The sequence below is a fragment of the Actinomycetes bacterium genome, assembly GCA_024222295.1.
Taxonomy (GTDB): Bacteria; Actinomycetota; Acidimicrobiia; order Acidimicrobiales; family Microtrichaceae; genus JAAEPF01.
In genome coordinates this window covers 288,358-341,677 of the sequence record JAAEPF010000034.1, presented here as the reverse complement: position 1 = coordinate 341,677, position 53,320 = coordinate 288,358, and the positions used below count along the sequence as shown (strand labels likewise).

The window sequence follows — 53,320 nt, the reverse complement described above, 5'->3', positions numbered from 1 at the left end:
GCTCCCACACCGCTCGCCCCACGGCGAGGCGAATGCTCAGACAACCCGCTCGATCACCGTGGCATTCGCTCCCACACCGCTCGCCCCACGGCGAGGCGAATGCTCAGACAACCCGCTCGATCACCGTGGCATTCGCTCCCACACCGCTCGCCCCACGGCGAGGCGAATGCTCAGACAACCCGCTCGATCACCGTGGCATTCGCCATGCCCCCGCCTTCGCACATGGTCTGCAAGCCCAGTCGGCCACCGGTCGCCTCCAACTCGTTGAGCAACGTGGTCATGATCCGTACACCCGAGGCTCCCAGCGGGTGGCCAAGCGCGATCGCACCACCGCGGGGGTTGTAGCGGGAGTAGTCGCCGTCGGGCAGGAACTCCTTGGCCCACATCAGTGCGATGGCGGCGAAGGCCTCGTTGCACTCGATTACGTCGAAGTCGTCGATGGACAGCCCTGAGCGATCGAGGAGCTTCCGGGTGACCGGATTGGGGGCCGACAGCACCAGGATCGCGTCGTCGCCGCCGACCGCGAAGTGACGGACAACCGCCCGGTAGGGCAAGCCCAACCGCTCGGCGACAGAACGTTCGGCGATCAACATGGCTGCCGCGCCGTCAGAGGTCTGCGACGAGTTGCCCGGCGTGATGTCGGGCGCGATCGACGGGTCCCATTTGGCAGCCGAGGCAAGTCCGGCAAGTACCTCCACCGTGGTCTCAGGACGTATCCCCTCGTCGACGGTCATCATCTCGCCCGTCTCGTTGCCGTCGTCGTCCCTCACCGGGGTCGGAACGATCTCGGAGTCGAACGCTCCCGACGTGGTGGCGGCCTGCGCTCGGCGGTGTGACTCCGCGGCCAGGGAGTCCATCTCGTCGCGGGTCACGCCCCACCTGTCGGCAAGGATCTGGGCGATCTCGAACTGCACCATGAGCCGGCTGTCGATCGCCTCGAGGTAGGCCGGGCTGAACGGCCCTGTGCCGCCGGATGCGTTGGAGGCCATCGGGGCGCGCGTCATCGACTCGACACCGCAGGCGATCGCGACGTCGTATCCACCGGCGATCACCCCTTGTGCCGCGAAGTGCACGGCCTGCTGGGAGCTGCCGCACTGGCGATCCACCGTGGTACCGGCCACCGACTGCGGCAGGCCTGCTGCCACCCAGGAGTTGCGGATAGCGTTCGTGGACTGTTCTCCCACCTGGGTCACACAGCCGCCGACCACGTCATCGACCCGCTCCGGATCGACACCCGTGCGCTCTACCAGGGCCAGCAATGCGTGTGCGAGCAGATCGGTGGGGTGCCAACCAGCCAACTGGCCCTTGCGCCGCCCGATGGGCGTGCGCAGTGTGTCGACGATCACGGCCTCTCGCATCTCTGCCATGGCCGAACGCTACAACGGTTCCTGACACGTGTGTCAGGTAGGGACGCGAGTCACAGGTCGCGCGATGGCTGGGAGTGAACGAGGTCCACTAGCGTCGATATGAGCAGCCCGGGGTGGGTGATTCAGTGGCACCCGGGAAGTCTGAGGGGCATCGTGAAGAAGGTCGCCGGTTCGGTCCGGGCACATCCATGGCTGAGTCTCGTTGCCGTGTGCCTCGTCGCGCTCGCCGGAGTGGCGTTCTTCGCCCGCGACATCATCGGCGTTGCCCTCGCCGAGGAAGAACCGATCGACTACACGCTGCCCCTGGTCAAGCCCCTCGACCCGGGAGCCGGCGAGGTGGTCTACCGCGTCGATGCCAACCGCTCGCTCGCAACGGTCAGGGTCAACGAGGTGCTCGCAGGTGTCGACAACGAAGTCGAGCTGACCACCAGCGGACTTGCCGGCGACATCGGGGTGACCGACAACGATGCGTCGACAGCGAGGCTGAGCGAGTTCGCCGTCAGCGTCCACCAACTGGAGAGCGACAACTCACTGCGCGACAAGGTGCTGCAGCACGAGTACCTGGATTCACACGACCACCGCACAGTGAGCCTGCTGGATGCGGAAGTCGTCGAGGTCGACCAGGCCGGTGATTCGCGCCAGGCGACCTTCGCCATCGAAGGCGACCTAGAGGTCAAGGGGCAGCGCACGCCGGTCCGCTTCGAGGGCGAGGGCACCGTCGACGGTGAGACCTTCAGCGCAACGGTCGCAGCGCAGATGAAGATGTCGGACCTGGGGGTTGGCCCGATCACGAAGGTGGGTCTCGTGTCCACCGGCGACGATGTCGAGGTGGAGCTTCAGCTGGTGGCCGTCGACAGCCGCAAGTTCGCTCCACCGACCGGCCTGTCGCTAGAGAGCGTCGCGACGGACGTGGACGCCTCCGGCGCGCCCTCGTTCGCCTCCGACATCCAGCCGATCCTCGAGGCCAACTGCGCCACCTGCCACAACACCGGAGCCGTGGGCGCCCAGATGCTCACACTCGACACCGCCGGCGAAGCCGCCGAGGTGGCCGATGGCCTCGCCATCGTCACCCGCACCGAGTACATGCCGCCATGGCCACCCTCGGATGAGGGAGTGGAACTCCGCCACGGCCGCGGCCTGTCCGATGACGAGATCGACCTGATCCAGCGGTGGGCCCGGGCGGGTGGACCACTCGATGTCGCTGCAGAGACCGAGCTCGTCGCCCCGGACGAACCAGAGGTGACGGTTCCCGACGCCGACATCGTCATGACGATGGCCGAGCCCTACGTGGGCGACGGGTCGAAGCCCGACGACTACCGCTGCTTCCTGATGGACCCCGGATTCACCGAGGACACGATGATCACGGGGTCGATGTTCACCCCTGGATCGCCCGAGGTGGTGCACCACGTGCTCTCCTACCGGGTCTCGGCCGAGCGGGTCGGCAACCTCGTGGAGCGCGACGCCGAGGACGAAGGACCGGGCTGGTCGTGCCCGACCGGAATGGGCACCGGCGGCCGCGAGCTCATCGCCGGCTGGGTTCCGGGAGCACGGCCTCGTGATTTCGGCGAGGGAGTCGGCATGCCGATGGGCGCCGGCGACATGGTCGTAACCCAGATCCACTACCACTACGAGGGCATCCTGCGCCCCGACCAGTCGAAGCTCGAGTTCGAGGTGGCGGACAACCCCGATGAGCTGATCCCGTTCCGCACCACCCAGCTGGTCGCGCCGGTGGAGATCCCGTGCCCCCCGCCGGCAGACGGGCCCTATTGCGACCGCGACGCAGCCTTCGCGGAGGTCGACGAGCGCCTCGGCGGTGCCGGTATCGCCAACGCGCTACACGGGGCCTGCGGCACCAAGCCCGCTGAACTGGCGGCCAGGTCCGACGGCTACACGGCGAACACAACGTGTGAGTTCCGGGTGCGCACCGACGGCCATCTCGTGGACTTCCTCGGCCACATGCACGAGATCGGTTCGAGATACCGGATGACGCTCAACAAGGGCACGCCCGAGGAGTTGGTGCTGCTCGACATTCCGGTCTGGAACTTTGCCTGGCAGCTCAACTACCAGCCGGTCGATCCGATCCCGGTCACGCGCGCTGACAAGATCACCGTCGAGTGCAACTGGGACCGCAGCCTCCGCTTCGACCCCGAGCCTCGCTACATCTTCTTCGCCGATGGCACCCAGGACGAGATGTGTTACTCGACCGCGGTGATCATCCCCGACGACGCCGACGAGGGCGACAGCGACAGGACCGACGCCGAACGAGCCCGCGACGAGGACTGACCGGTCCACCGTTGTTCCGTTGGCGCTGGATCACGCCAGGCGTGATCCAGCTCGAGCAAAACGGGCTCAGCCCGCGAAGACCGACCCGTCGAAGCGGTCAACCGTCGTGAACGAGCCAACCGGGTCACGTTTCAGCTTCATCGGGCGCCTGACCGGGTGACCCAGGGCCAGTACGCACGCCAGACCGTGGTGCTCCGGCAGGCCGAGCACGTCCGCCAGCTCCGGTTCGCGGCGGATCGGCATCGTGGTGATCACGCCCCCGAGGCCCTCGGCGTGGGCGGCCAGCAGGATGCTCCACACGAACGGGTAGACCGACGCGCCGCCCACGATCGGGTGACGGTCGAGGTCGCGGTCGACCGCAGCCAACAGGCGCAGGTCGGCCGCCACCGCCAACATGGCTGGCACCTCATCGAAATGATCGGCGAACTCACTCACCGATTCCCCCGCAGCCGCAGCGGCCTGTCCATGTGCGATCGCCGCGGCCTCGGCGGTTCGGTCGGTGACGGGCGACCACGGCCGCAGGCCCGCCGCACCCATGGCGACGTACTCGTGGAAGCCCTTCACCCACGTGTCACGGATAGCGGCACGGACCCGGGGATCCTTGACGACCGCCACCTTCCAGGACTGGGCGTTGCCGCCGTTGGGGGCGAACCGAGCCTGTTCGAGGATCCGCCCGAGCGCTGCGTCGTCGACCGGCTCATCGGTGAAGTCGCGGATCGCACCCGTGCTACGCAGCGCTGTTGAGAGCTCCACCGGTCAGCCCGCGGCCGGTGTCGGCTCTTCGACCAGATGCGTCGCCGGCATGGCCAGTAGGCGTCCATCGGCGATCTCGTGGAATGCCGCCACCGGCTCGGGGTCCGCGTACAACTGCGAGTCGGAGAACTCGCTGTCGCCAGCAGTGGCGTCGACAAGCCACCACGACGCCTCGAGGGCAATGCCGTTGTTGTCCGTGAAGTAGATCGAGTGCATCACGCCGTGGTCGACCACCTCGGTGACTTCGCAATCGTGCGAGGAAAGGCGATCGCGCAACGATTCGAGCGCTGCCTCGTCGGCCAACCCGAAAGACAGGTGGTCGAACTGGGTGGCGCGCGGATCAGGAATGCCCGCGGGCTTCGAGAACCCGTCGAGCGCGACTCCGCGGTATTCGAAGAACGCAACGGTCTGCCCCGGCGCGAACTCGAAGAAGTAGTGGCGGAACGCCTCGTTGCCCAGGGTCGCCACCAGCCGTGCGCCGAGTACGCCGTGGTAGAAGCGCACGGTGGCGTCCATGTCGTCGGTAATGAGCGCCAGGTGGTGGATGCCCCGCCACTTCGGCATGTCCGTATCGGTGTCCATTCCCAACGGTACGCCGGTTCGCCTCGCCGGTCTCGCCGGCCGGGCACTCGGACACCGCGTTCCATCTTGTTGGTGCCACGGGCCTCAGGCCAGAGGCAACTGACACGCGTGTCAGGTATTGTCGCCGCCGTGGCACCTCGACTCGACCTGACCGGACGTCCCTGCGAACTACGCGATGTGGACCTCGACACGTTCTTTCGACCTTCGCGTGTGGTCGTGATCGGTGCCTCCGACAACCGCCGCCCCAACGACGCCATGTGGCGCAAGATCCGCGACTGGGCCACCAAGTTCGATGCCGAGGTCATCCCGGTCAACCCGAAGCGGGAGTCCATCGACGGGATCAAGTGCTACCCGAGCATCCTCGATGTGGAGGGCGACATCGACCTCGCGGTGATCCTCGTAGGGGCCGCGGTCGAAATGTTCGAAACGGTGCTCGAGAAGCAGCCGAAGTTCGCGGTGATCTTCGCAGCCGGTTTCGCCGAGATGGACGGCGAGGGTGAGGCGCTCCAGCAGCGGCTGGAAGACCTGATCGCATCCGGTGGGACTCACCTGCTCGGCCCCAACACCAACCTCAATGCCTTCGAGACGTTCCGGGACGACAACGGCGACCGCTCCATCGCACTCATCACCCAGTCCGGCCACCAGGGCCGACCGATCTTCCAGTCACAGGACCTGGGCGTGGCCATGAGCCACTGGGCACCGGCAGGCAACGAGGCCGACCTCGAGTTCGCCGACTTCGCACGCTACTTCGCGGACCTCGAGACCACCGGGGCCATCGCCGCGTACATCGAGGGGTTCAAGGACGGCCGCACGATGATGCTGGCGGCTGATCACGCCGCCAAGGCCCGCGTACCGCTGGTGTGCGTGAAGGTGGGCCGCACCGATGAGGGCACGTCGATGGCGAAGAGCCACACGGGCCACCTCACCGGGTCGGACCGAGTGACATCCGACGTGTTTCGCCAGCTCGGGGTGATCCGGGTGGACGGCCTCGACGAACTCACCGACGTGTCGTCCACATTCTGCCGCACCGTGGCGCCCCCGGAGGGTCGGGCGAAGGAACGACGGGTCTGCGTGTACGCCATCTCCGGCGGCACCGGCGCCCACATGGCCGACCTGGTGGCCGACGCCGGAATGTCACTTCCGGAGCTTGCTCCGAAGACCCAGAAGGCCCTGCGCAGCCGCATCCCTGGCTACCTGCGCGTCAGCAACCCGGTCGACTCGGGCGGCCCGCCGAGCTCGGATGAGCGGGGCATCGAGATCCTTCGCGCCATCGTGGCCGACCCGAACGTCGACATGGTCATCATCCCCATCACCGGCGCGCTGGCGTCGCTGTCGGTGCCGTTCACCCGTGACATCTCGATCGTGGCCAAGGAGACCGACAAACCGCTGTTCGTGGTGTGGGGCTCCCCCAGCTGGGACGACGTGTACGAGAACACGTTGCTGCCAGCACGCATCCCGGTCTTCCGCAACTTCGCCAACTGCGTGACCACGGCACGGGCATGGTTCGATCACCACGAGTTCACCGAGCGCTACAGGAGCGCCTTTTCGAAGCTGCCTTCGAAGCCCTCGAACAACCGCGCCGGGGTCGAACACCTAATGGCCGGTAGCGGTGCGCTGGCAGAGCACGAGGCCAAGGCTGTGCTCGCCGCCTACGGGATCCCGGTCACCGAGGACATCCTTTGCACCTCCGCAGCCGCGGCCGCCAAGGCGGCAGGGCAGCTGGACCGCGGCGACGGCGTGGTGATGAAGGTCGCCTCACCGGACATCCTCCACAAGAGCGACCTCGGGCTGGTCCGCGTCGGGGTGAAGGGGCAGTCGGCGGCGCGCAAGGCGTTCGGCGAGATCGTCGACATCGCGGAGTCCGAAACCCCGAAGCGCACCAGGGTGGACGGTGTGCTCGTGTGTGAGCTGGCGGACCCGGGCGTCGAATGTGTGGTCGGAGTCAGCCAGGACGAGCTCTTCGGACCCGTTGTGATGTTCGGCCTGGGTGGTGTGTTCGTGGAGGTGTTCGAGGATGTGGCATTCCGTGTGCCCCCGTTTGACCGGGCCGAGGCCCGCCGGATGATCGAACAGACAAGGGGCGCCAAACTGCTCGCGGGGGCGCGGGGCCGACCGAAGGCCAAGGTGGCTGCCGTGGTGGATGTGCTGATGAAGGTGCAGCAACTCGCACTCGACTTCGCAGGCGAACTCGAAGAGCTCGACATCAACCCGCTCGTGGTGCGGCCCGACGGCGTGGTGGCCATCGACGCCCTGATCGTGCGCAACGGGTAGACCACCGGTGAAGGACCAGACCGCCGTTGCCGGGATCGGCACAACAGATTTCGCCAAGTCCCTCGACGACTCCGAACGGGTGCTGGCCCTCAAGGCGCTGAAGGCCGCCCTCGACGATGCCGGCATCCGACCCGGCGAGGTCGACGGTCTCTCCTGCTACTCGATGGAGGCCACGGAGGAAATCGACATCGCCCGCAACATGGGCTTCGGCGACCTCACCTACTTCGGCAAGGTTCCCTACGGCGGTGGAGCCGGCTGCGGTGTGGTCGGCCAGGCCGCAATGGCCGTGGCAACAGGCCAGTGCAACGTGGCTGTCGCATGGCGCAGCCGCAAACGCGGATCGCGGTCCAGCCGGCCCTGGGCCGGCGTGTCGAGCCGGGTCCAGGGCGACCAGCAACGTTGGAGCCGACCGTGGGGGCTGCTGCGGCCGGTCGACGAGATCGCAATGCTGACGCGCCGCCACATGCACCGCTACGGCACCACCCGCGACCACCTGGCCAACGTGGCGCTCGCATTCCGACGCCATGCCAACAACAACCCGGCCGCTGTGATGGGCGACCGCGAGATGACACGCGACGACTACATGGCGGCCCGCTGGGTGTCCGAGCCACTGTGCCTGTTCGACAACTGCCTGGAAACCGATGGCTCGTGCGCCGTTGTGGTCACTTCGACCGAGCGGGCCCGCGACCTGCGTCAACCACCCGCCCTCTTGCACAGCTGGGCTCAGTCCCTGCCTGCCCAGCACCAGACGATGACCAACTTCTTCTGCGACGACCCACTTCGCGGCCCGGCATGGGCGTGTGCCGAGAAGCTCTGGTCGTTGTCCGACGTCGGTCCGGCCGACGTCGACGTCGCCCAGCTCTACGACGCGTTCAGCCCGCTCGTGCCGCTGTCACTGGAGGGCTACGGGTTCTGCGAACGTGGCGAGGGCGGGCACTTCACCGACGACGGCGGCATCGAGCTCGGCGGGCGCCTCCCCACCAACACCTCAGGAGGCGGAATGAGCGAGGCCTACCTTCATGGCTTCAACCTGATCGTCGAGGCGGTGCGCCAGGTGCGGGGAACATCCACCAACCAGGTCGAAGGCGCCGAGTTCAGCCTCTGCACGTCCGGCGAGGGTGTGCCCACCGGAGCGCTGCTGTTCAGGAGAGACCGATGATCGACCAACCGCTCCTGCCCGGGCTCGACGAAGAGTCGGCCCCGTTCTTCGAGTATGCCGCCCGGGGCGAACTGCGGGTCCAGGCATGTGCCGACTGCGGTGTGCGCCGGATGCCGCCACGCCCGCGGTGCGAGAGGTGCGGCTCGTTCGAGCACCGCTGGGATGCGATGTCGGGGCTCGGCACGGTATGGAGTTTCGTCGTTCCCCACCCGCCGCTGCTGCCCGCCTACTCCGAGCAGGCTCCCTACAACGTGGTGCTGGTCGAACTCGAGGATGACCCGACGATCCGGCTGGTCGGCAACGTGGTAGCCGGAGCTGACGACCGACTCGACTCGATCGACCCGCACTCGATCGCGATCGGCATGCCTGTGGAGGTCGTGTTTCCCCGGCCGGTCAGCGACGACGAAGGTGCGGTCGTGCTCCCGCGCTGGACTCCGGCCTGACCCGCGAAGCGGCAACCTCACCCGACCGGAACAGCCTGCTGGAACAGCAGTGACCCCGACCGCTCTCCCTCGGTCGGGGCCATTGCGAGTTGTGTGGATCCCCTCGTCCACCCGGTGTTGGCACCAAACGGCTCTCGTGGAGTCCATCCAATCGCGGTGGCCAATGCCTTTCAATGGGGACGAATCCCCGTTCGCGGCCGCAAGCGCCGCTCCGACGCTCGAAGCCACCACCAGTGAGACACGCACCCCCCGCTGTGCCAGTCAGCACACCCTGCGTGGCCGGGCGGCGGCCCACACCACAAGTAGTGGTCAGGATTTCTTGGCGGTGGCGCGCTCGGCGAGGTCGATGATCCGGATCGGGCTGTCGGGCCGCACTATCTCCTTGCCACTCGACCGCAGCGTCGTGTCCACGTCGGTCGCCCTGGAGCGCAACGCCGCCACCGTGCAGTCCGCCCGGTCGAGCACCGAGAACGGGTCGTAGTGGAAAAGCCTCATCGCATTCTCGTAGGTGATCGCGTCTACCTCCGCAGCCGGGATGCCGTCGAGTGACTTCGCGAGACGCTCGGGCGACTCCGGCCATGTCGAGTCCGAATGCGGATAGTCGCACTCCCAGGTCATGTGCTCGATACCGACGTCATGGCGGTTCTTCAGCCCCGCGGGATCATCGATGAAGCAGGTTATGAACCGCTCCCTGAACAGGTCTGAGGGGAGCATCCCCTCGGGCAGGTCCTGGCCCGTCCACGCGCGGTGGTGCTCATCGACGTAGTCCACCCGCTCCAGGAAGTACGGAATCCAGCCGATGCCACCCTCGCTGAGTGCGAAGCGCACCTCCGGCCACTTGATGAGAACGCGTGACCAGAGGATGTCGGCGGCGGCCTGCACGATGTTCATCGGCTGGAGCGTGATCATGACGTTGATGGGTGCCTCGATCGACGTGATCGTGAGCTCCGATGACGACCCGATGTGCAGGCACACCACCGTGCCGGTCTCGGTGACTGCCTCCCAGAAGGGATCCCAGTGCTCGTTGTGGAAGCTCGGCCATCCCAGCTTCTCGGGGTTCTCCGAGAAGGTCACGGCACGGCAACCCTTGGCGGCAACACGCCGGACCTCGTCGGCCATGATCTGCGGGTCCCAGATGGCTGGAAGAGCGAGCGGGATGAAACGACCCGGATGGGAGCCACACCATTCGTCGATGTGCCAGTCGTTGTAGGCCCGCAGGATCGCAAGAGCGACGGTCTTGTCCTCGGTGCGGGCGAAGAGCTGGCCGCAGAACTGCGGAAAGCTCGGGAAGCACATGGAGCCGAGCAGGCCGTTGGCGTTCATGTCGGCCACGCGGTCGTCGATGTCGTAGCAGCCCGAACGCATCTCATCGAACGCGGTCGGGTCGATGCCGTACTCCTCTGGCGGCTTGCCGGCCACGGCGTTGAGCCCGATGTTGGGCAACTGCTGGCCCTCGTAGAACCACACGTCGCTTCCGTCGTCGGCCTGGATCACCTTCGGCGCCAGGTCGCTGTACCTGTCGGGCAGGTGGTTCTCGAACAGGTCGGGCGGCTCCACGACGTGGTCGTCCACCGACACGAGGATCATGTCGTCGATCTGTCTCTCAAGCGCCATCGGTTCCCCCTGGATCCGGAGTGGTTCCGGTCAGGGTGATGGTACCGCCCCCACCTGACACGTGTGTCAGGTATGGCCGCCGGATTTGCGGACGTCGCTGTGCTGGGCCCCTCACCTTCACAAGCGGAGTAGCCCAGCGTCGATGTGACGCTGGGCTACTCGGGAAACCAGGTTGAGTGGGACAGCACAGCTGAGTGGGACAGCACAGCTGAGTGGGACAGCACAGCTGAGTGGGACAGCACAGCTGAGCCGGCTGTGCGCGCCGTGGCTAGGAGCGGTGGATCACATTCATGGTCGCCGTGATGACCGGCTCCCCGCCGTCGCCGGTGAAGGTGTTCTCGATCACCAGGAACGTCATGGTCTTGTCGCCGGTGGGCTTTTCGTAGATGTCCTTCACGACACCCTTGTGCTCGAGCTTCTCGCCCACGACCACGTCGCGGTGGTACTCGAAGGCCTGCTCGCCGTGCAGGATGAGCCCACCGTTGGCCATCAGCCCTCCCATGACCGCTGCCATCGGGTTGTTGCCGTTGGTGGGGTCGGGCGGCTGCTCCTCGGCGTGCTTGCACCATGAATCGGCCGCACTGAACATGAACGTCGGCGGCACCGGGATGTCCGAGAAGCCCTCGGCGCGCGCTGCGTCGGCATCGCTCCAGATGGCCTTGTCGTCGAGCACCGATGCAGCGAACGCGGATACCGGGGCCCGCTCCACGGTCACGATGCCGTGTGCGGTCGGCTTGCCGATGTAGTCGTCGAAGTTGATGTCCGCCATGGTGGCGCCCCCTGAAATCCGGATCGGTGCTTTGCTACGGTGACACCGCCAACCTGACGTGTGCGTCAGGTTGCGGCTCGCACATCTAAACATACGAGCGCTGAGCGGCGCGGGAAGCAGGTTGTCATGGGAATCGTCGAGGGGAAAGTGGCGATCGTCACCGGTGCGGGTCGCGGAGTGGGCCGTGGTGAGGCCATGGAGTTGGCCGCGCAGGGCGCGAAGGTGGTCTGCAATGACCTCGGTGGCTCCTCATCCGGCGAGGGGGCAGACACCTCTCCGGTCGACGAGACCGTGAAGATCATCCTCGAGCGCGGCGGCGAGGCGGTGGCCAACTACGACGACGTGTCCTCGTGGGATGGCTCGAAGGCAATCGTCGAGCAGGCCCGCGAGGCGTTCGGGGCACTCGACATCGTGGTGAACAACGCCGGAATCCTGCGCGACACCTCGATCGTGAAGATGAGCGAGCAGGACTGGGACAAGGTCATCGCCGTGCACCTCAAGGGCACATTCAACATGACCCACCATGCATGTGAGTACTGGTCCGACGAGTCGAAGGCGGGCAGGGTACGCAAGGCCGCCATCGTCAACACGGTCTCCTCGGCCGGCCTCCAGGGCAACAGGGGCCAGGCCAACTACGGCGCCGCCAAGGCCGGTATCGCAGCCCTCACCGTGATCACAGCGCTCGAAGGTGAACGCTATGGCGTGCGCGCCAACGCGGTCGCGCCCGGCGGTGCCACGCGGATCGTGCACGAGACCATGCCCGACATCCCGCTTCGTGAGGCCAACGAGGTTCACGACGACGAGTTCGAGAGGCTCAACCCTGGCAACTCGGCCCCCATGGTCGTGTGGCTGGCATCCGACGAGGCCTCGCTCGTCACCGGACAGGTGTTCCGGGCAGTCGGAGCGGACATCTCCGCCTACGAGGGCTGGCGGATCGGTGCGACAGCCTCCAACGCCGTGAAGGGCGAGCCCCAGAAGTGGGATCCGGCCCGACTCACCAGCGCTTTGGGCAAGGATGTCTTCGGCACACGTCCCGGCGGGCTCAAGATGAGCTCCAAGGGCTGAACCTCCGGAGGCCCTCATGAGCGATCCCGGCGAGCGGGAGTGGGAGACCCTCACCTACGAAGAGGGAGAGGACGGCGTCGCGGTCGTCACCCTCAACCGGCCGGAGGTGCACAACGCCTTCAACCGGGCGATGCAGCGCGAACTGCACGAGATGTGGCGCGCGCTGCGCCTGCATGACCCCGTGCGGGCCATCGTGCTCACCGGTGCCGGAGACAAGGCGTTCTGCACCGGGATCGACCGCGGCGAACAGATGAGCGGCGACGGCGGCGACCTCGACGACGACCACCATCGCATTGGCTCGGCCGGCACAGCGTTCATGTTCGACGACCCGGGCGACTGGATAGGTCCCAAGACGTCCGACCTCTGGAAGCCCGTGATCGGTGCGGTCAACGGCATGGCGTGCGGCGGAGCCTTCTACCTGCTCGGCGAGGTCGAATTCATCATCGCGGCCGACCACGCCACCTTCTTCGACCCGCACGTCACCTACGGCATGTGCGCCACCTTCGAGCCGCTGCACATGCTCACCAAGATGCCCTTCGGAGAGGTCATGCGCATGACGCTCATGGGCAACCACGAGCGTCTGTCAGCCGAGCGAGCACACCAGATCGGCATGGCGAGCGAGGTGGTGCCGGGCGAGGAACTGCCCGTGGCAGCACGCCATGCCGCGGCAGCCATTGCCTCCGCTCCTGCTGTGGCGGTGCAGGGAACGGTGCGCTCGATCTGGGCGGGCCTGGAGATGCATCGCAGCCAGGCATTGGCCCAGGGGTACGGCTTCATCGGCCTCGGAACCAACGAAGAGTCACTTGCAGAGGGGCAACGAGCCTTCGCTTCGGGGAAACGAATCGAGTGGCGACTCCGCTGAGGCCTCACGGGCCCCACAACGAACGGCTATCAGCCGGCCTCGGCGAAGAACGAACGATGGATCACCGTCGCGGCAGTGTCGACCACTGCCCCGGGTTCACCGAGGTCGCGGTTGACCGCCAGGTAGGTGAAGCGCTCCATGAGGGCGATCAGGGCGGTCACGCGCGTCTCTGCGTCGCCGGGATGTGTTTCGCGGATCCGGTCGATGAGTACCGACGACACGTTCGCGAGGCTGTCCACACCCAGCTTCGTGAGCTCGGGGTTGGCCGACTGCTCAACCCAGGAGCGGATGACGACCCCGTAGGTGCGGTAGTGCTCGATGAAGTCCTCGAGCCAGTCACGCACCTCATTGCGTCCCGAGGCTGCAGCGGACACCGACCCGAGGCCGGCCACGAGACCGCCCAGTTCTGCAGCACACCGCTCGGCCAGCGCCACGACCATGGCGTCCTTGTTGGCGAAGTAGAGGTAGAACGTGCCATGGGACACGTCGGCGCGCTGCACGATGTCGTCGACCCGCACCGCGTTGTAGCCCCGCTCGGCGAGCACCTCGATCGCCGCATCGAGCAGGCGCGCCCGGGTGGCTTCGCCGGTGGTCAGCGCTGTTGTGGATTCCGTGGCGCTGGAGCTGGCGACCTTGGCCATTCAGAAGTCCTTGGTGATCGGGGACTGTTGTGAGCGATCGGGAGCCTGTGGGCCTCAGCGAGACTGTACGACAGGCTGCCGATCGCTTCGGGGAGCGTACCGCCTACGTGTCGCCCACAGGCTGGGAGATGAGCTACCGGCGGCTCGACCGACTCGCCGACGAGGTCGCGGCGGGCCTCCGCGAGCTGGGCGTCGGGCTGGGTGACAGGGTCGCCGCGGTCATGTCGCCGCGCCCGGAGTACATCGTGCTGCAGGTTGCGGCAGCTCGTGCCGGCGCCGCCCTCGCGGGGGTCAATCACAAGCTCGCCGAGCCGGAACGCGCGGCGCTGGTGGCGCTCGCCATGCCCGCCGTGGTCGTGATCGACCCCGGGCAGCTCCCGGCGTCGGGCGTCGGCACTGGCGACACTGCGACGGTCGTTGCCGAACCGGCGAGCTCCGACAGTGACGCGCTCGCAGAACTGCGCGTCGCAGGAGCCGGGCCCGCAGATCCACCGCCTGACCCTCAACGACCCCTGGCCATAGTCTTCACTTCCGGCACCACCGGCACTCCGCGGGGAGCCGTGTATGCACAACGCCAGGTCGACTTCATCACGCAGGTCGACACCGGGGGTGCGTGGGGCGACCCCGATGCTCCCGGGCCCCACGGAATGTCGGGCATGTCACTGACACACCTCGGGCCGACCACGAAGCTGCAGGGCAAGCTGATGCGCGGCGGCACGACCCACTTGCTGCAGCGCTGGTCACCGACCACGGCTCTGGGTCTTGTGGAGGCTTACCGGATGCCCGTGCTGGCGGGGGTGCCCACACAGATGACCCTGATGCTGCACCACCCCGAGGTCGACTCGTTCGACCTCTCGAGCGTGCGCTCAGTGGTCCTGGGCGGAGGGCCCGCCAAGCCGTCGCTGATCCACGAGATCCGCGAGCGCCTCGGCGTGCCGGTGATGGTGCGGTACTCGTGCACCGAGGCGGGGGTCGGGGTCGGCACCGGCCCGACCGACGACCCCGAGGATGCTGAGTGCAGCGTCGGGCGGGCACACGACGGAGTGGAGCTGAGCATCCGCGACGACGCCGGCCAACCGGTAGCCGCGGGCGAGGTGGGCGAGGTCTGCCTGCGCTCGCCGGCAACCATGTCCGGCTACTGGCTCGATGCCGTGGCGACCAGTGCTACCACCTGGCTCGACGGTGCCATCCGCACTGGGGACCTCGGCTGGGTCGACGAGAAGGGCCGACTGCATCTCGCGGGCCGCAGCGGCGACATGTTCGTGAGAGGTGGCTACAACGTGCATCCGGTGGAAGTGGAAGCGGCTGTCGCCGGATGCCCCGGAGTTCGCGACGTTGCAGTCGTGGGCCGCGACGATGACGTAATGGGCGAGATCTGCGTTGCATTCGTCGTGGCCCACGATCGCGACGACCCACCGACGCTGGATGGGATCCGCGACCACGCACTGAGGTCGCTCGCACGGCACAAGCTCCCCGAGCGGGCCGTGTTGGTGGACGCTCTTCCGCTGACACCCATGGAGAAGCTGGACCGGGCGACGCTGCGCAAGATGGCAGCGGACATGGCTGACTGACCGGCTCGACTCAGGCTGCGCCGACTCGTTCAGCAAGGTCCGCGGCGGCTCGCTGATAGCACTCGACGCTCAGGTGAACGCCGTCGGCCAGCAAGCACAGCGAGGGCTCGTCCTCACCCGAGCCGGTCAGCTCGGCCAGATCCTCCACTTGCACCCAAGCACGCGAACTGGCCAGGTCGGCTGCGATCTCGTGGACGAGGCGGTTGGTGTCCCCGCCGGTGGGGTCGTCCATGCGCACATGACCCACCCAGACCAAGCGCGTGCCAGTGCCTTCGAACGCATCGAAGGCCTGGGCCAGACGGTCCCGGTACTCGTCCTCCCAGCCATCCGACATCGGCGCCACCACATCACCATTGGCGTCTCGGAGATCCTGGGCATCGTTGGATCCCACCGAGAACACGAGCACCTCGGGCGGGAAGTCGCGTGCGAGTTCCTCGAGGCGAGCGGGCCAGTCGAATCGATCGGGGCGGGCGAGCCCGGTTCCCTCCTGCCCGATCACCTTGACGGTGACCGCGGTATTCACCTCATCGCGCAACGCGGCGCCGAGCCCGACCGAGATCGAGTCGCCGGCAACCGTGACCTTCGAGCCGGGCGCCACCTGCTCCGCCGCTCCGTCGGAGCACCCGGCGAGCGCGGCAACGAGCACCGTCGCTAAGGCAGCAAGACCAGGCACCATGGCGGATTTCACAGCGTCTGGAGCCTAGGTGGGCCACGTGTCGCGGCCACATTCGCGCCCACCGAAGTGGATCTGCCTGCAGCGTCCGACACCACCTATCTTTGTCCCTACCCGTTCACCACGGGCACCTGAGGGGAAAGCTGATGCCAGACGATCGACCCATTGCGTTGGTTACCGCGCCGTTCCGCGGACCGGGGCTCGACCGCCTGCGGGAGGTCTGTGACGTGGTGCTGGACCCGTGGATCGACCACGTACCGATGCGGATATGGGACGGCGCCAAGCTGGCGGAGCGCGTTGCCGAAACCGGGGCGACGGTACTCGTGGTCGAGTCCGACTTCGTGATGGGCGACGAGATCATGGACGCGGGCCTGATCGCGATCGGGTCTTGCCGCGGCGACCCCAACAACGTCGACGTCGCGGCGGCGACCGATCGCGGCATCCCGGTCATGAACGCGCCCGGCCGCAACGCCGATGGTGTCGCCGAACTCGCCGTCGCCCTGACCCTTGCGGCCTCGCGGCACGTGATTCCGGCCGACACCGATCTGCGTGACAGCGCGGTCTTCCGTGACGAGACCATCCCGTACCAGCGGTACCGGGCCTGGCAGCTCGCCGGACGCACCGTCGGCATTGTCGGTCTCGGCGCGGTCGGGCGGGCCGCCGCTTGGCGATTCGAGGGCCTCGGCATGCGGGTGATCTCGTTCGATCCATTCAACGACGAGGCCACGCACGATTCGCTGGGAGCCCTGCTGGCCGAATCCGACGTGGTCTCGATGCACGCTCCCCCGATGCCCGACACTCTGGCAATGATGGGCGCGGAGCAGTTCGCGGCGATGCGCGACGGAGCGGTCTACGTCAACACCGCCCGCGCGTCGCTGCACGACATGGATGCGCTCACCGCAGCGCTGGCCAACGGCAAGCTGTCGGCCGCGGCGCTCGACCACTTCGAGGGGGAGCAACTGCCTGACGGCCACCCACTCACCGAGATGGCCAACGTGGTGCTCACACCTCACATCGGTGGAGCGACGTACGACACCGAGGTCAACCACTCTGCGATGCTTGCCGACGACATTGCTCGCCTCCTCGCGGGCGAGCCGCCACTTCACTGTGTGAACCCCGAGGTCCTCAAATGAGCAACGCCGAGCTGGTGGTCAGCTGATGCCCCCGATCGACGAGGTCCGAGCAGCCGTGTTGGCCGCCGCGAAGGAACTGCACGCCTGCGGCCTCGTGTCGGGCACGGCCGGCAACGTGTCAGGCAAGATCGAACCCGGCCGCTACGTGCTCACGCCGTCCTCGGTTCCCTACGTCGGAATGACCCTCGAAGACCTCGTGGTGGTCGACGGCGAGGGAGAGGTGCTCGATGGGCACCGGTCCCCCACCTCCGAGATGCCGCTGCACCTCGAGTGCTACCGCAACTACCCCGAGGTCGGAGCTGTGGTGCACTGCCATGCCAAGCACTCCTCGATGTTCGCGGTCGCCCACAAGCCAATTCCGGCAGGCATCGACGAGTTCGTGATCTACATCGGAGGCGACGTGCCTTGCGCCGACTACCGACAGTCGGGCACAGCTGAACTCGCCACCGAGGTCGCCAAGCACCTGGCTGACCGCTCCGCAGCCCTGATGGCCAACCACGGCCTGCTGTGCGTGGGCAAGGACGTGCAGGACGCGCTCCACTCCGCTCAGGTGGTGGAGCACAACGCGCAGATCATGTGGGGTGCCGAGGCCCTCGGTGGCGTGAAGCCGCTCCCCGACTCCGCCGTGCAGGACTTCACCAACATCTACGACTTCGTGCGGGGCGAGATGTGGGGCAGCTGAGCCCCGACAGGTAGCGGTGCCGGCGCAGCCAACGGATGCCGCCGCGAATGGTGGCGGTGGCTACCGTTTCGGGGTGCGAGAGATCCCCTTCAGCATCATCCGCGGCTTCTGCATGGGCGCCGCCGACATCGTACCGGGTGTGTCCGGCGGCACGATCGCCCTTGTCTTCGGTATCTACCGCCGACTGATCTCATCCATCAGGGAGGGATCCAGCGCCATCGGCCGCCTGATCAAGGGCGACATCGACGGTGTCAGAGTGGCGCTGCGAAGCGTCGAGTGGGGATTCCTGGTGCCGCTGCTGATCGGCATCGGTCTCGCGATCCTGACGCTCGCGAGCGTCATCGAGCATCAGCTGGAGGAGCGCCCGGAGATGATGGCCGGGCTGTTCATGGGCCTCGTGCTCGGGTCCGTGGTAGTCGCATGGGGCCTGCTGGAGAACCGTGACGGCCAGCGCATCGCGGTGGGGGTCCTGGTGGCAATCGGCGTCTTCCTGCTGCTCGGGCTCCGGGGAGGCACTTCCGAGGAGACGGTCAGCCAGGTGAGCGACCCGGCTTGGTGGGCCTACTTCGTGGCCGGCGCCGTGGCTATCTGCGCCATGATCCTGCCCGGAATCTCGGGCTCGTTCATTCTCGTGATGCTCGGCATGTACGGGCCGGTGCTGGCAGCAGTGAGCGACCGTGACCTCGTCACGATCGGCGTGGTCGGCCTCGGGTGCGTGGTTGGCCTCGCACTGTTCTCACAGGCACTTCACTGGGCGCTGGAGAACCACTACAACACTGTGATGGCCGCACTCATCGGCCTGATGCTCGGCTCGTTGCGCGTGCTGTGGCCCTGGCCCCAAGGCGTCGACAGCACGGTGCTTGAAGCCCCGGGCGAAGCGGTGGGACCGACAATCGCCCTTGCCCTGGTCGGCTTCCTCGTCGTGGTAGTGATCGACTTCGTTTCCAAGCGCGTCGGGGGCCCCGACCACGACCAGGAAGTCAGCGAACTGAAGTCCTGAGCAGCGGCGCCGGGTGCGGCCGTGCCATTCCGGGTCAGGGGGGCGCGGGCGGGGGCAGCTCGTCTCCATCGGAGCCACACCACCGCAGGATCAGGACGAACTCCATCGTCGGGTCGTCCGCGAACGGCAAGGTGGCGAAGGGCATCCTTGCAGCCTCACCGGTCGGACACCTGGGCTCTGCGTACCTTCGTGTGCTCCCGAAGACGCCGGCGCATGCTGGCAAGCCGGTTCGCTGTGGCGCCGACCGTAGTAGAGGTCAGCGAAGGGCGCCGGGCTCTTCGAGCCAGCGGTTGAGCGCGATCGCCCGGGCGTTGCGGACCGTGAACACATGGGTGACCGCACGGCGAACCCGGTGCTGCACCAGTCCGTCGGCCACGATCTTGCGCAACAGGTAGTCGGCAGCATCGCCATGGTCGACTTCGGCGTAGGCGTGGACCTTGAAGTTGGGCACCTCGATGCCGTAGTGATCCCGCATGCCCTCGTACATCATCTTGGCGTAGCCGGTGGATGCGGCAAAGCGTTCGCCGGCCCAGCCGAAGACCGCCAGGCCTTCCTCGTAGCTGCGGCGCATGTAGTAGAGGCTCGTGTAGATCATCCCGAGCGTCTCGGGGATCGGGACGTAGTCGACCAACTCCTCGTCACCGATGCCGAGCATGCGTGCCCAGTCGACCTTCATGTCGACGTGGTTGGCGTCGCCCGCGTAGCCGGTCTCGTCGGCGAGGTTCTGCAGCCAATGCGCGAAGTGCTCCGAGTTCGAGAGCATGAGCACGTCGGGGTCGGGAGCGTTGGCCACCAACGAGGCGAACTCACGGGTGTAGTTGACCCCGAGGAAGTAGTACTCCTTGCAGTACCGACGCAGGTACTCCTCGCTGAGGGTGCCATCCGCGACGTGCTGCCACAGCTGGTTGCGGGTGCTGCAGACGGTCCGTTGGACCTCCTCCAGCCCGGCCATGAAGTCGTCGACCGCGAGCGGTTCGTAGGCGTTTCCCCGGCGGACATCCTCGAAATCCCTGACAGTGTCGCTCATGGGTGCCAATGGTACCCCCAAACCTGACACGCGTGTCAGGTAGAGCGGGGCCTGGCTCCCTGGATGCTGGTCCGCAAAGCTCAGCCCCGCACCGCTTCGAGCAGGAGGCGGCGCTCCGCAGCCGCCATCACCGCACGGGTGTGCTCGGCCACGTCGGGGTTGACCGAAACGGACGTGATCCCGAACCTCACGAGGTGCTCGGCGAAGTCGGGCCGGTTGGACGGCGCCTGGCCGCAGAGCGACGAGGTGATCCCCGCCGCGCGGGCAGCGGTGACGATGCTGCCGATCGCGTCCAGGACCGCGTCGTCGGCCTCGTCGAACAACTCCGCGCACACCTCTGAATCACGGTCCACGCCCAACATGAGCTGGGTCAGGTCGTTGGAGCCGATCGACACACCGTCAATGCCCATGGCCGCGTAGTCGGGAATGCGGTACACGATCGAGGGGACCTCGGCCATCACCCAGCGCTTCAGGTTGCGGTGCGATCCGAGTGACGAGCGGTCGATCAACTCGAGCACTTGCTCGAGTTCCCACTTCGTTCGTACGAACGGGATCATCACGATCAGGTTCTGGCACTCCTCGTGCACACGGGACAGGTACTGCAGCTCCAGGTCGAACACCTCGGGCTGGCTCAGGTACCGGTAGGCACCGCGGAACCCGATCATCGGGTTCTCCTCCGGCGGCTCGTACTCGTCGCCACCCTTGAGCTCGCGGAACTCATTGGTGCGGAAGTCCGTGGTGCGGTACACCACGGGCCGCGTGCCGAACGGCCGGGTCACCTCGAGGAGCTGGTCGGCCATCTTGTCGACGAACTCCGAACTGCGGCCCTCGGCGATCAACTTGCGCGGGTGCTCGCCACCGAGGGCGTCGGTGATCATGAACTCCGCACGCAACAGCCCCACGCCGTCGACGGGCATCTCGGCGACCGTCTGGGCGCGCTCCGCGATCGCGAGGTTGACGTAGAGCTTCGTGGCAAGGGGCTCGACCGAGCCCGGCTCCGTCGGCAGGCCGGAGACGACGACCCCACCGCTGGGTGCAGGTGGATCCAGGATCTTCGTGACGTCGCCCGGGAAGACCCGTCCGGCCTTGCCATCGACCGTCACCTGCTCCCCGGTGCGCAGCACCGTGGTGGCGTTGCGGGTGCCGACCATGCCGGGCACGCCCAGCTCGCGGCTGACGATTGCGGCGTGGCAGGTCATGCCACCTCCATCGGTGACCAGTGCAGCGGCCCGCCGCATCGTGGGCACCCAGTCCGGTGAGGTCATCGGGGCAACGAGGATCTCACCGTCCTTGAGCGTCCCGCCCTCCTCATGGGACTGCAGCACACGCACCTTGCCCGTGACCACGCCCGGCGATGCGGGCAGGCCGGTGATCAGCGGTTCGGGCAGCGGCTCGTCAGACGCGGCGGCGCCGTCACCGTTGTCCCCCGCCGAGGCGCCGCCTGCATGAAGCGTCGTGATGGGCCGGGCCTGCACCAGGTAGAGCTTGCCGTCTTCCAGCGCCCACTCGGTGTCCATCGGCATCTCGTAGTACTCCTCGACCTTCACGCCGATGTCGGAGAGTTCCACGATCCGGTCCGCCGGCAGCACCTGTTGGGCTCCGTCGTCCTCGGAGAGGTCCTCGGTTCGGTCCTGGCCGTCGTCACCGCGCACGATTCGGAACGCCTGGTGGCCGAGGCGGATGTTGCGGATCCGGTGTGCTGCACGGTCGACCGTGTAGGTATCGGGTTCCACGAGCCCGCCGACCACAACTTCACCGAGTCCTTGGGCGGCCTCGATGACGAGCAGGTTGCGGTCTTCGGTCGAGGGGTCGACGGTGAACATCACCCCGGAGGCCTCCGAGTTGACCATGTGCTGCACGGCCACTGCGATCGCCGGTTCATCGGCGATCTCGCGGCCTGCGCGGTAGGAAATCACGCGCTCGCCGTAGAGCGATGCCCAGCAGTCCACGATGCGCTGGATCAGCTGGTCGTGACCGATCACGTTGGTGTACGTCTCGTTCATGCCGGCGAAGCTGGCATCCGCGCCGTCTTCATTGGTGGCCGACGAGCGGACGGCAACCGCGCCCCCACCCGCCTCGTCGTAGGCCGACTTGACCACCTCGGCCATGTCTTCAGGCATTCCGGCAGCGCGGATCCGGTCGTGGACGCTGTCGCTGAGCGCGGTCAGCGAGGCCGGATCCGACACGTCTGCGTTCGCGACGTCGTCGAGGAGCGCCTGGCGCAGCGACTTGCCGGAGGCATCCGGCGCCGCGTCCATTGCATCCAGGTATGCCTGGGCGGTCACGGCGAAACCACCGGGGACCGGGAAGCCGGCGCCGATCATCTCGCCGAGGTTCGCGTTCTTGCCGCCTACGAGGTCGACGTCCGCAAGGGTGAGGTTGCCGAGCTTGCGGGTCCAGTTGTTCATGGGGGCTCCCGGGGGTCATGGTGGGCGAATCGCCGAGCCGTGCGCTGAAACGCGCTTCGTACTCTATGCAAGAGCCGACGCAATCCGGCGCCGATCGTGCCAGCCATTGGCCCCACGAGAACTCGCCGGCGCCGGTACCGTGCGGCGATGGCCAGTCGCGCGCTTCTGCATCCGTTCGCCCGACCGACCGAGGTCGACTTCATCTCGATCGTGGGTGGCGAGGGCAGCACCGTACGGGACTCGTACGGGCGCACCTACATCGACGCGATGGCATCGCTGTGGTACTGCCAGGTGGGTCACGGACGAGCCGAGATCATCGACGCCATCACCGCGCAGCTGCATACCCTCGATGCCTTCCACACATTCGAGAAGTTCACCAACCCGCCCGCAGATGCTCTCGCCGACCGCCTGGCACAGATCGCGCCGATGGCCGACGCGCGGGTGTTCCTCACCAGTTCGGGCTCCGAGGCAGTGGAGACAGCCCTGAAGCTGGCCCGGCTGCACTGGTCATGGCAGGGGCACCCGGAGCGCTGTGTGGTCATCAGCCGCGACCGCGGCTACCACGGGGTCGGCTACGGGGGTACGACGGCACAGGGCCTGGCGCCCAACAGGGAGCACTGGGGCCCACTGCTCGGCGACGTGGTGCACACCGATGCCGACGACCTCGAGGACGTTGCCGCAGCCTTCGCCGAGCACGAGGACCGGGTTGCGGCCGTGATTGCCGAACCGGTGCAGGGCGCCGCCGGTGTGTGGCCGCCGGCTCCGGGGTACCTGAACGGCCTGCGCGAGCTGTGCGACGAGTACGGTTCGCTACTCATCTTCGACGAGGTGGTGTGCGCCTTCGGCCGCCTTGGCGAGTGGTGGGGAGCAGACCACTTCGGGGTGACTCCCGACCTGGTCACGTTCGCCAAGGGTGCGACCAGTGGATACCAGCCGCTCGGCGGGGTACTGGTGGGCGCTGCCACCCGAGCGGTGCTGGAAGCCGACCACGAACGCTGGTTCAGACACGGCTTCACCTACTCGGGTCACCCCGCAGCGTGTGCCGCGGCACTGGCCAACATCGACCTGATCGAGGCAGAGGGACTCGCAGCCCGCGCTTCGCACATCGCCGACGAGCTGGGCGCCGGGCTCGCGGAGCTCGTGGAGCAGGGCGCAGCCGCCTCGGTCAGGGGTGCGGGGGGACTCTGGGCCATCACGCTGCCCGACGAGACCTCCGCCCGCGAGGTGAGGGACCACATGCTGGGTTCCGGGGTGATCGCCCGCCCGATCGGCGAGCACTCGATCGCTTACTGCCCTCCGCTCGTGGTCACCGACCAGGAGTTGGCACAGATCCTCGAGTCCACCTCCGACGCCCTGCGGGCAGCGCGCTGAACCAGCGAGAGCCCGCCCGACTCAGTCCAGCGCGTCGCTGAGCGGTGAGTAGGGCCGTCCCAGGGCTTCGGCCACTGCTTCGTTGACAACCGCCCCACCGGCCGTGTTGACCCCGAGCGCCAGCGACGGATCGACGGCGGCCGCATCGCGTACGCCGCGTGAGGCGAGCTCCGCCAGGTACGGCAAGGTCACGTTGGTGAGCGCATAGGTCGAGGTGTGGGGCACCGCCCCGGGGATGTTCCCGACGCAGTAGTGGATGACTCCGTGACGCTCGAACACGGGATCCGCGTGTGTGGTCTCGCGCGAGGTCTCGATGCATCCACCCTGGTCGATCGCGATGTCGACGATCACCGAGCCCGGCCGCATCGTGGCAACCATCTCCTCGGACACCACCACCGGTGCGCGCCCTCCGGCGACGAGCACGGCCCCGATCACCAGGTCCGCCTCCGCAATGGCACGCTCGACCTGGCCGCGGTTGGAGGCGAGCGTGAGGATGCGCCCCATCTGGATCTGGTCGGTCCAGCGCAGCCGGTCGATGTTGCGATCGAGCACGTGTACCTCGGCCTCGAGGCCCGCAGCCATCCATGCGGCGTTCCATCCGACGTTGCCGGCACCCAGCACCACGACGCGCGCAGGGCGCACGCCCGGAGCTCCCCCGAGCAGGACTCCACGGCCACCGTTGTGGCGCTCCAGGAAGTGAGCGCCGATCTGTATCGACATGCGGCCCGCCACCTCGCTCATCGGGGCCAGCAACGGCAGGGCTCCCTCGGTGGTCTGGACCGTCTCGTAGGCCACGGCCGTCATGGAGGCGCCCAGCAACGCGTCGGCCACCTGTGGGTACGCCGCCAGGTGGAGGTAGGTGAACAGCACCAGGTCCTCGCGGAAGTGACCGAACTCCTCCTCGAGCGGCTCCTTCACCTTGCAGAGCACATCCGAGCGCTCCCACACCTCTACGGCCTCGGCAACCACTGTCGCGCCGGCCTGCTCGTAGTCGGCATCGGCGATGGACGCGCCCACGCCGGCACCGGACTGGACCAGTACCTCCAGGTCGAGGTGGCGCAGCTCACGCACACCGTCGGGAGTGATCGCCACCCGGTGCTCATCAGGCTTGACCTCGGTGGGTACACCAACCGTTCGGGGTTTCATGACCCCAAGTCAACCGTACGCCGACGGATTTCCGCCACGACGTCGCCCACGGCGCTCTGCACAGGTCCTGAGAGGCCGGGACCGTCACCGAAGTCGTTTGCAGCAACACCGAGGACCACAAGCTCGGCCGGCAACCGGTCGAGCACCGCCGCGAGGCGCAGCGCCTCCCCAAGGCCGGCGGAATGCCCGGATACACCTGCGCTCCAGTGGCCGACCCGGTCCGGGTCGAGCGCGGACTCACCTTCCAGCACAACCAGCCCGCCGGGCTCGACATCGTCAGCCAGCACCGCGTCCACGACGATCACGCTCGGCCTCGCGTGCCAAGCGTCGACCAGTCGCGTCGGCTCTCCATCCAGCTCGAGCAGGTCGAGCCCAGCGGCCGTCGCTTCGATCTCCCCCAGCGCATCGAGCACCGCCGCACCTACCCCGTCGTCGCCGCGGAACCGGTTGCCCACCCCGATGACGAGGGCCCTCTCCTGAGCGACAGCATCCGCGCCGGTCAACTGCTGCGGCGGCGGTTGACGGTCATGTCGAGGAAGTGCGTCGCGCAGCTGATGCAGGGATCGTGGTTGCGGATCGCCACCTCGCAGCGGTGCTGCAACTCGGCGTCGGTCAGGGTGTCACCTTGCGCGGCGAGCAGGTCCTCGGCGACATGCCAGAGGTCATGCTCGATCGTCGGCTGGTTCTGTGAGGTCGGTGGCACGATCACGGCCTTGGTGATCAGGCCTTCGGAGTCGATGCCATATCGGTGATAGAGCAGACCACGCGGGGCCTCGGTGATGCCGTGGCCGACCACCGTGCCCTCAGCTGGAGGCGGTACGTCCGCGAACGCCGGGCCCGACAGGGCCGCCGAGTCGAGCCCGTCGATCACTTCCAGGGCCGTGGCCAGGGCGTGAACCACCTCCACGGCGCGCACCATGATGCTGCGGAACGGATTGGTGACCGGCGGCGACAGCCCGATTGACCCGGCCACCTCCTGCGCTGCCGGATGGAGCCGCTCGGAGGCCATGGCATAGCGAGCCATCGGACCCACCAGATAACCGTCGCCGGAACGCAAGTGGGCGTGAAGGGCGGTGGAGTGCTCGACGTGGCTCTCCACGACCTGCTCGGGAAACTCGGCCACAGCAAAGGTCTCCGCCGGGCCGTGCTCGCCGCCGTCAATCACGAATCCGTCACCGAACACCGGGTAGTGGCCCGGATCGTCCGCGGTGACGAATCGGTAGTCCATGGTCACGTCTGGGAACTCGAAGCCAGACACCCACTCGGCGACGGCACGCGCATCGCCCATTGCCTCATCGAGCACCGGCTTGAGCTTCGCGAGTTCCTCCGGGCGCGGAAGGCGGTGAAACCCGCCCACGCGGACATTGACCGGGTGGATCGCCCGGCCACCGACCGTCTCGAGGATCGTGTTGCCCGCCTTCTTCAGCCGGAGCGCGCGCTCCACCGTGGCGCGGTCGACCTCGGCCAGCTCGATCGCCGAGTGGACTCCCATGAAGTCGGGGGCGTGCAGCATCGACACGTGCAGGGTGTGCGACTCGATCCACTCGCCGCAGTAGAGGAGTCGACGCAGAGCCATCACGGTGTCGTCGACGGTCACCCCGCACGCGTGCTCTATCGCGCGGCACGCGCTCATCTGGTAGGCCACTGGGCAGATACCGCAGATGCGCGCTGTTATGTCGGCGGGCTCCATCAGGTTGCGGCCCTCGAGGAACGCCTCGAAGAACCGCGGCGGTTCGTAGATGTTGAGCTGCACGTCGGTGACCACGCCGTCGACGACGTCGAGGCGGAGTGCACCCTCGCCCTCGACCCGGGCCAACTGTTCGACGCGCACTGTGCGCGAAGCGGCGCTGCGATGAGTCACGCCACCACCTCCCCGTCCGCTCCGCGCAGGCTCACTTCCACTGCATCCGCCGCGCCGGCGAACTCTGGCGCTCCGCCGGTGAAGGACCGGTAGACCCTCACCAACTCCTCACCGGACAGGCCGTGGTCGGCGAGCATCGCGGTCATCGACTCGGTGTTGGGCTGCTCGGATGGCCCGAAGCACCCGAAGCACCCGCGGTTGTAGCCCGGGCAGAGGGCGCCGCAGCCGGCCTGGGTGGCAGGGCCGAGACACGGCGTGCCGGATGCGACGGCGACGCACACATTGCCGGCCTGCTTGCATTCCACGCACACGCTGTGGTCGGGGATGTCGGGACGGCGACCGGCCAGCAGCGAGGCGATCACCTCGAGCAGCTGGTTGCGGTCGATCGGGCAACCCCGCAATTCAAGATCCACCTTGACGTGCTGCGAGATCGCCGTGGAGGTGTCCAGCGTCGAGATGAAGTCGGGCTGGGCGTAGACGACCGACACGAACTCGCGCACGTCGGCCGAGTTGCGCAACGCCTGGATTCCGCCTGCTGTCGCGCATGCGCCGATTGTGACCAACAGCCCGGACTGTGCCCGTACCTCCTGGATCCGCTGCGCGTCGTGCTCGGTGGTGATCGATCCCTCCACAAGGGACACGTCGTAGGGGCCTTCCACCACGGCGCTCGACGCTTCGAGGAACGAAGCGATCCGTACTGCGCCGGCGACGGCGAGCAGCTCGTCCTCGCAGTCGAGCAACGTGAGCTGGCAACCGTCGCACGACGCGAACTTCCACACCGCCAGCGAAGGCTTCGCTTTCGGCGTCGTCGGCGCTCCGCTCATTGCGGGATCACCACCTGCGCACCTCCATCAGCGGACTGGCCTCGGGCCATGCGAACACCGGACCGTCGCGGCACACGAGCACGGGGCCTATCTGGCAACGGCCGCAGTGGGCGACCGCGCACGCCATCGAGCGTTCCATCGACACCTCCACACCCGCGGCCGGGGCGCCTGCGGCCACGACGTCGGCGCCCGCCAGCCGCATCATGATCTCCGGACCGCACAGAGCAGCAGTGGCGTCGGCGTCCACATCCAGCCGCGAGAGCGTGGAAGTCACCAGACCGACCTCGCCGTGCCAGCCCGGCGCAGCTCGGTCCACGGTCACATGCACTTCGCAGATTTCGCCCCACTCGTCGATCAGTTCCGGGTACAGGATCTCCGCGGGTGTGCGGGCACCGATGATCAGCACAAGCTTCGGATCGGCGAGCTCGCGACGCGACTCGACGAGCGCCTCGATGTGCAGACGCAGAGGGGCGAGTCCGATTCCGCCGCTGACCACGATCGACTGCTTGCCGGCTTGGGGCAGCGTCCAACCACGGCCGAACGGCCCCCGGAGCCCGAGCTCGCTTCCGACCGGTGACGCACACAGCTTCGCCGTGGTGGCTCCGACGGAGCGAATGGTCAGACCGAGGCGGCCACCGTCCACGGTCGACACAGAGATGGGCACCTCCCCTACTCCCGGTGCCCAGATCATCGCGAACTGGCCCGGCTCGAAGGGCCCCAGCGCCTCGGCAACCGGCTCCAGCTCGACGGTCACCACCTCGTCGATGCCCGCTGCGGGATCAGGGCGAATCTCGGTGCGCCGGCCGGCCACCCGGTGCATGGTCGGCACCATCGTGGCCGGAACCTCAGCGCCCACATCGAGCGATGTGTTCACGACCCCTCCCCCGATGTGCGGGCATACATGTCGAGCAGCTGGACCCGGGTGTCACGCAGTCGTCGGCTCACCGTGGCGACCATCGCCCTTGCCAGCGCCAGGCCGGCAACGGGGTCCGCCTCCATCAGGGCCTCGATCGTCGTTGCGGCCACCCGCACCAATACCGATCCGGTGGCTGTCGACACATCGAAGGTCCACCGGTTGGGCGCCACCATCCACGACCACCCGACCAGCTCTCCCTCGGCCACCGTGGCCAGCGGAATCTCCGCGGATCGTTGGTGGATGCTGAGCTGCACCCGCCCCGATGCCACCACGTAGAGGGCGTCGGCGGGCGTGCCTTCCGACGCGATCCGTGCACCCGGGGCGAACTCGACGACCTCGCAGTGTGCCGCCAGCGTGGCGATGGCGGCCTCATCCACGCCCGCCAGAGCCCCGGCCAGCAGGCCCGCCGGATCGACCTCGGTGGAAGGTCCGACAGCCACTTCAGACCTCGCCCCGCCGGCGCACCAGCACCTCGGTGATGCTCATGGTCGCGCTTGTCGGATCGCCGGGCGCGGTGGCCTGCAGTCCGCCGGGATCGAGGTCGGCCTCCGCCGAGAGCAAATTGGCCTCCTCCACGAGGTCGATGCCCACGGGGCACCAAGAGATGCATCGGCCACAGCCCACACAGCCCGACTCGCCGAACTGCGCCCACCACGAGGACAGCTTGTGCGTGAGCCACTGGCGGTAGCGGTCGTCGGTGCCGGACCGGACACTTCCACCATGGATGTACGAGTGGTCGAGGCTGAAGCAACTGTCCCAGCGCTGGGTGCGTGCCACGGTGGACCCGTCGAGGCTGGCCGTGTCGTGCACCGATGAGCAGAAGCAGGTGGGGCACACCATCGTGCAGTTGCCACAACTCAGACAACGTTGGGCGATGTCATCCCAGCGCTCGGAGTCGAGTGTGGCCGTGAGCCGCTCGGCCAGACCGTCGGTTGAGAGCACCCTGCCCATCCGGGAGGCGGCATCGGTGGTCGCCTGACTGGCCCACGATGCGTCCTCGGCGGTCGCTTCGGATCTGGCGACGGCGTCGAGCGTCGGGGCCATCCGCTCGGACACGTGGGTCACCAGGTACTCGGGATCCGTGCCGGTCCGCTCCCACAGCACGAGGTCCGCTCCCGATGCCCGGTCGGCATCCAACGCAGGCCCGGTACCCATCGACGTACAGAAACAGGTGCCTCCGGGATCGGTGCAGTTGACCACCACGACCAACGGATCGACGCCGCCGAATCTGCCACCGTCGAGCACGTTGTCGAGCACACCGACCGCCGCGAGGTCGCACGGACGCAGGCCGATCACCGCGACGGGCCGGGGGTCGTCGGCTGTGGGGGGCACCGGCTCCACGTGCACACCTGACTGGTCCACTGTGGCCTCGAACAGGATCTGTTCGGCCGGATGCTGCACGGCCTTGGCCGAGTGGGGGCCGACCGCCCAGGCGAACCGACGTGAGTCGGCAGGGTCGAGGTCGACCACCCGGCACACTCCGGGTGCCTGCTCGAGGCCGACGCCCGAGGCCAGGTCCTCGGGTCCGCTGATCTCGGCGAGCACGATCGAAGAGTCCCTCAGGCGGGGCCCGATCGTTCGGTGACCGTCCACGATCGCCTGCACCAGCGACCGAAAGGAGGAGTCATCAAGAACGTGAGTCGGTGCGAGCGCCTCAACCACGGCCGACAATCTACGACGCGAAAGATCGTCCGCGTGCGAACAATTGCCGATTTCCGAAGGATCCTGCCGTCCGGTTCAGGCAGCGGGCCAGGCGATCGAACAGCGCCTACTGACTCATCGGTCGGTACCCATGTACGGTCACCGCATGGCAGATGAAGAGCGGGAACCGGCAGCGGCGGCCTCGGAGTGGTGGGCTCCCCGGTGGAAGGGCCAGAAAGGTCGCCTCGAGGTCTGGTACGCGACGGCCACCGATGACGAGACCGGCACCGGGCTGTGGGTGCACGGCGAGACCGTCGCGGGGACCGACGACGGCTCCGGCGTCGCCTCGCATGGCTGGGTCGCACTGTTCCCCCCCGACGCAGGGCCTGTCTGGCAACGCACGGAGTCGGTTCCCGAGGCGACGACGCAGACCGCCGCCGAGGGAGAACCTGGTTTCTGCGCCGATGACCTGAGGATCGACCCGACCGGAACCGAGGGGCACACTGCCGACCTGTCGTGGGAGATCGACTGGGACGCGTCCGACCAGCAACCTCTAGCCACCTTTCCGCGCTGGGCATGGGAGCGCGAGTTGCTTCCCGGCGCACAGGTGCTTCCCGCACCCTCGATGCCCGTGTCGGGCTGGGTCGACCATGACGGGCAGCGCCACAGAATCAACGGCACCGGGGCCGTGGCCCGGATCTACGGCCACGGCAGCGCGCAGAGGTGGGCGTGGTTGCACGCGGACCTCGGCAACGGCGACCTGGTGGAAGTCGTCACAGCCGTGTCGCGCCGCAGCGGGTTGTCGAAGCTGGCACCGATCACGTTCCTTCGCATGAGGGTGGACGGCTACGACTGGCCTGCGACCCGAATCGCATCGTGGGGACTGCGCACCACGCTGGGGCTGCCGCAATGGTCGGTAAAGGGCCGCACCCAGGGCTTCGAGGTCTCCATCGAGGTGACGCAGCCCGCTGACCGCTGCGTCGAGATCGAGTACACCGACCCCGACGGGTCAACGGCCACCTGCACCAACACCGAGCGTGCCGACCTCGCGCTCAGCGTGCGCAGCCAGTCAGGCACGGAGCGTACGTGGCGCCTGGACGGCACCGCCCACGCCGAAGTCGGCCTCCGCCCCTGACCCGACTGCGCTCCCCACCCGCACCCGCACCCGCACCACGCCCTGTGCTGAATCACTCAGCCTCGTTTTTGGAGTGACTGAGCGTCACCACGACGCTCAGGTCCTCGAGAAGGCAGGCTGAGTGGCCCAGCACAGACGGCGCCGCGACGCTCAGGAGCCCGTGAGCCCACCAACCACCGGGGCGAACTCACGTGCCTTGTCACCCGGAATGACTGTGTACGAATAGCCCCACCGGTCGCGCCGGGCATGCAGGTCCTCGGTGACCTGTGACTCGGTGCCGACCAACACCACCGGTGCCTCGAGCCCTACCGCGGGTTCCACTCCGAACATCGCGCCCAGCATCTCGCCCACCCCGGCGCGGTCCTCGGTGATCTCAGCGGCGGCCAGCCATGCGTTGATCTCGAGGTCCTCGGCAGACTTGCCATCCGCGCGGGCCGACGCGCCCTCGCCCACCCAGCCGACTTTCTCGTCGATGCGGTCCGGCAAGCCGTCCTGTGCGGCACTGGTGTCGATCTCACCGGAGTGGATCGACGGGTTGATCCCGACGATGTCCGCAAAGCCGCCCGCGAAGCGCAGGACGCGTGGAGCACCACCGCCGACGAGGAAGGGGGGCCCGCCGGGTGCGTGTGTCGCCGGCTCCCCCGGCAGGTCCGTGATGCTGTAGTGCTCTCCCTCGAAGCTCACCGATTCGCTGGTGAACAACTGGCGCAGGATCGTGGCGTGCTCGATCATGCGCGACACGCGAACGCCCGGCCGATCCATGGAGATGCCGGACCGGACGTAGTCGGTGCGCTTCCAGCCTGCTCCAACACCCACCTCGAGACGCCCTTCGGACATCGCGTCGATCGTGGCCAGCTCGCGTGCAAGCGGAGCCGGGTGCCTGAAGTCGCAATCCAGCACGAGTGGGGCGACCTTGATGGTGGACGTGACCGCCGCTGCGGCGGCCATTGCCGAAATCGGGCCGAGACCCTCGTCGAAGTGGTCGGGGACCATGATCGTGTCGTAACCGAGGTCCTCCATCTCACGGCAGCTGTCGACCCAGCTGCGACCCTCGAGCGGACCATCCATCTGGACCGCGAACCGGAATGGTGAAGCCATCGGGCGAACCTACCCGAGGCGGCAGTGTCCACACCGGCGTAACGTCGCCGCCATGTGCCGCAACATCACACCCCTTCGCGGTCTCGCACCGCCTGCGACCAGCGAGGAAGTCGAGGCCGCAGCCCTGCAGTACGTGCGCAAGGTGGGCTCGCTGTCATCGGTGTCAGCCGCCAACCAGGCCGCCGTCGACCGGGCGGTCGAGCGAATCGCCGAAGCCACCGTGGAACTCCTCGCCGAGTTGCCCGAGCGCCAGGCCCCACCGAAGACCGAGCCTCCGCTACGGCGAATCGCGGCGCGCGGGGCCGGCTAGGAACTCCAGCGCAAGGGCGCCGGCCCAGCGGCAGCGCCCGGCTCAGCGGTAGGGCGCAGGCTTGGGCCGCGCTCCGGTCCGCGGGCGAGCGGCCGGCAACACAACGAGCAGCTTCTCGGCAATCCAGTACGCGCCATATCCCAGGGCCGTGGCCAGCGCCGGGAGGCCGATCACCCAGGCCACGTAGCCCGCCAGCACGGCCGGCCCCCAACTCCGCAGACCCCACAGCAGGCCGCCGACCACCGGGGCGACGGCTGCCAGCGCCGCGACGAGCCACTCGCCGGACGCCACCGCCCACACGAGGCCCGCACTTCCGAGCACCGAGGCCAGGACCCACGCCAGGACGCCGACGCGCGCCGGAAGGGAGCGTTGCCAGCGTGTCGCGAGCACAACCGCAGAGTGCATGATCCGCCACCTCAGCAGTGGCACTCCGGTTGCTGCCATCGCCGCCAGGAACAGGTCGTCGGCCTCGGACCGGCGCTGCGATGCGGCAAGTCGCCCGGCGCCACCGTCCGAGTCAGCCGTGGCGTCGTGCACCAGCTTGTCATGCACCACTGCGGCGGGGGTGTGGCGGCCGTTGACCGGCACGAACCAGGCCATGAACAGCGGGATCGATGCCAGGTCGGTGATCAGGGTGCGGTCCGGCACATGCACCCGGGTGTCCCCATCGTCGTAGGTGACAATCTCATCGAGTGTGAAGCTGTCGTCGCGCACCTGCTCGAACACGAACTTCGCCGGGTCGTTGCCGTGGGCGTCGAAAAAGGGGGCGGTTGGGCCGCCGAAGGACCAGTCCGATGACGTGTTGGTGGCCATGACTCCCCGATCTGGTGCGCTGTGCGGCAACCAGCCGGGAAACCGGGCTCAGTTGCCGACCACCCCACCGTAGGTGTGCTCGGCCCCTGACGCGGACCCTTGGTCGAGAACCGAAGCCGCCAGGTCTGCGCCGAATTGGTCGACCACCTGGTCGTGGCCCGGCGACAGCATCACGTGGAGCCCGCCCTGTTGGCGGTCAATGGCCCAACCCCGCTCGTCCATTCGGTCTCCCACCGCCTCGATGTCGACGTCGACCGGGGCGTCGGGGTCGGCCTGGAACTGGAACACGGACATGTCCGGTGCCGGATGTGCGCGCACACCGTCGACGGCGTCGACCGCGGCGAGGAATCCGCTCGTGGCCGCCTGCACCCGCGCTCCGAGGCGCATGTAGCCATCGTGGCCGAGGTGGGTGATGGTGGCCCACGCGGCGGCAATGGGTCCGCCGGGGCGGGTACCTGCAGCGGATGCCGATGCGTAGAGGCCACCGGGCCAGTCGTCATACATGAAGACCTGGCGCTTGTAGAGGTCCCGGTCGCGGTAGTTGATCGTGGACACGCCCTTGAAGCAATAGCCGTACTTGTGGATGTCGGCCGACAGCGACGTGACACCCTCGACACGGAAGTCCCAGGGGGGCACGTCCTCGCCCAGCGCCTCCCAGAACGGCAGCAACCAGCCACCCAGGCAGGCATCCACATGACAGAGGGTGCCGTGGCTGGCGGCCAACGCCGCTATGTCCTGCACCGGGTCGATCACGCCGTAGGGGTAGCACGGCGCCGACACAACCACGAGTGCGGTCCGCTCGCCCATGGCCGCTGCGAACGCGTCGGGGTCGGCTCGCCCGTCCTCGGAGACCGGCGTGCGCACCTGGCGGACGTCGAGGTACTTGCATGCCTTGGCAAATGCCGGGTGTGCGGTTTCGGCGCACAGCAGCTCCGGCTCCATGATCCCCTTGGCCCTGGCCTCGTCGCGGGCTGTCTGCACCGCGAGGAAGATCGACTCGGTCCCGCCCGAGCTGAGCGACCCCGCGCCGGCGCCGAACAGCGAGGTGGCGATGTCGACTACCTCACCCTCCATCCGCAACAGCGTGCGGTAGCGGAAGGGGTTGAGCGCGTTCTCGTGCAGGAACATCTGCGACACCTCGTGCTGCAGTCGTTCGAGATCGGCGTCGTCGCTGTTGTAGACGAGGCTGAAGGCGCGCCCGCCTCTCCAGTCGAGATCGTGGTTGCGCTCCTCGAGCAGGTCCTGGATCAGTTCGTCGGTCGGCTTGCCGTGCTGTGGGAGACCTCGTCGTTCGCCCTGTCCTGAGTCGCCCATTGTTCCCCCTGGTCGGAATCGTGGATGTGTTGCCAGACGAAGCGAGGGTAACCCCCTCGGGCCGACACGATCCCGCGGAGAACGGCCGCGCGGCCTAAACGGGATGACGTTGCGGGTCGTAGCGGTGACAATGTCCGGATGCCACCGCCCTCGCCCGGTCCCGGGCGCGACCAGGCCAGCACGCCCCCCGCCCACGCGGAGACGGTGCTGCGCGCATCGGGACTCCACAAGAGCTTCGACGGCAAGCCCGCGGTCGACGGCGTGAGCATCGAGATCCAACGCGGCGAACGCATCGGAATCGTGGGACCCAACGGCGCCGGCAAGACCACGACGCTGCTGATACTGCTGGGCGCCATCGAGCCCGACAGCGGGAGCATCGAGATCGTCGGCGAGAAGCTGCCCGAGGGCAGGGCCGACGCTATGGCGCACGTGGGCTTCGCTGCCGGCTACATCCCCCTGCCCACGAAGCTCACGGTCATCGAGACCCTGGAGTTGTTCGGCACGCTCTACGGCCTTGCCGACGCGCGAGCCGCGGCGGAGGTCGTGCTCGGTGAACTGGGCATCTCGCACCTCGCCGGCCAGCGCACGGACTCGCTGTCCTCGGGGCAGGGCACACTCGTCGGATTCGCCAAGGCCGTCATCCACCAACCCCGGCTCATCGTGCTCGACGAGCCGACCGCTTCACTCGACCCTGACGTGGCGATGCGTGTGCGGGACCGGCTCGAAGCCATGAACGCGGAGCATCACTCGACCCTCCTTCTGACCAGCCACGACATGCGCGAAGTGGAACGGCTGACTACGCGGGTGGTCTTCCTGCGCGAGGGGCAGGTGTTTGCCGAGGGTCCCGCCGAGAAGGTCGTTGCCGACGCGGGCTACCCCGACCTCGAGACGATGTTCCTCGCCGAAGCGGCCCGACTGCGGGGGGAGGCAGTGTGAGCACCCGCGCACGCTCACGGGTCTGGGCGATGTCCAGGCGCAACCTGCTGGTTCAGAGCAGGGATCCAGGCCACTGGTTCCTGTTGCTGATCCTGCCGCTGGTGGACGGCTTGCTGTTCGGGTCGATCGGCGTTGCGTTCGGCGAAGGCGAAGCCCCGGTGAGGTTGCTGGTCACCGGGATCATGATGTTCCACCTCATCTGGCAGCTCACGCTGGCGGGTTCGTTCGGGCTGCTCGAGGAGGTGTGGTCACGCAACCTGCTGAACCTCATGACCACGCCCCTCACCGAGCGGGAGTTCCTCGGCGGCATCGGTGTCGTCGGGCTCATACGCACCGCAATCTCGGTCACGGTGATCGCGCTCGTGGGCCTGGTCTTCTACGCGGTCGCCCCCGACTCCGCGGGCTGGGTGTTGATCCCGAGCGCTGCACTGCTGCTGCTCTTCGGGTGGGCGATTGCGTTGTTCGTGATCGGGCTCACGCTTCAGTACGGAGATTCCGCTGAGGTCTTCTCTTGGGGCACGCTCGTGCTGCTACTGCCGCTGTCGGGAGTCTTCTACCCGGTCGAGTCGCTTCCGCCGGTACTGCAGCCAATAGCGGAGGTGATCCCGCTTACCTCGATCTTCCAGTCCGTGCAGTATGGACTCGAGACCGGTTCGATCGCCTGGGGCGAACTCGGATGGGCGGCTCTCGGCACTGCCATCGCGCTCGCGCTCGGCGTTGTCTTCCTCGACTGGCAGATGCGTCGGTTCCGTCGGCTCGGCTGGATCACGAAGTTCACCTGAGCAGACGGTCCATCCCCATCGCGCACTGCGTGAGCGGAACGCCACCCACAACCCACCTGCACCCGTACGTGCAACGCTCCCGTTGATTCACTCACGAACTAGGTACGTTTCGCGGCTCATCCCGAACGGGAGGCCACTGATGCAACAACAGGAGATGAAATGAAGACCTGGATCAAGTCGGCAACGGCGGCCGCGGCACTGCTTCTCGCTGCATTCGTCACCCTGGCCGAGGCCGACTCAAGCGGTGATGATTCGTCCTCCGGTGACTCCTCCAGCAGCGAGGCGTCATCCGAGTCGGGTGGGAGTTCTGACGCACCTGCCTCTTCGACCGACTCACCCATTCCGATCGGAACAAACGTGGAGGTGGCAAAGGGCTGGAACCTCACTGTCAACTCCGCTGAACTCGATGCAAACGCCGCGATGGCCGCTGCCAATCAGTTCAACACTCCGGCGGATGGATCCCAGTACGTGATGGTCAATATGTCCATCACCAACAACTCCGACGCCCCGGCGGAACCGATGTTCGAGATGAAGCTCTCGCTTCTGCCCCCTTCGGGAGTGGGCATCGACCCGGCATTCGTGGCGGAGGTCCCCGAAGAGATCGACCAGCTGGCGCAGCTGCAGCCGGGTGCGACCATGACCGGCAACATGGTGTTCGAGGTGCCGGTTGACCAAATCCCCGGAAGTGTTCTCCTGGGTCAGTCCCAGTTCACCCTCGACGAGGTCAAGGACCAGAAGTTCTTTGCACTCCAGTAGCACAGCGGCGCGGCCCGCGGGCCTGACCACGCGTACAAAGGAGTCGTCCTCCGGACGCGTGCCCGGCGATGTGCTGCTGCATCCGCTCGTGGTGATCGCCCTGCTCACGGTCGCAGCGAACGACCTCTATCTGAAGGTCGAGCACCCCGGGTTCTTCAGCGGAAAACTGTCGGACTTCGGGGCGCTTCTGTACTTCCCGCTCTTCGCGGTGGCCGTGGTGGAAGCCGGGCGCTGGGCCCTGCGTCGCCGGCCCTGGCAGTTGACCGAGCGGTCGGTTGGGATCGCTGTGGCGGCCGTCGGCGTGGTCTTCACGCTCATCAAGGTCTCGAGGCCTTTCGCTGACCTCTGGCGCAGCTACGTCGGCTACGTCGTGTGGCCAGGGCGTGCGGCGATCAGCATCGCCGCCGGAGATGGCTGGCCGGCGGTCGCGCAGGTTGGCGTCATCGAGGACCCCACGGACCTGGTCGCTCTTCCGGCGCTGGCAGTTGCCGCGTTGATTGGCCGGCGAGTCCTGGGCAAGCTCCCAGAACGTAGGTGACAGCTGTCAGTCCGCGCCGAGTTGGTGGGCGGCCGCGTTCATGGCTTCGCCCAGCTCGAGGTCGAGCGCCGTTATGCCCCCGGAGTCGTGGGTGGTGAGTTCGATCCACACCTTGTTGTAGACGTTGCGCCACTCAGGATGGTGGTTGAGCTGCTCCGCCACCGGCTCCACCTTCGCCATGAACTTCATGGCCTCTCCGAAGTCCTCGAAGATGAACGTGCGAAGCAGCCGGTCACCGCCGGTACCCACCGCCCAGGGGTGGTGCTCGGCGGCCCAGGTCCGCACATCATCTGCGGAGAGAACTTCACGCTTGTCCGAATCGCTCATGGTTTGATCATCGCGCATGACGGCTGAAGCCGGTCGTCACCGTATTGTCACCCGGATGAACTCCCAGACCACCGGGAACCCCCCTGAGCCGCTCGACCGCACAGCCGGCACACCGGCCGGCGATCGCCGGCGCACGCGACGGGCCGTGCTCGCCGGCGTCGGTGAAGCCCGGAACCATCCTGGCGACGGCGACCCGCTCACTGACGCCACCGCGCTCGCGGCGCGCGCGGTCGCGGCCGCAGCGGTCGATGCCGGCTCCGCCGGGATCCTCGATTCGGTGGGCATCGTCGCGATGCCCGTCGGCTCCGACGACGCGCCGGATCCTGCAGGCGCGCTCACCGAGGCGCTCGGCCTCGACAACACCGCGACCATGGTCGCGGCCATCGGCGTACCCCAGCAGCGGCTGGTCAGCAATGCCATCCTCGCCGTTGAGACGGGCGCAGCCGATGCGGTGCTGGTGGTCGGCAGCGAGGCAAAGGCGAGCGCCCTCGCCGCCAAGCGAGCCGGACAGGTACCTCCCGGCGTGTCCAACGGTCCCGGTGCCACGTTTCCCCTGGCGCCGAGCGGCGAGTTCATGGCCGATGCCGAGGTGGCCGCCATGCTCTGGGACCCGGTCGTGCAATACGCCATGATCGACTCCGCGCTGGCCCGCCACGAAGGCGACTCCCCGACCCAGCTCAGCACCGATGTGTCGGAGTTGTGGGCGCGTTTCGATTCGGTCGCGGCGTCGAATCCCGAAGCCTGCTTCAGCGGGCCGCCGCACACGGCGGAGTCACTGGCGACCTCGAGCGACGACAACCGCCTGCTCGCGTTCCCGTACAACAAGTGGCACTCCACCCAGTGGGCCCTTGATCACGCCGCCGCCCTGCTCGTATCCACCGAGGAGGTGGCCCGGGCCAACGGCGCTGACCGCGACCACCTGCTTCACCCGCATGTCGCGCTCGACTCCTCGTTCGGCCTCACGCTGTCGCGCCGGGCCGAGCCGCACCGTTGGCCCGCCATCGGCGTCATGGGCGATGCAGCGGCCGAGCATCTCGGCCACCCGGTGTCAGAGATCGACCTGGTCGAGCTCTACTCCTGCTTCCCGGCTTCGGTCAGGCTCCAGCAGCGAGAGCTCGGCTTCCCGCTCGACGGCACGCCGACGCTCCTTGGTGGCATGCCGTTTGCCGGCGGACCGTTCAACCACTTCACCTACATGGCGACAGCGGAGGTCGCCCGCAGGCTTCGTGCGGGGCACGGTGCCCAGGGACTCGTCACCACGGTGTCGGGCCTGCTGACCAAGGCCGGACTGACCGTCTGGGGCCGCGATCCGGTCCCCGGCGGCGCAATGGTGGCCGACCTGGCGGCCGACGTGCAGCAGGCGACCGGCACCAGGGACGTGGCTTCGTTCGACGAGTCTGTCGACCTGGATTCGGCAGGCGACGTGCTCGCCGCCACCATCACCGGCGGGTTCGACCCCAAGCTGTTCGCGCTCACCGAGGACCGCGACCGCGTCCGCCGACTGGTTGCGGAGCCGGTGCCCGACGGCGACCCTGCGGCCACGCTCGCCGACCTGTGAGCCCTGATCAGCGCGTCCCGCGCAGTGCGGGCAGTACGTGCTCTGCGAAGAGGTCACATTCGCGGCGGTGCGGGTAGCCCGACAGGATGAACGCGTCGATGCCGAGGTCCATGTAGGTCCGCAGTTTCGCCAGCACCTGGTCGGGATCGCCGACCAGAGCGGCTCCGCAACCCGAGCGGGCGCGGGAGATGCCGGTCCAGAGGTTGTCCTCCACGAATCCGTCGCCGCCGGCGCTGTCGCGCAACTCGGCCTGCCTGGACACGCCCGCCGACGCGGTGTCCAGGGACCTGCGGCGGATCCGCTCTCCCTCGTCAGCGTCGAGTTGCGACAGGAGTCCCGCGGCAGCCTCGCGGGCCTCGGATTCGGTCTCGCGCACCACGACATGGACCCGGTAGCCGAAACGCAGGGTGCGTCCATGTTCGCCGGCGCGCCTGCGCATGTCCGACAGGGTGGCCTCGACGACGTCGATCGTGTCCGGCCACATCAGGTAGGTGTCGGCCGCACGGGCTGCGACGTCGCGGGCGGGCTCGGACAGCCCGCCGAAGTACAGCGGTGGTGCTGCGGGCAGGCCTGCGGCACGCCGGGCGGCCGCGCGGTCGGATGCGATCCGCGGCGCCTCGAGCTCCAGGTCGTAGAAGTCGCCATGGTGCTCCAGGGGTTGCCCCTCGAGCAGGGTTCGCAGGATGGTCATGACCTCGAGCGTGCGGGCGTAGCGAGGCTCGCTGTCCAGTTCATCGCCGGGCAGGTTCGAGCTGATGATGTTGACTGTCAGCCGACCGGCGAGCATCTCGTCGAGTCCGGCCAGCTGTCGTGCTAGCTGGGGCGGCCACATCTCGCCGCACCGCACGGCCAACAGCAAGCGGATCCGGTCGGTCAGCGCAGCGATTCCCCCGGCGAACGGGACCCCGTCGATGCCGAGCGCAAAGCCCGAGGGCAACAACACGTTGTCATAGCCGGCGGACTCTGCCGCGGTGACGATGTCGCGGCAGTGGTCCCAGGACGAACGCAGCTCCGCGTCGGGAACGCCCAGGAACTCGTAGTCGTCGTCGCACAGCGCCGAGAACCAGGCGACCTCGGGGGCGTCGGTGCTCATGGCATCGGCTCGCCGCGCCCGGCGACGAGGATCTCGTACCACTCGTCGCGGGACAGGATCACCTCGACGGCACGGGCGCATTCCCTGATGCGCTCCGGGCGTTGGGTGCCCACGATCGGAACGCATCCTGCGGGATGCCGCATCACCCATGCCAGCACGACGGCGGTGCGGGTCACACCCTGTTCTGACGCGATCCGGTCACAAATCCGGGCCACCGCTTCAGCACGTTCGTCGTTGGTCGGCGGCAAGCCGAGTCGCCCGCCGCCGAGTGGGCTCCATGCGAGTGGCACGACGCCGTGCTGCATCGCGTGGTCGAGCGTGCCATCCATCAGCGGTGCCAGCTCGAGCGGCGAGAACTCCGGCTGGGTCGACACGAGCGGCACCTCCAGATACGAGGTGAGCGCACGCGTCTGGGCCACGCTGTAGTTCGAGACTCCGACCGCACGGACCTTGCCGGCTGCCACCAGCTCCCCCAGCACCGCAGCAAGCGACTCCGGGTGCACGAGCAGGTCGGGCCGGTGGACCTGGAACAGGTCGATCCGGTCGACCTGGAGGCGCCTCAGCGACTCATCCACCGAGGCGCGCAGGTACGTCGGTGAGGAGTCATACGGCACCGGCGGGAAGATGCCACCCTTGGTTGCGAGTGTGATCTGGTCCCGCAATCCCGGGGACTCGGCCAGCACCCGACCCAGCAGCGACTCGGCTGCACCGAACCCACTGCTCTCGTCAGCCGCAGGCACGTCGCCGGTGTAGCCGTAGATCGCTGCGGTATCGATGAGTGTCATGCCGCACTCGATGGCGGTGTTGACCTTCACAGAGGCCTCGCTCGTACTCGTACCACCGAAGCGCCAGCACCCGTACGCGATCGGGCCGAAGGGGAGCAACCCACCAGGGCCATCGGACTGGGGGGCGTGCGATTCGGGGACTGCCACGGCGGTCACCGTACCGGTTGCGGAGCACAAGGCGCCCCAGGTGCAGTGCCCGCTGTAGGTTCCACGCGATGAACGATCCGATCCGCTATGGGGTCATCGGCACCGGGATGATGGGTGCGGAGCACATCCTCGACCTCGGCCACATCGAGGGCGCGGAAGTGGTCGCCCTCGCAGACCCCGTTCCTGACTCCATCGAGTTCGGACTCGGCTGCGTGGAGGCAGGCCCACAGGGCGAGAACGCACGCTCGCAGGTACGCGTGTACGACCACCACGATGCACTCCTCGCGGACCCCGAGGTGGACGTGGTCGTGATCACATCCCCCAACCACACCCATGGGTCAATCGCGGGGGCAGCTCTGGCCACGGACAAGCACGTACTCATCGAGAAGCCGCTGTGCACGACGGTTGACGACGCAAAGGCGATCGTGGAGGCAGCCTCAGGGCGCGACGCGATCACATGGATGGGCCTCCAGTACCGCTTCATGCCGACGCCGGCAGTGATGCTCGAGCAGTTGGCCACCGGGGTTTGCGGCACCACTCGGATGGTGTCCATCCGCGAGCACCGCTTCCCGTTCCTCGACAAGGTCGGCAACTGGAACCGCTTCAACCGAAACACCGGCGGCACGCTCGTGGAGAAGTGCTGCCACTTCTTCGACCTGATGAACCTCGTGGCCGACTCCCGGCCCGTTCGGGTGATGGCAAGCGGCGCCCAGGACGTCAACCACCTCAACGAGTCGTACGAGGGCGAGGTACCCGACATCATCGACAACGCGTTCGTGATCGTCGAATACGCCAACGGGGTGCGCGGGTCACTCGACTTGTGCATGTTCGCCGAGGGTGGGCGATTCGAGCAGGAACTCTCGATCACCGGCGATGCCGCGAAGCTCGAGGCGACTGTTCCGGGCGACGTCGTCTGGGTGGGCGAGCGCGCGAAGTCGCCTTTCGGGTCCGCACACGGAGAGCCGCCGCGTGAGGTGCCGGCTCCGATGGACCCACGAGTGCCGTACCCGGAGTTCCACCAGGGTGCGAGCTACATGGAGCACGTCGCCCTGGAACAGGCGATCCGCAAGGGCGGACCCGCGGACGTGACAGTCACCGAGGGCATGTGGGCCGTGGCCACCGGGGCCGCAGCGCACCTTTCGATCGACGAACGCCGCCCCGTCGAACTCGCGGAGTTCGGACTCTGACTGCCGACGACTCGAAGGTCGGCTCGTCAGCCACACCCCGCCGGTTCCGTTCCTACCCACATCGCTTCCCCCGAGTTGAGCGCCTGGGCCCGGCGCACCAATCCGCCCGGACACCCCGCGGGCCGCGCGGCTCAGCTGAGCACGTAGTGCGCCGGGTCCGGCTCGCGCGTCCAGTTCCAGAAGTCCACCAGCCGCCACGGCGACAGGATGTAGATGTCGCCGGCCTCGTTGCGGTACCACGAGTGCTTCACGCTCGGGTGTGACCACACCATGTGGCTCATCTCCTCCTGGAGCCGGGCGTTGTACTCGTCGTGCGCCTCTGGGGTCACTTCGATCGCGCCCGCTTCCGGGTCCGAGAGCAGGAGCTTCAGGCAGCCCATGATGTAGCGCATCTCGCACTCGGAGTGGAAGATCAGGCTGCCTCCGCTGGCGAGGTTCGTTCCCGGGCCGTAGATGCAGAACAGGTTCGGGAAGTTGGGCACCGAAACGCCATAGAGCGCGGTCGGCTCCTCCCCCCACTGTTCGGAGAGCACGGCGCCGCCGCGGCCCTCGATCCGCATCGGCCACAGGTACTTGTTGGCCGCGAAGCCGGTGGCGTACACGATCACGTCCACCTCGTGACGCTCTTCGTTGCCCTCTCCGTCGACCGTCACGACGGCGTCGTGTTCGATGCGGGCGATCGAGTCCGTGACGAGGTCCACGTCGTCGCGCCGCAGGGCACCGATCCACGAACCGTTGTCCTGCAGTGTGCGCGTGCCCAGGCAGACGTAGTCGGGCACGACCTTCGCCGCGAGCTCTTCGTCGTCGCCACACTGCGAGCGGATCCACATCGAGAAGAACTCTCTGGCACCGTCATTGGCTTCGCTGATTGCCCTGTCCTGGTGGGGGTAGTCGGGGTCGATGCGCATTGCGATCATGCCGCCGTCACATGCGGGCCAGAAGATGAGGAACCTGAACCAGCGTCCGTACCAGGGCAGGTGTTCGAGCGCCCACCTGACTCCGGGCCCGACCTTCTCGTGGTAGTTCGGGTTCTCGAACATCCACGGCGCGCTGCGCTGGAACACACTCAGGTGACCGACCCGCTCGGCGATTGAGGGCACGAGCTGGAACGCGCTCGCGCCCGTACCGATGACTGCGACCCGCTTGTCGTCGATATCGACGTCGTGGCGCCACTGGGCGCTGTGCATCCACTCGCCACCGAACGAGTCGACTCCCTCGATGTCAGGCAGCTTGGGGCGGTTGAGTTGACCGACCGCGCTGATCACCGCATCGGCCACGAGCTGCTCGGCACCCTCGGGCCCGGTCAGATCCACCGTCCATTTGCCTTCGTCCTCGTTGAACGTCGCCGCGGTGACCTCGGTGTCGAAGCGGATGTGCCGCAGCACGTCATGGCGGCGCGCCGTGTCCTCGAAGTACCGCTGGAGTTCAGGCTGCTGTGAGAAGAACTCGCTCCAGTGCTCCGAGGGCTCAAAGGAGTAGCAGTAGAAGTGGTTGCCCACGTCCACGCGGCATCCGGGGTACTGGTTCTCGTACCAGGTGCCTCCGACTGCCGGGTTCTTCTCGACGACGGTGTAGGAGATCCCGGCTTCAGCCAGCTGGATTCCGGCAAGGATGCCGGACATCCCGGCGCCGATGACCACGACGTGAAATGAGCGGCGGGAGTCGGCATCGACTCCGGACAGGTCGACCTCGCGCGCGTCATGCCCGTCGAGCTCGAGCTCCTCCAGCAGGAGGGGCACGTACTCGGAAGGGACCTCTTCGCCGACCAGCGTGTTCATCATCTCGTGCAGCAGCTCGGGGCCGGGCTGCTCAGGCAACGGGCAGCCGGCGTCACGCCATTCGGCGATGGCAGTGCAGGCGGCGTCGCGTACGCGCTGTTGGGACTCGGGGTCCATGAATCCCTGGACCTCGTTGAGGTAGTTGCCGGCTGGCACGTCCTCGCCCCGGATCCACGCGGGATCGCCGGTGATATGGACCATCGACATGATCAGCGCCGGGATGCTGACGTCCTCGAGCGCGGCGGCGATTGCCGCATCGTCGTCGCCAATGACCTTGCCTGCGTATCGGCTTCGTTCTGACACTGCTTCGCCCCCGGAATGTTCGAGCTGGATCACCGATAGTGTGATTCAGCTCGAACATAACGGCTCGACAGGAGGGACAACGTGTCGCAACACCCGGGTGTGAAGCTCTTGAGGGAGATGCTCGCCGATTCGGGCCTGACCGGCGGCACCATCCTGGAACGGCGTGCCGCAATGGATGCCTCGGCCGCGAACTCCCCTGCGCCCGAGGGCACCACGGTGACGACCGGTGAGCTGGGTGGACGACCGACCGAGTGGGTTGCACCCGTCGGCCTCGGCGATGACGCACCCACCGTGCTGCATCTCCACGGCGGCGGGTACTGCATGGGTGGCCATGACACCCACCGCGGCTTCGCAGGCCGGCTCGCCATCGCAGCCCAGGCCCGCGTCGCGGTCCCCGACTACCGCCTGGCGCCGGAGCATCCCTTTCCCGCAGCCCTGGATGACGCGCTCGCAGCGACCTCTGAGTTGCTGTCAATGCGGCCCGGTCCGGAGCACACTGCGCTGACGGGCGACTCAGCGGGTGGAGGCCTTGCTGTGGCCACGTTGATGGCGCTGCGTGATGCCGGAGGGCCCGTGCCGGCGGCGGCCGCCCTGATCTCCCCGTGGGCGGACCTGACCCAGAGCGCCGACAGCCACGACCGGCTCGACGGGCTCGACCCACTCCTCGTGAGGGAAGACCTCGACCAGATGGCGGATGCCTACCTGGCGGGCTGTGATCCGCGCGACCCACGGGTCTCACCGGTCTTCGCCGACGACCTCGCGGGACTGCCACCACTGTGCATCGAGGTCGGCGACCAGGAGGTGCTGTTGGACGATTCAACGGCACTCGCGGCTCTGGCCCGGCGCAGCCGGATCGACGTGTCGCTGACCGTCTGGCCCGAGCTCACACACGACTTCCAGATCTTCCCGCCCGAGGTCGTGCCGGAGTCAGATGCCAGCATCGAGGCGATGGCCCGGTTCATCTGGAAGCACATCGGCGACTGACACGCGGCAGGCCCCTCAGTTGCCGAATCGCGAAGTCCAGGTCCCCCAGCGGCGACGGTTGTAGTCGAGCAGTTCATCGATTCGCAGCCGCCGGGTGCCGTTGCCGGCCCGAACCCAGAACTCGGGTTCCCGCTGGCCCTCGCCCTTTTGTTTGGCAGGAGTGAGGAACACCGGGTCGGGTGACGGGACGACGTCCACACGACACACCAGGCGTGTGGGGTCGCTGCCCGCAACGCCGGCGGTCTGTGGCGCGTCGCCTTCACCGGACCCGACCTCGTCGAATCGCACACGCACTCCGGACGCCGCAGGGACACCGAGCGTGGCGGAGAGCAGGTCCCGCAGGAACAGCTGGTAGCTGTCGATGTCAGGCGTCTTCATCAGCTCCATGTCTGCGTCGAGGCCGAGGGGAACCCCGTGGTCATCGACGCCCACGACCAGGGTGCCGCCACGGCCATTGAGAAAGCCGCAGACCGTCTTGGCGATCGCGCCCTCGATCTTCGGGTCACGTTCCATGGAGTGCAGGTTCCGGCGCGCGGTCGACTTGAATTCGACCACCCCCGACTCGCCCAGCCGCAGCAGTTCCACCGTGGGCGTCGTGTGCACGGCCACCGCGGGCCGCATCCGCGACTCGACCATCGTGGCCGCGAGCAGCAGGACGATCGTGAGGGCCAGCGCAAGGACCATCGCCGGCCACGTCGGATCCCTGCCGAGGAAGCTGGCAAGGCCGAACGACACTGATCCGGCGAGGGCCCCCAGCAGCGCCGAGGTGGGCCAGCTGATGGACCGCACCCGGGGCACCAGCACCCGGGCAAGGGCCGCGATCACGAATCCGACTGTGATCGCCAGAACCACGTCGACGGCGACGTGGTTCGTCAAGTCGTCCTGGGCGAGGATGGCGGCCGGCACGGCGCGCGACCATACCCGGCCCGCGGCCCACACCATCAGGTAGCGGACCCACCGTCAGCGCGGCAGTCCGAGTATCCGCTCACCGATGATGGTGCGCTGGATCTCAGAGGTTCCCCCCGCGATCGGTGCCGCCCTGGACCACAGCCACTGGCGCTGCCACTCTCCCCACAGCGACGAGTCGTCACCGAGAACCTCCAGCGCCGCTGCAGAGAGGTTCTGGGTCATGTCGGTCCACGTGAGCTTGATCCAGCTGGACTCCGGGCCGGGCTCGGCCCCCTTCGAGAGCGCGGTCAGCGTGCGCCAGTTGTGCAGTCGCAACAGGGACAGCTCAACGCGGGCATCGACCAGTCGGTCGGTCACCTCGGGGGCGTCCAGGAGGCCATTGGCATCTGCTTCGGCCAGCAGACGTGACAGGAACACCTCGTGGACAACCTGCTCCTTGAAAGGGAAGTTGGTGCCGCGCTCATGCGCCAGGGTGGTGTTCGCCACCGCCCAGCCATCGTTGAGCCCACCCACGAGGCTGGCGGCGGGAACCCACACCTCGTCGAGGAACACCTCGTTGAACTCCGACTCGCCGGTGATCTGGCGCAGTGGCCGGATCTCCACGCCCGGCGCATCCATGTCCACAACCAGGTACGAGATTCCCCGGTGCTTGGGCGCCTCCGCGTCCGTCCTCGCGAGACAGATGCCCCAACGCGAGAAGGTCGCATAGCTGGTCCACACCTTCTGGCCCGAAAGCAGCCACCCCGGATTGCCCTCGGAGTCGGTTGCGGGCTCGGCACGCGTGCGCAGCGACGCCAGGTCGGAGCCGGCATCCGGTTCGGAGAACAGCTGGCACCAGATCTCCGACGCGTCGAGGATGCTCGGCAGCCAGCGCTGCTTCTGCTCCTCGGTGCCGTGCGCCAGGAGCGTGGGGCCCGCGAGATTGATCCCCACCCGGTTCACGGGCTGCGGTGCTCCGGCACGGGCGTACTCCATATTGAACAGGGCAACCTGCACAGGCGACGCACCGCGGCCGCCGTAGGCCTCGGGCCAATAGATCCCGACCCAATGGTCCGCGGCCATCCGCGCCTGCCAGTCGCGACCCCAGCTGATTTCCTCCTCGAGGTCCGAAAAGGCAGGGACATCACCGAGGTTGGCGGCCAACCACTCGCGCGCGGTCGCAGCGAAGGCCTTCTCGTCGTCGCTGAAGCTCAGGTCCACCGGTGCCCCGGGGAGTGTCGGCTGGGGGCAGCGGGCATCACAGGTCCCAGAACCGCTCTCGCCCGGCATCGATGAGCGCTTCCGCGATGGCGGCGACGCGCTGCTCCGACAGTGGCGAGAAGACGGCTTCGCCCCGCTCGCGCACGAACAACGGGTCGTCGTCGCACCGGTCGGGACGGTACTTCTGGTGCACGAGCGTTCGCTTCACCACCTTGTTGGTGCCTGTGTTCGGCAGCTCGGCAGCGACCCGCAGGTAGCGCGGCCTCCACTTCGGAGGCAGGTCCGGCTGAGCGTCCAGCCAGTCAGCGAACGCGGCCGGGTCGAGTCGGCAACCCTCGCGCATCACCAGCGCCGCCATCACCTGGTCGCCGGCATCGGCGTCGGGCACCCCGTATGCAGCAGCGGCCACGACGTCCGGGTGGGCCAGGAGCGCCTCATCGATGGGCCCGGCCGGGAAGTTCTCACCGTCCACCCGGATCCAGTCGGCGGTGCGACCCGCGAAGAACAGGTAGCGGTCGGCATCCAGGTAGCCGAGGTCGCCGGACCAGTACCAACCGTTGCGGAGGGCCGAGGACGTCGCCTCCGGGTTGTTGTAGTAGCCCTCGAACGGTCCGGCACCTGCGGTGTTGACGATCTCACCCACGCACCTGTCGGCATTCGAGAGGTGCCCGTCGCGGTCGTACTCGGCTGGTGGACAGGGCACGCCATCCTCATCCACCACCAACACGGTGTCACCCGCCACCCCCATGGCACCACGGCGCTGTGGCGCGTCGCGACTGACCGCTATTGCGCCCTCGGTAGACCCGAATGCATCGATGATCCTGATGTCGAAGCGCCGGGCGAATTCCTCCAGTACCCGCGGCGACCCCTCGTTGCCGAACGCCACCCGCAGAGTGTTGTCGGTGTCGTCGGGCTTCTCGGGTGTCGCGAGCAGGTAGCTGAGCGGCTTGCCCGTGTAGTTGAACCACGTGGCTCCGTAGCGCCTCACGTCTGCCAACCAACCGGAGGCGGAGAACCGCCGGGCCAGGGCCACGGACGCGCCCGCGACCAGCGATGGCGCCCAGCCGACCATCAGGGCGTTGGAGTGAAACAGAGGCATGCAGACGTACCCGACGTCGTCGGCACCGAGCTCCAGCATCATCCGCATGCGGTTGCCGGTGACCAGCAGTCTCCGCTGCGAACAGATCACGGCCTTGGGGTCAGAGGAGGTGCCGGAGGTGAACACGAGCGCCCATCTGGTGTCGGCACCGGGCCGCAGACCCGGGTCGGTGGCCGGGTGTGCTGCCAGCGCTTCACCCAGGTCCGCTGCGCCCGCTGTGACCGACACGCCCGGTTCGGGTGACGGCCCCTCGTCGTAGGTCGTGCTCACCAGCACGGGAGGCACCGGGTCTGCTTCGTCGCGGGTTGCCACGGCCCCGGCCAACCGCGACGCGTGCCGCGTCTCGGTGACGAGCAGGTCGACATCGGTATGGGTCAGGTCCCTCCACAGCTGAGACCCCGAGCGTGTGTGGTTCAGGCCCACGACGGTTGCACCGGCGAGGGCGGCCCCACCCAGCAGGAACAGGTACTCCGGTGTGTTATCCAGCAGCACGCCGACATGGACCGGGCGCTCCGCCTCGGGAACTTCATGCACACCGCGCTCGATCCTCGGTGTTGCGGCCAGCAGGGATGCCACCCGGCAGCACTGCTCGAAGTACTCGGCATGTGTCCAGCGCAGGTCCCCGAAACGGATCGCTGCCCGCGAGGACAGCTGGGGGTCAGCAGCGTTGCGCCGGAGCAGATCCGCCGCATCATCGGCAGGCATGGGGGCGCGGCCGGGTGGAGGCGCAGAGGCGGAACCACCCTGCTGCGCGTCGGCCTGTCCTGCACTCGTGGTCGCCACGGCGCGCATCCTAACTGACACCAGCGTCAGCCGACCCGGGCAGCTAGCCTCGGGCCAGCCATGGCCACCAGCACCAGCGGCACCGCCGCACGGACGAAATCCGGCGGATCCGGCGACGACGCGCAGGGCGAGCCGCGGCGCGCACGCGGCCGTGCCACGCGGGCCCGGTTGATGGCTGCAGGAGTCAGGTCGTTCTCCAAGCGGGGATTCCACGCCACGCGGGTCGACGACATCGTGAAGCGGGCAAAGACCTCGCACGGCACCTTCTACCTGTACTTCTCCTCCAAGGAGGAGCTGTTCGACGAGTTGGTGGCAGAGGTCGCCGAGGAGTTCCACCAACTCACGGACGGCCTGCCTACGATCCGCGACGATGCCGAGGGCAGGGCCGCGCTGGAGGCCTGGCTCGTGTCGTTCGTGGAGCTGTACCGCGGGTACGGGCCGCTTATCCGGTCCTGGACAGATGCAGAGGCACCGAGTGATGCAGATGGCCCCGGAGTACCCGACCTGCTCGGCCGGATCGCAAGCGAGCTGTCGACCAAGGTGAAGGTCCGCAAGAGCCGAAAGCTCGACCCGGAGGTCGCGTCGCTGGTCGTGGTCGCCATGGTCGAACGCGTCAACTACTTCCTGGCCACCGACCAGCTCCGTGACGACAGCGAGCGACTGGTGCAGGTGCTCGCCTCGATCGCTCTCGATGCCTACTTCGGTCCCGGACACTGACGACACCCGGAAGGGGCACAGCCTTTCCTCCACCCGGCCGCCGAACTGACGCTAGTGTCAGTTAGGCAATCGGGGGCGGACGGGTGCGCAGGCTCCTGCGCACCCGTCCGGTCAATACGGGGGAAAGATGAGAGCTCGCTGGATCGTGACCCTGGCAGCCACCACATTGCTGGCAGCCGCATGCGGCAACTCCGAGGGCAGCGGCGCCGGCAATGGCACGACATCGGGCAACTCCGGGTCGACGACCGATTCCGGCACCGGGAACGTCGCGGTGAACGCACCCGGAGTCAGCGACGAGGAGATCCGCGTGACCGGCATCGTGTCGGCCACCAATCCGCTCGGCGCCAACTACGCGAGCGCGGCCGACGGCGTCAACGCCTACTTCGCGATGGTCAACGACGCCGGCGGAGTGCACGGCCGACAGCTCGTGCTGGCCGACGTTCGCGACGACAAGGTCGCGAACAACACCGCGGAGGCCAAGGGGGTGGTGGACTCCGACGAGGCCTTCGCGGTGATCCCGGTGGCCACCTTGCTCTTCACGGGCGCCGACACCCTCGTCGAGGCCGGGATCCCCACCTTCGGCTGGACCATCAACCCTGAGTGGCAGGGCACGCAGGACGACCAGAAGCTCAATCTGTTCGGCCAGGCGGGGTCATTCCTGTGCCTCGGCTGCGCCCAGCCGTACCCGCCCTACATCGCGGAGCGGGCCGACCGCAGCAAGGTCGGGCTCCTCGCCTACAACGTGCCCCAGTCGTCAACCTGCCTCGACGGATGGGGCAAGTCGATCGAGAAGTGGGGCGCCCCGGCGGGCGCCGAAGTGGTGTTCAGCGACGCCTCGTTGGCGTATGGCACCACCGACCTGTCGGTGCAGGTGCAGAAGATGGCCGAAGCCGGCGTCGACATGGTGGCGACGTGCATGGACAACAACGCCATCGTCACGCTCGCCAAGGAGATGAAGAAGCAGGGCCTCGACGCGATCCAGCTGCTGCCCAACGCCTACAACCAGGAGTTCTTCGAGGAGTTCGGCGACCTGTTCGAGGGGTCATACGTGATCATCGGCTTCTCGCCCCTGGAGGCTCCGGATGACCTTCGCCCCGAAGGCCTCGACCTCTATGAGGAGTGGATCGACTCGACGGGGGGCGAGCGAACGGAGAACTCGATGGTGGGCTGGCTCAACGCCGCCGCCTTCGTCGAGGGGCTACGCGAGGCAGGGCCCGAATTCACTCGCCAGAAGGTCATCGACGCCATCAACTCACTCGAGGACCAGAACGCCGAGGGGATGCTGCCGGGCACGAACTGGGCGGAGTACGGCCACTGGCAACGCAACCCGATCAACTGCTCCACCTACCTCGAGATCGTCGACGGCAAGATGACGCCCACGGAACAGGATTCGATCTTCACCTGTTTCGACGTCAGCGGTGACGAGCTCGAGCAGGTCGACACCCAGTAGGCGGTCGCGGCAGTGGAGATCCTCGAGTACGCACTCAGGGGCATCCCGACCGGCTGCGTGTTCGCCCTCCTCGCGGTTGGGCTCGTTCTCACCTACAAGACCTCTGGAGTATTCAATCTGGCCTACGGCGCGCAGGCATTTGCCAGCGCAGCCTGCTTCTTCGTGGTACGAGGAGAGCACGAGTGGCCCTTGTGGGCTGCTGCACTGCTGTCGATAGTGATCGTGGGGCCCGCGATCGGGCTGCTGCTGGAACGGACCCTGTTCCGCTACCTGCGCGGCTCCGGGGCCATGGCGAAGCTGGTCACCTCGCTGGGCCTTCTCATCGCAATACCCGAGATCGTGCGACTCCTCATCGGCCAGGACGCCAAGCAGAACCCGCCACCGTTGTGGTGGGTGCGGCGTACCGACGAGTGGCTCTGGCCCGAGGGCGCGAGGTTCGTGCTCGATGCCGGGCAGGTGGCCACGATCGCGTCGACGATCGTCGTGGTGATCGGGCTCGTCTTGTTGTTCTCCCGTACCGACCTCGGTTTGCGGATGCGGGCCGTGGTGGAGAGCGCCCGCATGGCTGAACTGCACGGCGTCAACTCAGAGCGGGTGTCGATGGCCTCCTGGGCGCTTTCGTCGCTGCTCGCGGGGCTCGCCGGAGTGCTCGTGGCGCCCTTGTTCGCCTCGCTCAATCCGATCGACCTGTTCACGCTGCTGGTCGCCGCACTGGCGGCCACGGTCGTTGGTGGACTGACGAGCATCCCGCTCACGTTTGCCGGCGGCATCGGCCTCGGCGTGCTCCAGGCGGTGCTGGCCGGCACCCTGCCCACCGACAGTGTGCTCGCCTCGGGCCTCCGCCCGGCCCTCCCCTTCGTCGTGCTGTTCGCACTGCTGGTGTTCCGCCCGGGCCTCCGCAACCGTGAGTCAACGGATCCACTCGCCTCGGTCGACCCACCCCCACCGGCACCGGTTTCGCAGACCCGTCCCGAGTGGATGACCATCGGCACCCGCGGTCTCGGTGTGGCGATCATCGCCGTGGGGCTCTGGGTGTCGTTGTTCGTGCTCGACGCGTTCTGGCTCGGGCTCGTGATCAGCGGGGTCGTGCTCAGCGTGATCATGCTGTCGATCACCGTGACCACCGGGCTCGGCGGGATGTTGTCCCTGTCTCCGGCGGCGTTTGCCGCAATCGGGGCGTTCGCCTGCGCGCAGATCGTCGCCGCCACCGGCATGTCCGTCGTGGTCGGGATGCTCCTGGGGGCGCTGGTTGCAGC

Annotated in this window: 49 protein-coding genes (1 of these 49 cut by a window edge); 23 read left to right on the top strand and 26 right to left on the bottom strand. The window is 67.6% G+C overall.

Annotated features, from left to right (window positions below; genetic code table 11):
* Nucleotides 1-170: 170 nt before the first annotated feature.
* The gene (locus GY812_14205; GenBank protein ID MCP4436636.1) at nt 171-1,358 is read right to left on the bottom strand and encodes an acetyl-CoA C-acyltransferase; all 1,188 of its coding nucleotides are present in this window, start codon (nt 1,356-1,358) and stop codon (nt 171-173) included.
* 108 nt (nt 1,359-1,466) lie between these two features.
* Here GY812_14205 and GY812_14200 point away from each other — a divergent pair, with 108 nt between their 5' ends.
* Entirely contained in the window at nt 1,467-3,650 is a 2,184-nt protein-coding gene (locus GY812_14200; protein MCP4436635.1) for a hypothetical protein, read from the top strand.
* A 66-nt stretch (nt 3,651-3,716) separates the two neighbouring features.
* Here GY812_14200 and GY812_14195 read toward each other — a convergent pair whose 3' ends face one another.
* Together GY812_14195 and GY812_14190 are read right to left on the bottom strand one after the other, a co-directional pair.
* Nucleotides 3,717-4,403, bottom strand: coding sequence for a nitroreductase family protein (locus GY812_14195; GenBank protein MCP4436634.1), 687 nt, complete (start codon nt 4,401-4,403; stop codon nt 3,717-3,719).
* Between the two features lie 3 nt (nt 4,404-4,406).
* On the bottom strand, nt 4,407-4,985 hold the full coding sequence (locus GY812_14190) for a VOC family protein (protein MCP4436633.1): 579 nt from the start codon (nt 4,983-4,985) through the stop codon (nt 4,407-4,409).
* Between the two features lie 117 nt (nt 4,986-5,102).
* Between GY812_14190 and GY812_14185 the strand changes: the two genes are divergently transcribed.
* Genes GY812_14185 through GY812_14175 form a run of 3 tightly spaced genes read left to right on the top strand, consistent with a single transcriptional unit; the run spans nt 5,103 to nt 8,858 of the window.
* Complete coding sequence (locus GY812_14185) at nt 5,103-7,256, top strand: acetate--CoA ligase family protein (protein MCP4436632.1); 2,154 nt, start codon at nt 5,103-5,105, stop codon at nt 7,254-7,256.
* A gap of 7 nt (nt 7,257-7,263) precedes the next feature.
* The gene (locus tag GY812_14180; protein ID MCP4436631.1) at nt 7,264-8,415 is read left to right on the top strand and encodes a lipid-transfer protein; all 1,152 of its coding nucleotides are present in this window, start codon (nt 7,264-7,266) and stop codon (nt 8,413-8,415) included.
* Nucleotides 8,412-8,858: a hypothetical protein gene (locus GY812_14175; GenBank protein ID MCP4436630.1), complete on the top strand. Its 447-nt coding sequence runs from the start codon at nt 8,412-8,414 to the stop codon at nt 8,856-8,858. Before GY812_14180 ends, GY812_14175 begins: the two co-directional genes overlap by 4 nt.
* A 309-nt stretch (nt 8,859-9,167) precedes the next feature.
* On the opposite strand, the gene GY812_14170 is transcribed toward GY812_14175, so the two are convergent.
* A complete protein-coding gene (locus tag GY812_14170) occupies nt 9,168-10,472 on the bottom strand; it encodes an amidohydrolase (GenBank protein ID MCP4436629.1) in 1,305 nt (434 codons plus the stop codon).
* Between the two features lie 268 nt (nt 10,473-10,740).
* Nucleotides 10,741-11,241 (bottom strand): MaoC family dehydratase, encoded by a 501-nt coding sequence (locus GY812_14165; protein MCP4436628.1) that lies wholly within the window; start codon nt 11,239-11,241, stop codon nt 10,741-10,743.
* A gap of 126 nt (nt 11,242-11,367) precedes the next feature.
* Here GY812_14165 and GY812_14160 point away from each other — a divergent pair, with 126 nt between their 5' ends.
* Nucleotides 11,368-12,306, top strand: coding sequence for an SDR family oxidoreductase (locus GY812_14160; GenBank protein MCP4436627.1), 939 nt, complete (start codon nt 11,368-11,370; stop codon nt 12,304-12,306).
* 16 nt (nt 12,307-12,322) lie between these two features.
* Nucleotides 12,323-13,168, top strand: a complete 846-nt coding sequence (locus tag GY812_14155; GenBank protein ID MCP4436626.1) for an enoyl-CoA hydratase/isomerase family protein — start codon at nt 12,323-12,325, stop codon at nt 13,166-13,168.
* A 29-nt stretch (nt 13,169-13,197) separates the two neighbouring features.
* Here the strand turns inward: GY812_14155 and GY812_14150 are convergent, their stop codons facing one another.
* Nucleotides 13,198-13,809: a TetR/AcrR family transcriptional regulator gene (locus tag GY812_14150; GenBank protein ID MCP4436625.1), complete on the bottom strand. Its 612-nt coding sequence runs from the start codon at nt 13,807-13,809 to the stop codon at nt 13,198-13,200.
* A gap of 29 nt (nt 13,810-13,838) precedes the next feature.
* Between GY812_14150 and GY812_14145 the strand changes: the two genes are divergently transcribed.
* Complete coding sequence (locus GY812_14145; protein MCP4436624.1) at nt 13,839-15,380, top strand: long-chain fatty acid--CoA ligase; 1,542 nt, start codon at nt 13,839-13,841, stop codon at nt 15,378-15,380.
* A 10-nt stretch (nt 15,381-15,390) separates the two neighbouring features.
* Here GY812_14145 and GY812_14140 read toward each other — a convergent pair whose 3' ends face one another.
* On the bottom strand, nt 15,391-16,026 hold the full coding sequence (locus tag GY812_14140; GenBank protein MCP4436623.1) for a DUF459 domain-containing protein: 636 nt from the start codon (nt 16,024-16,026) through the stop codon (nt 15,391-15,393).
* A gap of 173 nt (nt 16,027-16,199) precedes the next feature.
* On the opposite strand from GY812_14140, the gene GY812_14135 reads away from it, so the two are divergent.
* The 3 genes from GY812_14135 (at nt 16,200) to GY812_14125 (ending at nt 18,868) form a co-directional block, all read left to right on the top strand.
* The gene (locus tag GY812_14135; GenBank protein ID MCP4436622.1) at nt 16,200-17,186 is read left to right on the top strand and encodes a 3-phosphoglycerate dehydrogenase; all 987 of its coding nucleotides are present in this window, start codon (nt 16,200-16,202) and stop codon (nt 17,184-17,186) included.
* A gap of 25 nt (nt 17,187-17,211) precedes the next feature.
* Nucleotides 17,212-17,868, top strand: coding sequence for a fuculose phosphate aldolase (locus GY812_14130; protein ID MCP4436621.1), 657 nt, complete (start codon nt 17,212-17,214; stop codon nt 17,866-17,868).
* 73 nt (nt 17,869-17,941) lie between these two features.
* Complete coding sequence (locus GY812_14125) at nt 17,942-18,868, top strand: DUF368 domain-containing protein (protein MCP4436620.1); 927 nt, start codon at nt 17,942-17,944, stop codon at nt 18,866-18,868.
* Between the two features lie 256 nt (nt 18,869-19,124).
* Here GY812_14125 and GY812_14120 read toward each other — a convergent pair whose 3' ends face one another.
* Together GY812_14120 and ppsA are read right to left on the bottom strand one after the other, a co-directional pair.
* The gene (locus tag GY812_14120; protein ID MCP4436619.1) at nt 19,125-19,895 is read right to left on the bottom strand and encodes a hypothetical protein; all 771 of its coding nucleotides are present in this window, start codon (nt 19,893-19,895) and stop codon (nt 19,125-19,127) included.
* A gap of 80 nt (nt 19,896-19,975) precedes the next feature.
* Complete coding sequence (gene ppsA, locus GY812_14115) at nt 19,976-22,303, bottom strand: phosphoenolpyruvate synthase (protein MCP4436618.1); 2,328 nt, start codon at nt 22,301-22,303, stop codon at nt 19,976-19,978.
* A gap of 147 nt (nt 22,304-22,450) precedes the next feature.
* On the opposite strand from ppsA, the gene GY812_14110 reads away from it, so the two are divergent.
* Nucleotides 22,451-23,674 carry an aspartate aminotransferase family protein gene (locus GY812_14110; protein ID MCP4436617.1) on the top strand — a complete coding sequence of 408 codons (1,224 nt, stop codon included), beginning with the start codon at nt 22,451-22,453 and terminating at the stop codon, nt 23,672-23,674.
* Between the two features lie 21 nt (nt 23,675-23,695).
* On the opposite strand, the gene ald is transcribed toward GY812_14110, so the two are convergent.
* Genes ald through GY812_14075 form a run of 7 tightly spaced genes read right to left on the bottom strand, consistent with a single transcriptional unit; the run spans nt 23,696 to nt 30,083 of the window.
* A complete protein-coding gene (ald, locus tag GY812_14105) occupies nt 23,696-24,820 on the bottom strand; it encodes an alanine dehydrogenase (GenBank protein ID MCP4436616.1) in 1,125 nt (374 codons plus the stop codon).
* Entirely contained in the window at nt 24,817-25,323 is a 507-nt protein-coding gene (locus GY812_14100; GenBank protein ID MCP4436615.1) for a hydrogenase maturation protease, read from the bottom strand. Before GY812_14100 ends, ald begins: the two co-directional genes overlap by 4 nt.
* On the bottom strand, nt 25,320-26,681 hold the full coding sequence (locus GY812_14095) for a Ni/Fe hydrogenase subunit alpha (protein MCP4436614.1): 1,362 nt from the start codon (nt 26,679-26,681) through the stop codon (nt 25,320-25,322). The genes GY812_14100 and GY812_14095 overlap by 4 nt, the downstream gene beginning before the upstream one ends.
* A complete protein-coding gene (locus GY812_14090; protein ID MCP4436613.1) occupies nt 26,678-27,505 on the bottom strand; it encodes an oxidoreductase in 828 nt (275 codons plus the stop codon). Before GY812_14090 ends, GY812_14095 begins: the two co-directional genes overlap by 4 nt.
* A 7-nt stretch (nt 27,506-27,512) precedes the next feature.
* The gene (locus GY812_14085; protein ID MCP4436612.1) at nt 27,513-28,325 is read right to left on the bottom strand and encodes an oxidoreductase; all 813 of its coding nucleotides are present in this window, start codon (nt 28,323-28,325) and stop codon (nt 27,513-27,515) included.
* 50 nt (nt 28,326-28,375) lie between these two features.
* Nucleotides 28,376-28,861 (bottom strand): cyclic nucleotide-binding domain-containing protein, encoded by a 486-nt coding sequence (locus GY812_14080; GenBank protein MCP4436611.1) that lies wholly within the window; start codon nt 28,859-28,861, stop codon nt 28,376-28,378.
* Nucleotide 28,862: 1 nt separating this feature from the next.
* Complete coding sequence (locus tag GY812_14075) at nt 28,863-30,083, bottom strand: hypothetical protein (GenBank protein MCP4436610.1); 1,221 nt, start codon at nt 30,081-30,083, stop codon at nt 28,863-28,865.
* A gap of 145 nt (nt 30,084-30,228) precedes the next feature.
* Here GY812_14075 and GY812_14070 point away from each other — a divergent pair, with 145 nt between their 5' ends.
* Complete coding sequence (locus GY812_14070; protein MCP4436609.1) at nt 30,229-31,197, top strand: murein L,D-transpeptidase; 969 nt, start codon at nt 30,229-30,231, stop codon at nt 31,195-31,197.
* A gap of 150 nt (nt 31,198-31,347) precedes the next feature.
* Here the strand turns inward: GY812_14070 and GY812_14065 are convergent, their stop codons facing one another.
* Entirely contained in the window at nt 31,348-32,295 is a 948-nt protein-coding gene (locus tag GY812_14065) for a TIGR03621 family F420-dependent LLM class oxidoreductase (GenBank protein ID MCP4436608.1), read from the bottom strand.
* Between the two features lie 52 nt (nt 32,296-32,347).
* Between GY812_14065 and GY812_14060 the strand changes: the two genes are divergently transcribed.
* Complete coding sequence (locus tag GY812_14060; GenBank protein ID MCP4436607.1) at nt 32,348-32,605, top strand: DUF2277 domain-containing protein; 258 nt, start codon at nt 32,348-32,350, stop codon at nt 32,603-32,605.
* A 42-nt stretch (nt 32,606-32,647) separates the two neighbouring features.
* On the opposite strand, the gene GY812_14055 is transcribed toward GY812_14060, so the two are convergent.
* Together GY812_14055 and GY812_14050 are read right to left on the bottom strand one after the other, a co-directional pair.
* A complete protein-coding gene (locus tag GY812_14055; protein ID MCP4436606.1) occupies nt 32,648-33,418 on the bottom strand; it encodes a DUF1353 domain-containing protein in 771 nt (256 codons plus the stop codon).
* A 48-nt stretch (nt 33,419-33,466) separates the two neighbouring features.
* On the bottom strand, nt 33,467-34,732 hold the full coding sequence (locus GY812_14050) for an aspartate aminotransferase family protein (protein ID MCP4436605.1): 1,266 nt from the start codon (nt 34,730-34,732) through the stop codon (nt 33,467-33,469).
* Between the two features lie 138 nt (nt 34,733-34,870).
* Between GY812_14050 and GY812_14045 the strand changes: the two genes are divergently transcribed.
* The 4 genes from GY812_14045 to GY812_14030 all read left to right on the top strand — a co-directional run bounded on the left by GY812_14045 (nt 34,871) and on the right by GY812_14030 (nt 37,744).
* Nucleotides 34,871-35,668: an ABC transporter ATP-binding protein gene (locus GY812_14045; GenBank protein ID MCP4436604.1), complete on the top strand. Its 798-nt coding sequence runs from the start codon at nt 34,871-34,873 to the stop codon at nt 35,666-35,668.
* Nucleotides 35,665-36,450 (top strand): ABC transporter permease, encoded by a 786-nt coding sequence (locus tag GY812_14040; GenBank protein ID MCP4436603.1) that lies wholly within the window; start codon nt 35,665-35,667, stop codon nt 36,448-36,450. Before GY812_14045 ends, GY812_14040 begins: the two co-directional genes overlap by 4 nt.
* A gap of 159 nt (nt 36,451-36,609) precedes the next feature.
* Nucleotides 36,610-37,206, top strand: coding sequence for a DUF4352 domain-containing protein (locus GY812_14035; protein ID MCP4436602.1), 597 nt, complete (start codon nt 36,610-36,612; stop codon nt 37,204-37,206).
* 58 nt (nt 37,207-37,264) lie between these two features.
* Nucleotides 37,265-37,744 carry a hypothetical protein gene (locus GY812_14030; GenBank protein ID MCP4436601.1) on the top strand — a complete coding sequence of 160 codons (480 nt, stop codon included), beginning with the start codon at nt 37,265-37,267 and terminating at the stop codon, nt 37,742-37,744.
* A 6-nt stretch (nt 37,745-37,750) separates the two neighbouring features.
* On the opposite strand, the gene GY812_14025 is transcribed toward GY812_14030, so the two are convergent.
* Nucleotides 37,751-38,071, bottom strand: coding sequence for a 4a-hydroxytetrahydrobiopterin dehydratase (locus tag GY812_14025; protein ID MCP4436600.1), 321 nt, complete (start codon nt 38,069-38,071; stop codon nt 37,751-37,753).
* A 55-nt stretch (nt 38,072-38,126) separates the two neighbouring features.
* Between GY812_14025 and GY812_14020 the strand changes: the two genes are divergently transcribed.
* Nucleotides 38,127-39,629, top strand: a complete 1,503-nt coding sequence (locus GY812_14020) for a hypothetical protein (protein ID MCP4436599.1) — start codon at nt 38,127-38,129, stop codon at nt 39,627-39,629.
* Between the two features lie 7 nt (nt 39,630-39,636).
* Here GY812_14020 and GY812_14015 read toward each other — a convergent pair whose 3' ends face one another.
* Nucleotides 39,637-40,722, bottom strand: a complete 1,086-nt coding sequence (locus tag GY812_14015) for an LLM class flavin-dependent oxidoreductase (GenBank protein MCP4436598.1) — start codon at nt 40,720-40,722, stop codon at nt 39,637-39,639.
* Entirely contained in the window at nt 40,719-41,654 is a 936-nt protein-coding gene (locus GY812_14010) for an aldo/keto reductase (protein ID MCP4436597.1), read from the bottom strand. Before GY812_14010 ends, GY812_14015 begins: the two co-directional genes overlap by 4 nt.
* 68 nt (nt 41,655-41,722) lie before the next feature.
* Between GY812_14010 and GY812_14005 the strand changes: the two genes are divergently transcribed.
* Nucleotides 41,723-42,841: a Gfo/Idh/MocA family oxidoreductase gene (locus GY812_14005; GenBank protein MCP4436596.1), complete on the top strand. Its 1,119-nt coding sequence runs from the start codon at nt 41,723-41,725 to the stop codon at nt 42,839-42,841.
* Between the two features lie 131 nt (nt 42,842-42,972).
* Here GY812_14005 and GY812_14000 read toward each other — a convergent pair whose 3' ends face one another.
* Complete coding sequence (locus tag GY812_14000; protein ID MCP4436595.1) at nt 42,973-44,826, bottom strand: NAD(P)/FAD-dependent oxidoreductase; 1,854 nt, start codon at nt 44,824-44,826, stop codon at nt 42,973-42,975.
* Between the two features lie 177 nt (nt 44,827-45,003).
* Here GY812_14000 and GY812_13995 point away from each other — a divergent pair, with 177 nt between their 5' ends.
* On the top strand, nt 45,004-45,906 hold the full coding sequence (locus GY812_13995; GenBank protein ID MCP4436594.1) for an alpha/beta hydrolase: 903 nt from the start codon (nt 45,004-45,006) through the stop codon (nt 45,904-45,906).
* Nucleotides 45,907-45,921: 15 nt separating this feature from the next.
* Here the strand turns inward: GY812_13995 and GY812_13990 are convergent, their stop codons facing one another.
* The 3 genes from GY812_13990 to GY812_13980 are packed head-to-tail and all read right to left on the bottom strand — an operon-like array spanning nt 45,922 to nt 49,897.
* Complete coding sequence (locus GY812_13990; protein ID MCP4436593.1) at nt 45,922-46,812, bottom strand: ATP-binding protein; 891 nt, start codon at nt 46,810-46,812, stop codon at nt 45,922-45,924.
* Between the two features lie 54 nt (nt 46,813-46,866).
* Nucleotides 46,867-48,015 carry an acyl-CoA dehydrogenase gene (locus GY812_13985; GenBank protein ID MCP4436592.1) on the bottom strand — a complete coding sequence of 383 codons (1,149 nt, stop codon included), beginning with the start codon at nt 48,013-48,015 and terminating at the stop codon, nt 46,867-46,869.
* Nucleotides 48,016-48,052: 37 nt separating this feature from the next.
* On the bottom strand, nt 48,053-49,897 hold the full coding sequence (locus GY812_13980; protein MCP4436591.1) for an AMP-binding protein: 1,845 nt from the start codon (nt 49,895-49,897) through the stop codon (nt 48,053-48,055).
* 60 nt (nt 49,898-49,957) lie between these two features.
* On the opposite strand from GY812_13980, the gene GY812_13975 reads away from it, so the two are divergent.
* The 3 genes from GY812_13975 to GY812_13965 form a co-directional block, all read left to right on the top strand.
* Complete coding sequence (locus tag GY812_13975; GenBank protein MCP4436590.1) at nt 49,958-50,614, top strand: TetR/AcrR family transcriptional regulator; 657 nt, start codon at nt 49,958-49,960, stop codon at nt 50,612-50,614.
* Nucleotides 50,615-50,741: 127 nt separating this feature from the next.
* A complete protein-coding gene (locus GY812_13970; GenBank protein MCP4436589.1) occupies nt 50,742-52,064 on the top strand; it encodes an ABC transporter substrate-binding protein in 1,323 nt (440 codons plus the stop codon).
* 12 nt (nt 52,065-52,076) lie between these two features.
* A protein-coding gene (locus tag GY812_13965) for an ABC transporter permease (GenBank protein ID MCP4436588.1) crosses the window boundary here: on the top strand, nt 52,077-53,320 show its 5' portion. Its footprint extends 805 nt past the window's final position; the window shows 1,244 of its 2,049 coding nt (coding positions 1-1,244); it begins with the start codon at nt 52,077-52,079; its stop codon lies off the right edge, out of view.

What these genes read in the sequence shown, in the direction of transcription:
- GY812_14150 (MCP4436625.1), bottom strand. Translation starts at nt 13,809, where the DNA reads ATGGCCAAGGTCGCCAGCTCCAGCGCCACGGAATCCACAACAGCGCTG.
- GY812_14045 (MCP4436604.1), top strand. Translation starts at nt 34,871, where the DNA reads ATGCCACCGCCCTCGCCCGGTCCCGGGCGCGACCAGGCCAGCACGCCC.
- GY812_14190 (MCP4436633.1), bottom strand. Translation starts at nt 4,985, where the DNA reads ATGGACACCGATACGGACATGCCGAAGTGGCGGGGCATCCACCACCTG.
- GY812_14170 (MCP4436629.1), bottom strand. Translation starts at nt 10,472, where the DNA reads ATGGCGCTTGAGAGACAGATCGACGACATGATCCTCGTGTCGGTGGAC.
- GY812_14065 (MCP4436608.1), bottom strand. Translation starts at nt 32,295, where the DNA reads ATGGCTTCACCATTCCGGTTCGCGGTCCAGATGGATGGTCCGCTCGAG.
- ald (MCP4436616.1), bottom strand. Translation starts at nt 24,820, where the DNA reads ATGAAACCCCGAACGGTTGGTGTACCCACCGAGGTCAAGCCTGATGAG.
- GY812_14110 (MCP4436617.1), top strand. Translation starts at nt 22,451, where the DNA reads ATGGCCAGTCGCGCGCTTCTGCATCCGTTCGCCCGACCGACCGAGGTC.
- GY812_13975 (MCP4436590.1), top strand. Translation starts at nt 49,958, where the DNA reads ATGGCCACCAGCACCAGCGGCACCGCCGCACGGACGAAATCCGGCGGA.
- GY812_14165 (MCP4436628.1), bottom strand. Translation starts at nt 11,241, where the DNA reads ATGGCGGACATCAACTTCGACGACTACATCGGCAAGCCGACCGCACAC.
- ppsA (MCP4436618.1), bottom strand. Translation starts at nt 22,303, where the DNA reads ATGAACAACTGGACCCGCAAGCTCGGCAACCTCACCCTTGCGGACGTC.
- GY812_14000 (MCP4436595.1), bottom strand. Translation starts at nt 44,826, where the DNA reads ATGTCGATGGTCCATATCACCGGCGATCCCGCGTGGATCCGGGGCGAG.
- GY812_14085 (MCP4436612.1), bottom strand. Translation starts at nt 28,325, where the DNA reads ATGCACCGGGTGGCCGGCCGGCGCACCGAGATTCGCCCTGATCCCGCA.
- GY812_14160 (MCP4436627.1), top strand. Translation starts at nt 11,368, where the DNA reads ATGGGAATCGTCGAGGGGAAAGTGGCGATCGTCACCGGTGCGGGTCGC.
- GY812_14205 (MCP4436636.1), bottom strand. Translation starts at nt 1,358, where the DNA reads ATGCGAGAGGCCGTGATCGTCGACACACTGCGCACGCCCATCGGGCGG.
- GY812_14015 (MCP4436598.1), bottom strand. Translation starts at nt 40,722, where the DNA reads ATGAGCACCGACGCCCCCGAGGTCGCCTGGTTCTCGGCGCTGTGCGAC.
- GY812_14200 (MCP4436635.1), top strand. Translation starts at nt 1,467, where the DNA reads ATGAGCAGCCCGGGGTGGGTGATTCAGTGGCACCCGGGAAGTCTGAGG.
- GY812_14055 (MCP4436606.1), bottom strand. Translation starts at nt 33,418, where the DNA reads ATGGCCACCAACACGTCATCGGACTGGTCCTTCGGCGGCCCAACCGCC.
- GY812_14060 (MCP4436607.1), top strand. Translation starts at nt 32,348, where the DNA reads ATGTGCCGCAACATCACACCCCTTCGCGGTCTCGCACCGCCTGCGACC.
- GY812_14090 (MCP4436613.1), bottom strand. Translation starts at nt 27,505, where the DNA reads ATGAGCGGAGCGCCGACGACGCCGAAAGCGAAGCCTTCGCTGGCGGTG.
- GY812_14175 (MCP4436630.1), top strand. Translation starts at nt 8,412, where the DNA reads ATGATCGACCAACCGCTCCTGCCCGGGCTCGACGAAGAGTCGGCCCCG.
- GY812_14070 (MCP4436609.1), top strand. Translation starts at nt 30,229, where the DNA reads ATGGCAGATGAAGAGCGGGAACCGGCAGCGGCGGCCTCGGAGTGGTGG.
- GY812_14020 (MCP4436599.1), top strand. Translation starts at nt 38,127, where the DNA reads ATGAACTCCCAGACCACCGGGAACCCCCCTGAGCCGCTCGACCGCACA.
- GY812_14035 (MCP4436602.1), top strand. Translation starts at nt 36,610, where the DNA reads ATGAAGACCTGGATCAAGTCGGCAACGGCGGCCGCGGCACTGCTTCTC.
- GY812_14005 (MCP4436596.1), top strand. Translation starts at nt 41,723, where the DNA reads ATGAACGATCCGATCCGCTATGGGGTCATCGGCACCGGGATGATGGGT.
- GY812_14135 (MCP4436622.1), top strand. Translation starts at nt 16,200, where the DNA reads ATGCCAGACGATCGACCCATTGCGTTGGTTACCGCGCCGTTCCGCGGA.
- GY812_14120 (MCP4436619.1), bottom strand. Translation starts at nt 19,895, where the DNA reads ATGAGCGACACTGTCAGGGATTTCGAGGATGTCCGCCGGGGAAACGCC.
- GY812_14155 (MCP4436626.1), top strand. Translation starts at nt 12,323, where the DNA reads ATGAGCGATCCCGGCGAGCGGGAGTGGGAGACCCTCACCTACGAAGAG.
- GY812_14025 (MCP4436600.1), bottom strand. Translation starts at nt 38,071, where the DNA reads ATGAGCGATTCGGACAAGCGTGAAGTTCTCTCCGCAGATGATGTGCGG.
- GY812_14050 (MCP4436605.1), bottom strand. Translation starts at nt 34,732, where the DNA reads ATGGGCGACTCAGGACAGGGCGAACGACGAGGTCTCCCACAGCACGGC.
- GY812_13970 (MCP4436589.1), top strand. Translation starts at nt 50,742, where the DNA reads ATGAGAGCTCGCTGGATCGTGACCCTGGCAGCCACCACATTGCTGGCA.
- GY812_14130 (MCP4436621.1), top strand. Translation starts at nt 17,212, where the DNA reads ATGCCCCCGATCGACGAGGTCCGAGCAGCCGTGTTGGCCGCCGCGAAG.